This window comes from Serratia nevei, assembly GCF_024160145.1.
GTDB classification, from domain to species: domain Bacteria; phylum Pseudomonadota; class Gammaproteobacteria; order Enterobacterales; family Enterobacteriaceae; genus Serratia; species Serratia nevei_A.
The window spans coordinates 1-57,671 of the sequence record NZ_JAMYWQ010000029.1 but is presented as its reverse complement, the minus strand read 5'-3'; the positions used below and the strand labels follow the sequence as shown (position 1 = coordinate 57,671).

The window sequence follows — 57,671 nt, the reverse complement described above, 5'->3', positions numbered from 1 at the left end:
GCTCGCCGACCGAGCCCATGATGCGCAGCGAATCGCGTCGGGTGCCCTCGATCGCCTTGTCGCCTTCGGCCATCAGGGCGCGAATGGCGGTCGGCGCGGTATACAGAATGTTGACCTGGTGCTTGTCGATCACCTGCGACAGGCGATTGACGCCCGGATAGTTAGGCACGCCTTCGAACATCAGCGTGGTGGCGCCACTGGCCAGCGGGCCGTACAGCAGATAGCTGTGGCCGGTGACCCAGCCCACGTCGGCGGTGCACCAGTAAATGTCGCCGTCGTGATAGTCGAACACATACTTAAAGGTCAATGCGGCGTACACCAGGTAGCCGCCGGTGGTGTGCAGCACGCCTTTCGGCTTGCCGGTCGAGCCGGAGGTGTACAGGATAAACAGCGGATCTTCGGCGTTCACTTCTTCCGGTGGGCAGTCGGCGCAGACGCCCAGAGTCAGCTCATGCCACCACAGATCGCGCCCTTCCTGCCAGTAACCCGGCTTGCCGGTGCGTTGGAACACCACCACGTTGGCCACGCTGACTACGCCGGGATTTTTCAGCGCATCGTCGACGTTCTTCTTCAGCGGCACGGCGCGGCCGGCGCGCAGGCCTTCATCGGCGGTAATGACCAGTTTGGCATTGGAGTCGATAATGCGTCCGGCGACCGCTTCCGGCGAGAAGCCGCCGAAGATCACCGAATGTACGGCGCCGATGCGCGCACAGGCCAGCATCGCGACTGCCGCTTCCGGCACCATCGGCATATAGATGGCCACCACGTCGCCTTTTTTCACGCCGAGCTTTTTCAGCACGTTGGCGAACTGGCAGACGTCGTGGTGCAGCTGTTTGTAAGTCACTTTCTTGGATTGGGTCGGGTCATCGCCTTCCCAGATAATGGCGGTTTGGTCGCCGCGCTCGGCCAGATGGCGGTCCAGACAGTTGGCAGACAGGTTCAGCGTACCGTCTTCAAACCAACGAATGCTGACGTGGCCGGGATCGAACGACGTGTTTTTAACTTTGGTATAGGGTTTGATCCAGTCCAGGATTTTGCCATGCTCACCCCAGAAAGCCTCTGGGTCTTGAACCGACTGTTGATAATACTGTTGGTATTGTGCCGGATTAATCAGGGCGCGCTCTGCAATTGCAGAAGGAATAGCGTGTTTATGCAGTTGGCTCATAGCTTTTCTCCTTGAAGTTGTTAATGATATGTCAACTGAAGGTTAAGTATAGTTTGCTACGATTCTTTGTTTCTTTTTTGCGCGGCAGATCACGCAACAAAGATATTGATTTGTAATAGTTCTGTCGTATTTGCAGGGCGTATCTATCTCTTTGGCGTTTAAATCATCATAAACCCGCTTTTTTAGCCAAAAACACTTATATAAAGAACAAAAAAGAATAAACAAAGACGAGACTATTCGCCTCGTTCTTAATAGTGGGGAAAAGATCTGCATTATTCAGCGCTATAAATCTTTTTGGATTATTTTTCGTTATTAATATTCGAAGTTGGTATTAACGCGATATAACGATGGACGGCACATCGTGAAATAACGTTTTATTAACCTTTAATTCCTGATGAAAGGTCGGGTGATACCCGAGGGTAATTCACTCTGCGATATTGCTCGCTTTTTAAGCGAAATATAAAGTGATGCTGCATTTATGGAGGAAAGTGTCACTCGATTAATTCTCATTTATTTGACTTTTAAGTAACAAAGTATAAACATCCAGTGCGGACTAAATATGCAGAATGGACGAAAAATAACGCATTCTCATGGCGTTCAAAAAAGCGTCGTCGGCACGGTTATGTGCTTCATTATATGAAAAATTATGTTTTTAATAACAAGCAATTATGCCATTTGAAATAGTAACGCGAAGTTTTTGTGATTCGATTCAGCGCTCAACCCTGAAAAATCAAGGCTTGCAGAGCATGCCGCCCGGATGATACAGATTTATACTGCGTCGCACCCAGGGCAGGTGAACGCTTCCACTGAAATTAACATAAGCCTGTAATAAATGATTAAGTATTCTTTTCGCTGTGTTGCGACTTTGTACGGCGAAAAGCGTCTTTGAGGACTTTTTGGGTATGAAAAGTGTAAAAATTAGCCTGGCTTGGCAAATCCTGATCGCGTTGGTACTGGGTATTATTGTTGGCGCGGTATTGCACAACCAGACAGAATCCCGTGAGTGGCTGGTCAGCAATATTCTCAGCCCGGCAGGTGATATCTTTATTCGCCTGATCAAGATGATTGTGGTGCCGATCGTTATTTCCACGCTGATCGTCGGTATTGCCGGCGTGGGGGATGCGAAAAAGCTGGGCCGCATCGGATTGAAAACCATTATTTACTTCGAAGTGATCACCACCGTCGCCATCGTGGTGGGGTTGACGTTGGCCAACGTATTCCAACCCGGCCACGGCATCGATATGTCGACGCTGACCACGGTGGACATTTCGCAGTATGAGAAAACCACCGAACAGGTGCAAAGCGGTTCGCACAGTCTGGTGGCGACCATTCTGTCGCTGATCCCATCGAACGTTTTCTCGTCGATGGCCAAGGGCGACATGTTGCCGATTATCTTCTTCTCGGTGCTGTTCGGTCTGGGGCTGTCATCCTTGCCGAAGGAGACCAAAGAGCCGTTGCTGAAGGTGTTCAAGGCGGTGTCCGAGAGCATGTTCAAAGTCACCCACATGATCATGCGCTATGCGCCGATCGGGGTGTTTGGCCTGATCGCAGTGACGGTAGCCAACTTCGGTTTCGCTTCGCTGCTGCCGCTGGCCAAGCTGGTGGTGCTGGTGTACTTCGCCATCGCGTTCTTCGCTCTGGTGGTGCTGGGGGCGGTCGCCCGGCTGTGCAACCTGCGCATCTGGACGCTGATCCGCATCCTGAAAGACGAACTGATCCTGGCTTATTCCACCGCCAGCTCAGAAACGGTGCTGCCGCGCATCATCGAAAAGATGGAGGCTTACGGCGCGCCCAAGTCGATCACCAGCTTCGTGGTACCGACCGGCTACTCCTTTAACCTGGATGGCTCGACGCTGTACCAGAGCATCGCCGCTATCTTTATCGCCCAGCTGTATGGCATCGAGCTATCGCTGGGGCAGGAGATCGTGCTGGTGCTGACGCTGATGGTCACCTCGAAAGGGATCGCCGGCGTGCCGGGCGTCTCGTTCGTGGTGCTGCTGGCCACGCTGGGCAGCGTCGGCATCCCGCTGGAAGGCCTGGCGTTCATCGCCGGCGTGGACCGTATCCTGGATATGGCGCGCACCGCGCTGAACGTGGTGGGTAACGCGTTGGCGGTATTGGTGATCGCCAAGTGGGAGCACCAGTTCGATCGCAAGAAGGCGCAGGCCTACGAAACGGAGTTTCTGGCGCAGAAGGTGAAGCCGGCCAATCAGGCCTGATCGCCGAATATTGCTGATGTTAAAAACGCCCCGGGCACAGGTGCCCGGGGCGTTTTGTTTTTATGATCCCTCAACTTGCCACTTTCTTTTCTCCGTCCCCGCTGTGCGGCTTGCATCCCCGCTTAACAGAATCTAAAGTGTTACCAAATTAGTAGAAATGATAATAGATGTTATTATCATTTTCATTTGTTGATGTATGGAGACACGCAAAAGCCGTTGAACGGTGGGGGTTACGTCCGTTCGGCGCCTTTATTCGGGCTTATCAAAGGTAGGTAACATGTCGGACACCGCTTTGGCCTCTGAATGGTTGCCGCTGGCGCCAGCGCAGCTTGATTTCTGGGAAGAATACACTTTGCACCCCGGGCAGACCTTATCCACCGTCGCGCATTGCACCGAACTGTGCGGCGCGGTGGAGGAAGAAGCGCTTTGCCGGGCGATCGTCACTACTCTCGCCGAGACGCAGGCGTTTGCCCTGCGCTTTGGTGAACGGCGTGGCGACTCTCCTCCGCCGTTATGTCACGACCCACAGCGCACACCGCTATTGCAACGCATCGATCTGCAAACGCACGGCGATCCCTGGCAGGCGGCGCAAAACCTGATGCGCGAAGATATCGCGCAGCGCCGGGCGCTGCACCGCGAGCCGTTAGCCGCCGCCTGGTTGCTCAAGCTGGGGCCGCAGCGTTACCTCTGGTACGTGCGTGCGCACCATATTCTGGTCGATGGCTTCGGCATGGCGCTGATCGAACACCGCTGCGCCGCGTTATATGCGCACTATCTGGGTGAGGGCAGCGCGGGTATTCCCCTGGGCGCCTTTGCTGCCTTTCAACAGGCCGAACTGGCTTACGCTGATTCTGAACGCTGTGAGCGCGACCGGTGCTTTTGGCAGGCCTATCTGCCGCCGTCACAGGCGTTGCCGACGGTGCGCAAAGGCGGCGAGGCCTATGGCGTGCGGCGTCTGAGCGTCAACCGCCGGTTGCCGACAGAAGTCGCGCAACTGCTTGCACAACAGTCGGAACGCTGTGGCATCAATTGGCCCGACCTGCTGGTGGCGCTGTCGGCGGCCTGGCTGCTTCAGGTGATACCGCGCAACACCCGGCAGGGCGAGGCGCTGCCGATGTGGATACCGGCGATGAATCGCCGCGGGCAGGCCGCCACCAACGTGCCTTCGCTGGCGGTTAATACCCTGCCGCTGCTGGTGTCGCTCCCCTCGTCGGCGACGCTGGGGGGCTTTTTGATGGCGACGGCGCAGCAACTGCGGGAGCTGCGCAGCCATGCCGGCTATCGCCTGCGCCAGCTGGCCGCCGATCGCGGCGTGGAGCCGGATTCGCGCTTCTTTATTTCCCCCTTCATCAACGTGCAGCCCTTCGATGCGCCCCGTTTCGCCGGCTGTAGCGGCACCCGCCGCGTGTTGGCCGGCGGTTCGGGCGACGGTTTTAACCTGACTTATCGCGGCCGTACCGACGCCCGCGATCTGCAGGTGGATATCGATATCTATCTGGAGCAATTCCCGACGGAGGATGCGTTGGATTACGGCGAGGCGCTGCAGGAATTTCTGTTGCGCGCGCTGCAGCGGGAAGCCTGGGAGCAACCGCTGGCGGCCCTGACGGCGTTGCCCGCCTGATAAAATGCGGGCGGGGTCTATCCCCGCCCGAGTGGTATGGCTTCAGTTGGCCAGCAACGCCGCCACTTCGCGCGCGTTCTTGCATGGCAGGAGCGAGCTGCTGACCAGCCGGGTGCCGAAAGCGTCATTGAGGCGCTCCGCCACCTGTTTGATATGCGGCAGCTTCAGCCCCATGGCGATAAACGCCGTCTCTTCTCCCCATTCCGGACGTGGCGTCACGCCGATCGCCCGCCAGTAAATGGTCAGGATCTCTGCGCTGCGCGCCAAAGGCGCGTTCGGCGGCGGTGCCGCACAGGCGTTAAGCGCCGGCGCGGTTTGCTGGTGGCTCAGGTCGGCGCGGATGCGATGGCGGTCGGTTTTGCCGTTGGCGGACAGCGGCAGCGCCTCGGCATGAATAAAGCGCGTGGGAATATGGGTACAGGGCAGATAGCCGGTGGCGAAGGCGCGGATCTCGGACAGTGGCAGCGGTTTGCCGTCGCGGGTCAGATACAGGGCACCAAGCGCCGCCTCGTTGTTCTCGCCGCTGGGGTAATCCACCACCACCATGTCCTGGATCGCCGGATGGCGGCGCAGCACGTCTTCGATTTCCGGTAGCGAGACGCGTACACCGCGGATCTTCACATAGCCGTTCACCCGGGTGGCGAACATGATGTTGCCGTCTGCACGGTAGTAGCCCTGATCGCCGGTGCGGAAAGCGCGCAGCGGTTGCCCCTCCGGCCCTTCGAGGGTAACGAAATCGTGCTGCTTCAGCTCCCCCTGCTCCAGGTAGCCCAACGCCAGGTTGACCCCGGCGGTATGGATGCGGCCGACCACGCCGGCCGGGCAGTGGCTGCCGTCGTCATGGCAGATGAAGTAGCGGTTGGCCGGCAGCGGGCGGCCGTAAGGCACGGTGCCGCTCTCCTGCGGGGCGATCGGGTGCCAGATGCTCCAGATGGTGGTTTCGGTCGGCCCGCCGAGCGAAAACAGTGCGAGATCCGGGCGCAGGGTGCGCAGGGTTTGTACCGTCGCCGGCTTGATGTAATCACCGCCTTGCGCCACCAGGCGCAGCGAACGCAGGCTGTCGGCCGTTTTGCAGGTGAGCAGCATCTCCAGAATGGCGGGCACCGAGCACCACAGGCTGACCCGATGTTTCTCCACCAGTTGGTTCCAGCTGATGGCGTCCTTTTCCTGATGCGGCGCTGGCAGCACCAGCGTGGCGCCGGCGCACAGCGAACCGAACAGATCGAACATCGACATGTCATGGTGCGGCGGCGTGACGGAAATGAAGACGTCGTCGGCGGTGACCGCCCAGCGCAGTTGGGTCTGGTGGACAACGTTGGCGGTGGCGCGGTTGTTGAGCACCACGCATTTGGGCTTACCGGTGGTGCCGGAGGTGTACAGGTAGTAGCTCGCGGCGGGGCTGGCGCTGCGTTCCGCCAACGTGTGTTCATCCGGCAGCATCGGGGCGCGATCCGTCGGCGCCAGCAGGGTCACCGGCGTCACGCCGATCGGCGTCTCCAGATCGCCGCTGTGCACCACCAGCGTCGGCCGGCAGTTTTCCAGCAGGTAGGCGGTGCGTTCCGGCGGCGAGTTGATATCGACAGGCACCCAGATCACGCCCTGCAGAGCGCAGGCCAGGCTGAAGATGATCTGTTCCGGGCTGCGTGGCAGATACAGCGCCACCACGTTGCCCGGCTGCACGCCGCGGTTCTGCAGGTTGGCGATCGCCGTGGCGATCCGCTGGCCCAGCTCGCGGTAGCTCAGCGTCTGTTCGCCGCAGATCAGCGCGTTGCCGCCGTCTTGAGCGCCGAACAGCCGCTCGGCCAGCTGTGCCAGATAAGGATAAGGTGCGTAATTCGCTTCGCTGTCGTTGTGGCGGTAATGCGCCAGATCGATGAAGTCATGCGGCGCGATCGCCAGATCGGCCCGTTGGCAACTGTGCAGGATGCGTCGCTGCAACGCCGCCAGCATGGCTTCTACCTGTTCGCCGTGCAGCGCCTGCTCGGCGTAGTCCACGCACAGCTGCAGGTTTTTTTCGCTGTCCAGCGTCAGGCGGATATCGATGGCGACCTGCGGTGTTTGGGTCAGGCCGTCGTGGAAGCGCACCGGCGCCTCGGCCGGCAGCGTTTCCCAGCCCAGGCAGTTGGTGAGGATCACCGGCAGCGCAGGGCCGCCCTGGCTTTGGCTGAGCAACTGCCGCGCCAGATCGACGCCGGAAAACGTCAGGTGGTCGAGCGCGCCGAGCACGTCGTCCTGCAGGGCTTGTGCGCGCTGGATAAAGTCTTCGCCGTGGCGGGAATAGCGTACCGCCACGAAGCTGGAGGCGTTGCCCAGGGCGCCGTCGGCGGCGGGGAACGCCACCGGCACCCCGACGCACAGCTCGCCGTCGGTGGTCCAGTGGGCCAGCGTATCGAGGATCAGCGCCGACAGCAGGCTGTTGCGCAGCAGCGCATGCGGCGATCCCAGGCGGCCGAGCTGTTTTACCGTGTCGCGCGGCAGCGTCAGGCGGGCGCGGCGATAGCGCGATGAGGTGAGATTGGCCAGCGGGGCGCGCCACGGTAGTGCCGACGGGGTGGTGACATCCTGCAGTTTTTCGCGCCAGTAGGCCGCATCGGCCTGGCGCTGTGCCGCCGGTGCGGCGGGGAGCGGCACCGCGGCGGCGGTCGGCGCCAGAGGACGATCGTCGAACAGGCGCGCGATCACGGTGGAGATCCCCTGGCCGTCGAGGATCAACGCATCGAAGCTGGTGAAGATCAGCGTATCGTACGGCGATCCCGTCGGATCCTGCTGTTCGGCCCGTTGGATCACGGCGATGCGCCACAGCGGTTGGCTCGGGTCGTGGCGCTGGTGGGAGTAACGCGCGCGCAGCTGTTCGACCTGGCGCTGCGCCGCTTCGCCATCAAGGGCGCGCAAATCGTGGCGATCCAGATGCAGCGTCACCTCCGGGCGTACGTGCTGCGTCCCGCGCTGCACATCGATGCAGGTGCGCAACGCCGGGTAATGCTGTACCAGCTCGGTCAGGCGCGCTTCAAGGCGCGGTACGTCCAGCTGTCGGGCGCGGTATTCGCGAAAGTCGTGCATCGCCACGCCGCCGAGCGGCCATCGATCGCTGCGGCCCAGAAGATAGGCCTGCTGAAGTGCGGTTAAAGCTGTCTCCATGGTACTTCCCTATAGTCGCTAACCGATTAAAACGAGCCGGGCGCCGCGCGCCCGGAAGCCGATCTCAGTGCTGCGGCGCCAGCGCGGCGAGCAGCGTTTTCGCATGCCTTCCTGCCTCGGGCGAGCGTTGGCAGATCAATGCCGCCAGCGCCGCCGGGGAGGAATGTGCCGCCAGATCCTGCGCCGTCAGCCTCGCCGCCAGATACTTGTTGAGCACCGTCAGCAGCGCGTTCACCCCGGCATCCGGCAAGGCCAAGCGGCGGATATCGTCGTGGTCGTGCAAGTCGGCCTCGGGGGCCACCCGCGCCAGCAGCCGATGCAGCACCTGGCGCACCGGCGCCTGCTGCGCCAGCGCGTCGGGCGTGCATTGCGCCAGCAGCTGCGACAGCGGGCGATCGAACGCCTCCGTTTGCCGCGCGGCCAGGTGCAGCAGCGCCCGGTAACAGGCCAGCAGGCGTGGCAGCACCTGCTCGGGGAATGCGTCCAGCCGCACGTCCCAGTTGATCAGAATGCCGTCGTCGACGTGGGCGACCTGCGCATCCAGCGCCACCTGTGGCCCCTGAGAGATGACCCAGCCGAGACGGCCGAAGGTGTCGGTGACCCGTTCGGAAAACAGCGTCTTGCCGCGGATGCCGAAACCGGCGGTAAACACCACCGGCGAAGGCTGCAGGCTGCCGTGCAGGCGCGACAGATCGCGCATCACGCTCACGCCGGGGTAATCCGCATGCTCGATCAGCTCCGCCAGCTGCGTCATCAGGCGTCGGCAGAAGGCGCTCAGGTTCTCCGTCGGGTTCAGTTCCACGCCGAGCAGCACCAGGTTAGAGAAATCGCCGATGAGGCGATGCGCGTCCTCCCGTTCGCTCTCGCGGTGGAACAGCGGCACGTTGAGCCGAAAGCGCGTCATGTTCCAGCCGTGGCCGACGGCCAGCGCGAACAGCGCTAAAAACAACGTCGACAGCGAGGTACGGTGCCGTTTGGCAACGCTCTCCAGCGCGCGGGTTTCTGCTGCATTCAGCTGTATGGCCAGGCGATCGCTACGGCAGCGGTCCGGCGTGCGCAGCAGGCGCGGCGCCGGCGGCACCTGCGCCAGGCGTTCACGCCACCAGTGCTGGCCGCGTTCGCGCCGCCGGCGCAGCGCGTCGTCAGCGTCGCGTTGTGTGAGGTGATCGAAGTAGGCCGGCGGCGCGTCATGGGAGGGGGCCGGTGGGCACTGGTGATAAAACGCCGTCAGATCTTCCATCAACAGGCGAAAGCTCATGGCATCGCCGGCGATCATATCGAGATCGACGTGCAAACGGCTACGCCCTTCCGGCAACAGGCTCAGGCTGATATCGCAGGGCACGCCCTGTTCCAGCGGCAGCAATTGGGTGCTTTTTGCCTGGCGTTTGGCGGCGAGCGCGGCTGTTAGCGTCGCTGTATCGGCATGCCGCCAGTCGTCGAGATGCAAGGTGTGGCGGGGGCCAGGGGGCGCGATGGTCTGCCGGCCATCATCGGTGATGCGCAGGCGTAACAGCGGATGATGCAGGTACAGCGCATCGACGGCCTGACGCAAGCGGGTGACGTCCAGCTCGCCGCCGTCGAACTCCGCATACAGGTGGGCGGCCATGCCGCCGAGAGGAGGAGCGGACTGTCGGCCTACCCAATAGGCGGCCTGCATCGTGGTCAAAGCTTTCATCGGGTATCCATTTTGATTCAGCCAACGAGAGAGACTGCAAGAATATATCCAAATGTTAATAGGAATGAAAATTATTATTATTTGTTCCGTTTGGGGTGGGAGTGTTATCTATAAGGAGGGTTCTTGGCTGTAGGCCGGAAAGCTGTTGGTTGTGAATAATTTATTTATATTATTCTTAGCATTGCAATTATTGCTTGATATTTCATCGCTTGTTTTACCTGCGAAAGTATAAGGTTTTCTGGCTGTTATCTCGGTTGGATTCACACCTTTATTGATAATGATTTGCATTGGAAAATGCAAAATATTATCATTCGTAACATTATTTTACGTTTTTATGTCCGTCGTCTGCCGCCCCGTATCGGTGGTTTGGCCGTGGGCGGGGTCGGCCCGTTCGGCCGCGAAGGGCATTGTTGTGCCGCAGGGATAAGCAACACCAAGGTCGGGAAGGCCGTAGCGTCATGGTCTGTGTGAGTGTCGATGTAGGTTGTGTAAAAAAAATCAAATTTTGTGCACCTCTGGGATGAAAGGAGAAGACATCTATGGGCAAGCATTTTGCGGCTCAACGGCATGAAAGCGTAAGAAACGGGGAAAAAGCGGGGTTGAAAGCCATTGGGGCGTTTTCCTCCGTATTTTTAGGGATTTGTTCACTGGCGATCGGTAACGTTAACGCGGCGGAAACCAAGAGCAACGAAACCAACCAGGATGCGGAAACGCTGCTGGTCACCGGTGAGAAGATCAAACGTTCCATTTTCGACACCGGCTCCAGCGTGCAGGTGTTCGACAGCAACCGCATCGCTTCGATGCCCGACGCGGTGCAGATCCCCGATCTGCTGCGCATGACCCCCAACGTGGTGGATCTGGGTATCGGCAACGAACTGCCGACCGTGCGCGGCATCGACGGTTCCGGCCCGAACGTCGGCGCCAACGCCTTCCTCAGCGGCACCCGTCCGCGCCTCAATCTGTCATTGGACGGCCGTTCGCTGACCTATAACGAACAGGCATTCGGTCCGCAGTCGCTGTGGGATCTGGATCGCGTCGAAGTGTTCCTCGGCCCGCAAAGCTACATTCAGGGGCGCAACGCCATCGCCGGCGCCATCGTTATGGCCAGTAAAGATCCGACTTTCGAATGGGAAAGCGCCTTCAAGGGCGGGGCAGGCAACCAGCACTCTTCACAGCTGGCGGCCATGGCGTCTGGCCCGCTGGTGGAAGATCAGCTGGCGTTCCGCGTCAGCGTCGATCGCCAGCGCCGCCGCAGCGAAGTCGATATGCCGTCGTATGCCCCGGTGGGCGATCCGCGCGAAGTGGAAGCCACCACCGCCCGCGCGAAGCTGTTGTTCAACCCGGCCGGCCTGCGCGATCTGACCACCAAGCTGACCTTTACCCACTTCGGCAGCAACGCGCCGCAAAACGAAAGCCTCAATCCGCAGCCGCATCCGACTAACCCGCGCTATGAGTCGCGTCGGCCGATATTCAAAAGCAACATGAACAGTACCATCTGGGATCTGGCCTGGGAGCAGTCCGATGCGCTGACGTTGGAAAACCGCGTTATTTACACCGACTTCAATATCAATCGGCCGACCGCCTACAACATGCCTTATGCCGCCGATATCCAGGGCCAAGAAGTGCATGTGGAACCGGTGGTGCGCTTCGGCGGTGCGGACAGCCGCCTGCACGGGCTGGCGGGGCTGCGTTATTTCCACGGCACGCAGGATGAGTACGTCAATATCTTCGGCGGTTCGCGCTTCAAGGATAAAACCGATACCCATTCGGCGTTCGCCGAGCTGACCTATGCGCTGACGCCGCAGGTGGACGTGACCGCCGCCAGTCGCCTGGAACGCGAGCACCGCCGCCGCGACGGCGGTGGTCAGTCGGTGCGTATCGACTTCGACGAAACCTACACCGTGTTCCTGCCGAAGTTGGACTTGGCCTGGAAACCGACGGATACCCAAACCTACGGCGCCAAGATTGCTCGTGGCTATAACGCCGGCGGCGGCGGCATTACTTTCGGCACGCCGGTGGTCAGCTACACCTACGGTTCCGAGTATGTATGGAACTACGAGCTGTACACCCGCCATCATCTGAAAGATGCCAACGTGGTGCTGACGGGTAACATTTTCTATAACGATTACAAAGATATGCAGCTGCCGTATTCGTTAGGTGATAACTCCAGCGTGATCCGCAATGCCGACAAGGTGGAAACCTACGGCGCGGAAATCGGCGCCACCTGGCAGCCGCGCTGGGACTTCGAGCTGTTCGGCAACCTCGGCCTGCTGAAAACCGACATCAAGAAATTCTCGGGCAGCGGCGTGGAAGGGCATGAGCTGGCGCGTGCACCGGCTTACACCGCCAACATGGGCGCCAAATACCAGTTCCTGAAAGGATGGGAGCTGAGCAGCAACGTGGCGTTTACCGACTCCTACTATTCGCAATACGACAACGATTCACGAGGGCGCATCGGCTCTTATTGGACGGCCAACGCTCAGCTGGCCTACACCTTCTCCTACGGCCGCGCCACGCTGTATGCGAAAAACCTGTTTGATTCCGACCGCCGCGAAATGATCAGAAATAACGACATTTACACGGCGAATATTCAGCAAGGCCGCTTGGTCGGCGCGGCGGTTGAGCTGAATTTCTAACGCTATCGCGATGACGGGGGACGTATGTCCCCCTTTTTATGCGCTATCCCGGCACGGCCGGGCAAAGGAGATAACGCAGTGATCGGTGATTTTGACAGCATTCTGAGCGATGAAGAGGCCCAGCGGCTGGAGAGCGCGTTTCAGGCGCTGGGCGCGGCGTCGGCGAACGGCGAACGGCCGGTAAGCGAAGCCGAAGAACGGGCATGGTTTGCCCATCTGCAGCAGGGTGACGCTCGCGGGCAGCGGGCGCTGGCCTGGCGCCTGACGGGGGACGTGGATATCGCCCGGCTGACGGCGGCGCTGCAGGCGCTGGTGCGGGAAACGCCGGGCGTGGGCGTGCGCTACGTTTTTGATGACGAAAACGGTCTGGTGAAACGCCCAGCCGGCTCGGCGCCGTTGCCGGTGAGCCTTCGTCAGGTGGCGGACGAACAACACGCCATCGGTTGCCTGCTGCAGGTGCAGGCGGCGCCGTTTGAACTGGAAAGCGAAGCGCCGCTGCGCTGCCTGCTGTTGCTCACGCCGGGCGATGCCGTGATTTTGGGCGTGGTCTTGCATGACATCCTGGCGGAAACGCTGCCTTGGCGCCACCTGCCGGCGATGCTGTCCGCCCGTTATAACGGGGATGTGATGCCTCTGCCTTTCGCGGTGGCGCCGGCCGAGCTGGCGGAAATCCCGGAGCCGCAGCTGCCGTGGGTGCGCCAGGCGGTCTCGCTGCAGGATTACCGCCGCCCGGCGCAGCGCGCTGAAGCGTTGCCGCCGGTGGGCGCGCGCGTGGTCACGCGCATTGATCGCGCGCTGTTGCCCGCCAACGACACGCCGCGGGCCTTGCTGGCGGCGGTGGCGGCACGGTTTGCCGAGTTCGTCGCCGTGCAGGCCGGCGGCCAAGCGGTGCAGCTGTGCGTGCCGGCCGCAGAAACGGCGGAGTTCGTCGGCCTGGAGCTGGGCCTGACGGCGGCGCCGCTGATGCGCCTGACCGTGCAGCATGGCGAGGGCGACGTCGGGCAGCGGCTGCTGGCGCAGGCCGTGGCTGAACAGCCGGACCCGCAACGGGCGCAGCTGCTGGTGGCCTGGCGCGACGATCTGGCCGCAGAGTGGCGGCTGGAAGGCGTTCACGCCGAACGCCTGTTGCTGCCGCCGCTGCATACGCCGTTTGAACTGGCGCTGCTGCTGGGCTTGCCGGAGGCAGAAACGCTGACGCTGGAGCTGGTCACCGACCCGCGCCTGTCTCCTCATGTGGCGCCTTTCCTGCTGGAGCAGTTCAGCGCGTTCCTGGCCGGGCAGCGCATTGCCGTCGCACTGCCGGTGGCTGAGGCCGCCTCCCCGGCGATGGCCGTGCCGGCGGCGAACGGCGATGCGGACGAAAGCGTTGCACCGCTGATTTTGCAGGAGTTCCGTGAGGCGCTGGTGGCGCCGGAAATGACCCTGGATGAAGACTTTTTCGATCGCGGCGGCCATTCGCTGGTTGCCACCCGGGTGATCGGCCGCTTGCTGAGCCTGCATCAGATCGAAATCAACATTAACGATCTGTTCAGCCATCCGACGGCGCGCGGGTTGGCGGGCTACGCCAAACGCCTGAACGTCGCGCAGCCGAATGCCGCAGTGGCCACCGCCGACGACCATGATCGCGCGCAGGCGCCGCTGTCGCTGGCGCAGGAATCGCTGTGGAAGGTGTATGAAGCCTTTGGCCATGACGAGATCTTCAACCTGCCGTTCTCTCTGCGCTTCTTCGATGCGGTGGATGAAACGGCGCTGCGTCAGGCGTTTATCGACGTCATGACCCGCCATACCGTGCTGCGTTCACGCTTCGTTGAGCAACAGGGCGAGGTGGTGCAGGTGGTGGTGCCGGCCGCAGAATTGCCGGATTATCAGTGGTTCCGCTTCTCCCATGAGACGCCGGCGGGCAATGCCGCCGCCCTGTTGGCCGAAGCCGGCCAACACCGGTTCGATCTGGCCGCCGAGCTGCCGTTGCGCGTCACGCTGCTGCGCGATGCGGACAACGGCCAGCAGCTGCTGTCGCTGCTGTTCCACCATGTGGTGCTGGATGAATGGTCGCTCAACCTGATGATGGACGAGCTGGGTGTCGCCTATCGCCATCGCGTCGTCGGCCAGGCGCCGCAGTGGCGCGGGCAGCCGCCGCAGTTCCATACTTTCGCCCGGCAGCAGCGGGCCTCCGGGGTGCAGCAGCAACATCTGGACTACTGGCTCGACGCGCTGCGCGGCGCGCCGGTCGGCCAGCCGATCTTCCGGCAAGAGCCGTCCACCCACCCGGCGGTGCCGGCACCGGCGGACGTCAACGGCGGCTGGCTGGAGTTCGAGGTCGATCCTGCCGTGGCGGAAGGCCTGTATCAGCTCGCCCGCCGCAACAACGCTTCGCTGTTTAACGTGGTGTATGCCGGGATTACCTCGGCGCTGCGCCTGCTCGGCGGCCCGGCAGATCTGCTGGTGGGCACCTCGACCTCCGGCCGCAATGACGCCGAGTTCTTCGATACCGTCGGCTACTTCACCACCGTGGTGGTGCACCGCGTGCGCTTCGACGAGGGGCTGACGGTGGCCGGGTTGGTCAGCCAAGTGAAAAACACCATCAACGGCTCGCTGCCGTACACCGATATTCCGATCGATCTGGTGGAAGAAGGGCTGTTCGGCGTTGACGCAGACCGCAAGAACCACATGTTCGAAGTGTTTATCCAGATCCACAGCCGCATCAAGCTGAACGGCGAGTTCCGGCTGCAGGACGGCAGCGCGATCGCCTACCGTCAGGTGGAGCCGGAAAAAGCCGAGTCGCTGCTCGGCCTGCAGTTTGAGGTGATGGAAGACGATCTGGCCGGGGTGAAATCCCTGCGGGTGATGATGACCTACCGCCAGGATCACTATAGCCGGGAACAGGCCAATCTGATCGCCGACGGCGTTCAGCACGTCTTTACCCAGTTTGCGCAGCACATCGCTGGCGATATCGCTCTGGCGGCGCTGCCGCCCGGGCCGCAGGCATGACGTTGTTTCACTCTAACCGAAAGTATGATTTTCAAGGAGATAAAAGGATGTCTGGAACCCTAGCAACCCCGCGCGCGTTACTGTCGCTGCTGGTGGCGGCCTCTCTGGTGGTGGCCGGCGCTGCGCAGGCGGACGATGTCGGCATCAAACCGCAGGACATCAAGCGTGAGGCACTGTCGTCGGCGGTGGTGGAGATGGCCTACAGCACCTCGCAACAGGCGCTGTTCGTCAGCGCGCCGGACTGGAAGGAAGAGGCGCGCTCCCGCGTGCTGCGGCTGGATCCCAACACCCTGGCGATCAAGGCGGAGATCCCGCTGCAGGTGAAAGGCTTCGGCGTGGCGCTGAACGATGCGGGCAATCGCCTGTACCTGACGCAGGCCTTCAACGGCGAAGTCGGGGTGGTGGACACCACTACCAACCACGCCCTCGGCAGCATCAAACTGCTGGACAAAGCAGTGCTGGAGCAGGCCTACAAGCAGGCGGGCATCAGCGGCAAGCGTCTGGATTTCCTGTTGGCGGAGCTGAAGAAGTTCAAAATCACCGAGGACTACCTGTACCGCATCCGCGAGATCAAGTATGACGCGCAAAGCGGCCGCCTGTTCCTGCCGGGGCTGGGCTTCGGCGTCGACAGCGTGCTGTACGTGGTCGACACCAAGGCCGGCAAGCTGGAGAAGGTGATCCCGGGCTTCGGCTACAACGCGGTGGGCATCACGCTGGATGAGAAGGGCCGCCGGGTGTTCGTTTCCAACATGCAGGGGCAGGTGATCACCCTGAACGCCGACACGCTGGCGATCACCGCCACGCACGAAGTACAGGCCGATCAGCTGCTGAATCTGGTGTATGACCCGGCGAGCAATCGCCTGCTGGGCGTCGATCAGGGCATCGATCGCGACGACTACCGCAACCATCATCTGGGGCACGACTACGTGAAGCGCAGCAGCGGCCATCGGGTGTTTGCGCTGGATGCGGACAGCGGCAAGGTGCTGGCCAGTGAGCTGACGGATGAGGTGCCGATCGGCCTGCTGCTCGATGAGCGCAGCCAGCGGCTGTATGTTGCCAACCGCAAGGGGGTTCGCGTAGAGCATGGCGCCGGTACGCTGACGGTGTTCGACGCCAAAACGCTCAAGCGCCTGCAAACCGTCGATCTGCCGCCGCACCCTAACAGCCTGGCGCTGGATCCGAAAGGCGACGCGCTGTTCGTGACGGTGAAAAACGACGGCGCTTCCACCAAGGCCGGCAAGCCGGAAAGCGTGGTGCGCATTCAGCTGCATACCAACTAACTGAATATAAATATAAAAAAGGGCGCATCGGCGCCCTTTGTCGTTGGGTCATGTCATCAGAAGTGGGTGTTGATGCTCATGTAGTAGGTACGGCCCGGTTCGTTGTAGGTGGCCGCGCCCGCGCCGGCGATGTTGATCGCGCCGGTAATCGGGTCGCCCACGTTCTGCGCGTTACCGGCGCGGAACTGGCGTTTGTCGAACAGGTTGTCGATGCCGGCGGTGACGCTGACGTTTTTGGTCAGGTCATAGGTCGCGCTGGCGCCGACGACGGCGTAAGGGCTGACCTCGCGGGTTTCGCCGCCGGTGGCCGGCTTACCCTGGTAGTTGTACTTCTTCGGCTTCTGACGGCCGTACCAGGTCAGGGTGGACTGCATCGACAGATCCTGCGTAGCCTGCCAGCTGAGGGTCGAGTTGACGGTGAACTTCGGGATCACCGACAGGTAATCACCGGTGGTTTTGTTCTTGTTCTCGATCATGTAGGTGGCGTTGTTGCTCCAGGTGACGGTCTCACTGACCGGCACGTTCAGCGAGCCTTCCAGCCCTTGTACGACCGCTTTCGGTACGTTTTCCCACTGATAGACCGCCGTGCCGGTGCTGCTGGTGGCGATGCGCGAGTTACCCGCCTCAATCTTGTTGCGGTAATCGTTGCGGAAGTAGGTTACGCCGGCCAGCCAGCCGTCGTTATGGAACTCCAGCCCGATCTCTTTGTTGACGCTGGTTTCCGCTTTCAGATCGTCGTTACCGAGCAGGTAGCAGCCGTTTCTGACGTCGCTGCCCGCACACCCTTGGCCTTTGCTGTACAGCAGGTAGTTGCCGTTGGTCTGGAACAGCGTCGGGGCTTTATAGGAGCGCGCGATGCCCATCTTCAGCGTGAAGTAGTCGCCCATCTCCTGCGACAGGTTCAGCGCCGGGCTCCAGTTGTTGCCGGACTCGGAATGCAGATCGTAGCGTAGTCCCGGCGTCAGCATGGTGGTGTCGGTCAGCTCAATGTTGTCTTCGGCGAACAGCGAGAAGATATGCGCGGAAGCGTAAGGGCTGCGCGTGCCGGTGCCCATGCCGGGAATGGTGCCGCCCATCAACGTTTGGCTGGTGGAGGTGCCGTCTTTCATCCGCTGTTGGGTCCACTCGGTACCCAGCGTGGCGGTTTGCGCAACGCCCAGCTCAAAGGGCACGCTGACTTCGCTGTGCGCCAGGAAGTCGTCCAGCTTGGTGGTGCCGAAACCGGTGTTTTTGGTGTCGAAGATACCTTCGGTGCCGCCGGCCAGGCCTTCGTTCAGGCGGGTGTTGCGGGTGCGCTCGAACTGCACATAGTTGTTGGTGCTCACGCCGTTGTCCCAGGCACCGCGGTGGGTCAGGCCGAAGGTTTCACGGTAGATGCGGTTGGTCTCTTTGCCGTAGTTGCTCTGCACCAGGGCATTGGTGTTGGTGTTCTGGGTATCGCCGGCGTACAGGTTGCCCTGGCGGCCGTAGGCGTACTCGAACTCCAGCGACTGCCGATGGGCGAACTCCCAGTGCAGCAAGGCGTCGATGTTTTTATCGACCACCCCTTCGCGCCCGGCAGGCAGGCTGTTGGCGTAGGCGCCGACGCGTTCGGATTTATGCGATTCGTTAATATCCCAGGCGTCGGCCTGCGTTTTGCTGTAGCCGCCGAACAGGCGGAAGCTCAGGGTGTCGCTCAGCGGGCCGGAAAGGCTGAAGTCGGTGCGCTTGGTGGCGCCTTCCTGCTTGTGCTGCGGGACGTTGAAGTAGCCGTTCAGCGAGCCGTGCAGCGCATCGCCGGCCTTCTTGGTGATGATGTTGACCACGCCGCCCGCGGCGCCGTTGCCGTAGCGCGCTGCGGCAGGGCCGCGCAGCACTTCGATGCGTTCGATCATTTCCGGCGGCACCCAGGCGGTATCGCCGCGCGAGTCGCGCTCGCCGCGCCAGCCCTGACGCACCGAGTTGCGGCTGGAGGCCGGTTTGCCGTCGATCAGAATCAGGGTGTTTTCCGGGCCCATGCCGCGGATATCGATCTGGCGGTTGTTACCGCGCTGGCCGCTGGTGGAGTTGCCGGTCAGGTTAACGCCCGGCATGGTGCGGATCAGTTCGCTGATGTCGCGCGCCGGCGGGCGTTTTTTGATCTCGTCGGCGGTGATGGTGGACACCCCCGGCGCCTGCAGGTTCTGCCGGGCGGCGGTCACGACGATGGTGTCTTCGCCGCGCGGCTTTTTATCCGTGGTGCCGCTGTTCTCTTCCGTGGTGGTGGTGTCGGTCTGCTGCGCGGCGTTGGCGAACGCGGACGCGCCCAATCCCAAGCCGATAAGAGTGGCTAAAGAATAACGTGATAGCTTGCTTTTCATCTGAGTGTCCTACCTTGCTGCCATCCCTCGCCGAACGGGGGGAAAGGCGGTTGTAGTTTTTGTGTAGTTGGAAATAGAAATCGGCTGCGGCAAGGGATGCCATTGATGTATCCCCGATCCCTGTCCGTTGCGCGCAATACCAGCACGATCTCCAAGCCTTACACACTATTGCAAATGCAAATTATTATCAATAGTATTTGGCGTACAGTGCGTTCGGGCGGTGGCCGGCGATAGGGAAAAGTCGACGTTCCCGGTGCCGCCAACTACAAAATGGGTAGGCGTTGTGAATACAGAACTACAGTCAGAAAGCAGCAGATTATTGGCCAGCAGCAATGCGGGCAGTCCGGGGTGGTGGTTGACGGTGGCACGGCGCGGTACGCCATGGGTAGAACCGGCGGGTAACGGCCGCTGGCGCACTACCTTTTTCTGGCGCGATCCTCAGGGATGCGAATTGACCTCCGCCTACCGTCGCGTGTGGATCAACATCAACTGCCTGACCGACCATCACCAGCCGAATCCGCCGCAAAGTCTGCAGCGTTTGGCCGGCACCGACGTGTGGTACTGGCAAACCGAGCTGAGCGGCGCCTGGCGCGGGAGCTACTGCTTTATCCCCTGCTTTGACGAGCGGCCGCCGGCGTTCAGCGGCGACGATGCGCACGCGAACATGCACAACCTGCGCCACTGGTGGCACCAGGTGTTCGCCAGCGCCACCCCCGATCTGCTCAACCCGTATCGCTCCTGGCAAAGCGCCAGCGGCCACAGTGTCTCCGGCCTGCACATGCCGGATGCACCGCCGCAGCCGGTATGGCGCTCGTTCGACGAGTACGAGATCGCCAGCGGGCGCTGCACGCCGCCGCTGCCGGCGCGTTTGCAGCGCCATACCTGGCAGAGTGAACGCCTGGGCAACAGCCGCGACGTCTGGATCTATACCACCGGCGACAGCAAGCAGGCCGAGCGCCCGTTGGCGATCCTGCTCGACGGCCAGTTCTGGGCGAAGCAGATGCCGGTTTGGGAGCCACTGATGCAGCTCACCCGCGAGGGGGCGTTGCCGGCAGCGGTGTATGTGCTGATCGACATCATCGATCTGCCGCACCGGGCGCGTGAACTGACCTGCAAGGACGATTTCTGGTTGGCATTGCAGGAAGAACTGATGCCGCAGCTGGCCGACTGGGCGCCGCACAGCGACAAACCGGCCGATACGGTGGTGGTGGGGCAAAGCTTTGGCGGCCTGGCTTCGCTGTACGCCGGGCTGCGCTGGCCGCAGCGTTTTGGCGCGGTGATCACCCAGTCCGGTTCCTACTGGTGGCCGCGGCGCGACATGCTGCAGATGCCGAGCATTCCCGACGACGCCTGCTGGCTGATGCAGCAGGTGGAACGGCACGGCCTGGGTAACCACGGCACGCTGAAGGTATTTATGGAAGCCGGTTCGCAGGAAAAACTGGTGCACCGGGTCAGCCGTGAAATGGCCGCGCGCCTGAGCGACGACGGCCACCGGGTGCACTACCGGGTAGTGGAAGGCGGGCACGACGCGCTGTGCTGGCGCAGCGGCCTGACCGATGGGCTGCAGGCGGTCTGGGCCCCCGCTTTCGCCACCGCTTATCCGGCATCGGCGACGGCAACGGCGCGAGGAACACATGATGGAAAGCCTGAATCCGTTCGATGATCAACAGCAGCGCAGCCTGGTGCTGCGCAACGTACAACAACAATACAGTTTGTGGCCGGATTTCCGCGCCATTCCGTCCGAATGGACGATCGTCTTCGGCCCGGCGGCGCGCATGGCGTGCGCCGAGTGGCTGGAGCAACATTGGCAAGACATTCTGCCGGTCGCAGCACGCGAGGCGTGACCGGCGCCAGGTAATCACGGGAGCAATAAGCAGTGTCACACACCCCTAACTCTCTCAGCGGCCCGGCGCTTGCGGGCGAATGGCCGCTGGTCGCGGCGCAACCCGGCATCTGGGTCGCCGATCAAATCTCCCCGCATCGCAATGCCTACGCGGTGGCCCATGCCATCGAACTCAACGGCCCTATCGCCGTGGAACCTCTGCTGCAGGCCATTACCCTGGGCCTGGGCGAGGTGGACATGCTGCGCCTGCGTTTTGCGGAACGCGACGGCGTGCCGGTGCAATGGTTGGATAATGCGCTGGTGGTGCACGAGCCGGAACTCGTCGATCTGACGACGTCGCCGGACCCCGAAGCTGCCGCACGCGCGCTGATGGATATCGATCTGGCGAGCGACCTGCGCGCCGGCAGCGGCGCGCCGCTGTATCGCCATGTGGTAATGCGCCTGGCGGATGACCGCTGGTTCTGGTATCAGCGCTATCACCATCTGCTGGTGGACGGTTTCAGCTTCACCGCCATCGCTCGCCGCGTGGCGGCGATTTACACCCATCTTTGCCGCGGCGACGCGCTGGAACCGACGCCTTTCTCCGCGTTCAGCGACGTGGTGGCGGAATACCAGGCTTACCGGCAGGCACCGGCCTGGCAGCGCGACGCCGATTTCTGGCTCGAAAAAGCGCGGCAGCTGCCGCCGCCGGCCACGCTCTGCCCGCAGCCGCTGGCCGGGCAAACCCCCACGCCGCGCATCCACCGGCTGGAACAGCGCTGCGATCCGCAGGCCTTCGCCGAACTGGTGCAGTGCGGCGCGCAGCAGAAGCTGAATGCCGCCGATATGGCGGTGGCGCTGGTGGCGCTGTGGGTATCGCGCCTGAGCGGCCAACCGAGCTTCAGCGCCGGTTTTATCTTCATGCGCCGTACCGGATCGGCCGCCCTGTGCGCCGCCGGCCCGGTGATCAACGTGCTGCCGATGGAGATGCACCTCGAGCCGCAGGCCACGCTGTATGAGGCCGCCGCCCGCATCAGCCGCGAGCTGAAAACGGTGCGCCGCCATCAGCGCTACGACGCCGAACAGGTGCAGCGCGATCTGGGGCGCATCGGCGACGGCGAACCGCTGTACGGCACGGTCTTCAACTTCAAAATGTTCGATTACCAGCTGGACTTCGCCGGTATCGAAGGCATCACCCACGATCTGGCCTCCGGGCCGGTGCGCGATCTGGAGATTGCGCTGTTTATCGACGAACACCACCAGCTGAAGGTCGAACTGCTGGCCAACGCCGAGCGTTACAGTCGCCAGGAGCTGCAGGCGCACCTGCAACGGTTGCCGCTGCTGCTGGCGCAGTTCGCCGCGCAGGCAACGTTGCCGATCGGCGCAGCCGATATGCTGACCGCCGACGATCACGCGCTGCTGGCGCGGGTCAACGACACGGCGCATCCGGTGCCGGCGACCACGCTGAGCCAACTGCTGGCGCAGCAGGCGCAAACCACGCCGGACGCGCCGGCGCTGGCCGATGCGCATTTCAATTTCACCTACCGCGAAACGCGCGAGCAGGTTACGGCGCTGGCGCGCCAGCTGGTGGCGCAGGGCGTGCGGCCGGGCGACATCGTGGCGGTGGCGCTGCCGCGTTCGGTATTCCTGTCGCTGGCGTTGATGGCGATCGTGGAAGCGGGCGCCGCCTATCTGCCGCTGGACACCGGTTATCCGGACGAACGGCTGGCGATGATGCTGGAAGACGCCGCGCCGCGGCTGGTCATCACCAACCCGGCGCAGCAGGCGCGTTTCGCCGACAAGGGCGAGATCTTGCTGTATGACGCACCGCTGGCGGCCGATCACGCCGCCGGGGTGGCGATCGCGGGCCCGACGCCGGACCATGCGGCCTATATCATCTTTACCTCCGGCTCCACCGGGCGCCCGAAAGGCGTGCTGGTTGGCCATCAGGCGATCGTCAACCGCTTGCTGTGGATGCAGCACCAGTATCCGCTGGGGGCGGACGACGCGGTGTTGCAGAAAACGCCGTGCAGTTTCGACGTCTCGGTGTGGGAATTCTTCTGGCCGTTGATGGTGGGCGCCCGGTTGGTAATGGCGCCGCCGGAGGCGCATCGCGATCCGCAGCAGTTGCAACAGCTGATCGCGCAACATCGCATTACCACGCTGCACTTCGTGCCGTCGATGTTGGCGGCCTTCGTTGCCGCCCTGGATGACGAGGCGGCGGTGGCGAGCTGCGCCGCGCTGCGCCAGGTGTTCTGCAGCGGCGAAGCGCTGCCGGCGGAGCTGTGCCGCCTGTGGCAAAGCCGCACGGCGGTGCCGTTGCACAACCTCTACGGCCCGACCGAAGCGGCGGTGGACGTGACCTGGCATCCGGCTTACGGCGACGCGCTGGCGAAGGTGACCGGCGCCAACGTGCCGATCGGCCTGCCGGTATGGAATACCGGGCTGCGCATTCTTGATGCGCGCCTGCGGCCAGTGCCGCCGGGCGTGGCGGGCGATCTGTATCTGACCGGCGTGCAGCTGGCGCACGGCTACCTTGGCCGGCCGGATCTGACCGCCAGCCGCTTTGTCGCCGATCCGTTCGGCGAGGGCGGGCGCATGTACCGCACCGGCGACGTGGCGCGCTGGCTGCCGGACGGCGCGGTGGAATATTTGGGCCGCAGCGACGATCAGCTGAAGATCCGCGGGCAGCGTATCGAGCTGAGCGAAATCGACCACGCCTTGCTGTCGCTGCCGGGCGTGCGCCAGGCGGTGACGCACGCGTTGGTGCTGCAGGGCACGCCGGTGGACGCCGGCGGCGATGCACGCCAGCTGGTGGGCTATCTGGTAATGCAGCCCGGCGCGAGCTGGGATGCGCAAGCCCTGCGCGCGGCGCTGGCCGACCGCCTGCCGCCACACATGGTGCCGGTGGCGCTGGTGGAAATGAGTGATTTGCCGCTGAGCGCCAACGGCAAGCTGGATCGCAAGGCCTTGCCGCAGCCGCAGGGCGGTGAGCGCAAGGCTGGGCGGCCGCCGCAGGCCGGGCTGGAAAGCGAGATCGCGGTGGTATTCGCCCGTTTGCTGCAGCGCGAGCGGGTGTTCGCCGATGACGACTTCTTCGCGCTCGGCGGCCATTCGCTGCTGGCGATGCGCTTGGCGGCGGAGCTGCGCCGCGATCTGGGCAAGGCGGTGTCCGTCGGCCAGGTGATGGTGGCGTCGCGCGTCGAGCAACTGGCCGCCTTGCTGGCGGAAGATCGTACGCAGGAAGAGGCCGATCGCAGCGGCTTCGACAGCGTATTGCCGCTGCGCGTGACCGAGGGGCCGACGCTGTTCTGTCTGCATCCGGCGTCCGGTTTCTCCTGGCAGTTCAGCGTATTGCCGCGCTATCTCGATCAGCACTGGTCGCTGGTCGGCATCCAGTCGCCGCGGCCGGACGGCCCGCTGGCGCTGAGCGAAGACATGGATCAGGTGGTGGATGCCCACCTGCAGACGGTGCTGCAGGTGCAGCCGCACGGACCGTACCATTTCATCGGCTATTCGCTGGGCGGCACGCTGGCGCAGGGCATCGCCGCCCGGCTGCAGGCGCGCGGCGAACAGGTGGCGTTCCTCGGCCTGCTGGATACCTATCCGCCGGAGACCCAAAACTGGGACGTGATGCTGGACGACAACGTGTTGAAGGAAGTGCAGCGCGAGCGCGAGCAGTTCCTGGCGGTGTCGCAGGATACGCTCGATCCGGCGCTGGGCGAGACGCGCACCGCGATGTTCGACAACATCGAAGCCAACTACGCCGATTCGGTGCGGTTGCTGTCGCACACGCGTACCGCCCGCTTCCACGGCCAGGCGACGCTGTTCGTCGCCAAACGCACCTTGCAGGAAGGGATGGACGTCCAGCAGACCTGGTCGCAGTACGTCGATACGCTGCAGGCGCACGAGCTGGACTGCGCGCATGTCGATATCGTTTCGCCGGCGTCGTTCAAAGTGTTGGGGCCGCTGCTGAACCGGATCTTGCGCACGCTGTAAGCGCGCCCGTCATCTCGCCGCCAGACAGGGGATTACCCCGCGTGTGGCGGCGTTTCTTGTGGCCGCTTACGGTTGAATATCAATGAGTTTTATTATCATTATTGATTTTGTCATCTGTGCTAGCATAGCGCCCCGCAACTGCAGTATCCCCGTTTAACGATGTGGTGAACAACCGATGAGTAGCAAACCCTCCATCCTGCTTGATTTTAGCCTGCTGAAAACCAACCGGGCTTTCCGCGCGGTATTCTGCGCGCGCTTTATCTCCATTGTGGCGCTGGGGCTGATGGCGATCGCCATCCCGGTGCAGATCCAGGCGCTGACCGGTTCCACCCTGCAGGTCGGGCTGGCGGTGACGCTGGCCGGCGGCGGTATGTTCGCCGGGCTGCTGATGGGGGGCGTATTGGCCGATCGCTATGAGCGGCGCCGGCTGATCCTGTTTGCGCGCTCCACTTGCGGCATCGGTTTCGTCGGCCTGTGCCTCAATGCCCTGTTGCCGTCGCCTTCGCTGGCGGCCATTTATCTGCTGGCAGTGTGGGACGGCTTCTTTGGCGCGGTGGGGGTGACGGCGCTGCTGGCGGCCACGCCGGCGCTGGTGGGCCGCGAAAACATCGTGCAGGCGGGCGCCATCAGCATGCTGACGGTGCGCTTCGGCTCGATTCTTTCTCCGGCGATCGGCGGCCTGGTAATTGCCCATATGGGCATCACCTGGAACTACGGCCTGGCGGCGTTCGGCACCTTGTTGACGCTGCTGCCGCTGCTGAGCCTGCCGCAGCTGATGCCGCCGCCGCAGCCGCGTGAACACCCGCTGCGTGCGTTGGCGGGCGGCTTCGCCTTCCTGTTTCAGAACAAGGTGATTGGCATGGTGGCGCTGATCGGTGCGCTGCTGACCATGGCCAGCGCGGTGCGCGTGCTGTACCCGGCGATGGCGGAAGGCTGGCACATCGACGCTGCCCACCTCGGCTATATGTACGCCGCCGTGCCGCTCGGCGCGACCATTGGGGCGTTCACCAGCGGGCGCGTGGCGCACGTGGCGCGCCCCGGCTGGGTGATGCTGCTGACGGCGATTGCGGCGTTCGCCGCCATCGGCCTGTTCGGCCTGATGCCGTGGTACAGCCTGGCATTGCTGTGCCTGGTGGCGTTCGGCTACCTGAGCGCGCTGAACTCGCTGCTGCAATACGGCCTGATCCAGAGCCTGACGCCGGACAACTTCCTCGGCCGCATCAACGGCCTGTGGACGGCGCAGAACGTGGTGGGCGATGCGCTGGGCGCACTGCTGCTGGGGGCGATGGGCGTCTTCATGTTGCCGGCGATGAGCGCCAGCGGTTTCGGCTTCGGCGCGGCGGTGCTCGGCATCCTGTTGCTGTTCGCCATGACCGGTTTGCGCCAGGTGACGCTGCACCAACCGGAGCAGCAGCCCGCCACAGAAAAGTAGTCGAACGCGTTAAGACAACGCTGTGGGATCAAATAAAAGGCTGCGTCCCACCCTTGCACGTGAGCGCCGCTGGCGGTCATTTGGGCGCGCAGCAAGGCGCGAGTCGTGAGGTTTGGTGGGCCAAATAAGCGACTCGCAACACCGATGCGCGTCCAAATGGCCCCAGCCCTTCGGGTCGCGCCCCAAAAGCCCGTACTCCGCGTTGTCGGGCTTGAACATAGGCCCGCTATGCCCTGCACCCTCCGCCTTGATTACGGGCTTTTGGGTCTGCGACGGCGCCACGGTCAAGGGTGGGGCGCAGCCTGGCTTATCATCGGCATGCGTAAAACCCACAGCGTTTATGTCATGATTTCGAAATGAAAGAAGTGCTTACGTTTATTGACATAGCAAATATCGGCGAGTAATTTAGCGCGGAATTAACCAAAATGATAATCATTATTATATTGGTTATCACTTCAAATCCTTGAGGGCGAAGCGATGGATACTGCCGTGAACGACATCAATCGAAAGGAAATGCAGGAGCGCGAAGAACACCGGTTCGCCGCTGATTTTTCTCCGGCGTCGGGCTTCTTCTTTACCTCCCCTTTCCGCAGCTTGACCACCACCGGTTGTTTCAGCCGCATTCGCCTGCCGGCCGCAGACGGCGCCGATCTGAACGGCGAGTTCCAGCGCCGCGTGCGGCAGGCGTTTGCCGAGGCCCGCCAGGCCGGTATCAAAAAACCGCTGCTGTGCGGCGCCATCCCGTTCGATACCCGGCAGCCTTCGGCGCTGTTTATTCCGCAGCAGAGCCGCTGGTTCGACCGCGCCGCCTTTATGGCCGGCGTCCGGCCGGCGGAGAATGGGCCGGAGTTGGCCGGCGTGACGGAGCTGCCGCCGCAGCAGCCGTTCATGAACATGGTCAGCGACGCCGTTGAGGCGATGAAGGCCGGTGAACTGGACAAAGTGGTCCTGTCGCGCCTGTTGGAGATCGAAACGCGCCAGCCGGTGGATCGCCATGCGCTGATGGCGCGCGTGATCGCGCAGAACCCTAACGGTTTCCATTTCCATGTGCCATTGGAGCAGGGCGCGCTGTTGGGTGCCAGCCCGGAGCTGCTGCTGCGCCAGGACGGCGGCCGTTTCTATTCCAATCCGCTGGCCGGTTCCGCCCGGCGCGAGGCCGATCCGCAGCGCGATCGCGAAGTGGGGGAGCGGCTGATGGCCTCGGCGAAAGATCGCCACGAGCATCGCATCGTCACCGAAAGCATGCGTGACGTGCTGGCCGGCCGCTGCCGCTACCTGAACGTGCCGCACACCCCTGAATTGCTGACCACCACGACGCTGTGGCATCTCTCCACGCCGATCGATGGCGAGGCGGCGTCTCCAGACGAAAATGCCCTGTCGCTGGCCTGCCTGCTGCACCCGACGCCGGCGCTGTGCGGCATGCCGACGGCCGAGGCGCACGCCCTGATCGGCCAACTGGAGCCGTTCGATCGCGGCCTGTTCGGCGGCATCGTCGGCTGGTGCGACGACGAAGGCAACGGCGAGTGGGTAGTGACTATTCGCTGCGGCATCGTTGACGGCAACCGGGTGCGGTTGTTCGCCGGCGCCGGCATTGTGGAAGACTCTTCACCCGAATCTGAATGGCATGAAACAGGCACCAAACTCAGCACCATTCTGCGTGCCTTTGGTATGAATCAAGGATAACGACAAGATGAGCATTGCCTTTACCCCCTGGCCGGCGGAGTTCGCCAGCCGCTATCGCGAACGCGGCTACTGGACTGACAAGCCGCTGACCGAGATCCTCGACCGCCAGGCCAACAACGACGCCCCGGCGATTATCGACGCCCAGGGCAGCCTGACCTACCGCGAGCTGCAGCAGCGCGCCGATCGCCTGGCGGCGGCTCTGCTGCGCCGCGGCGTGAAAGCCGGCGATACTGCGCTGGTGCAGTTGGGCAACGTGGCGGAGTTCTATATCGTGTTCTTCGCGCTGCTGAAAATTGGCGTGGCGCCGGTCAACGCGCTGTTCAGCCACCAGCGCAGCGAGCTGAACGCCTATGCCGAGCAGATCAAACCGGCGCTGCTGATCGCCGATCGCCAGCACGGGCTGTTTGCCGACGATCAATTCCTGAACGCCTTCCGCGATGCGCATCCTTCGCTGCGGGTGGTGGCGCTGCGCAGCCAGGCCGAGGGCGAACTGGCGCTGGCCGCTTGGCTGGACGAGGCGAGCGACGGTTTCGTCGCGCAGCCTTCCGCGGCCGATCGGGTGGCGTTCTTCCAGCTTTCCGGCGGCAGCACCGGGACGCCGAAGCTGATCCCGCGCACCCACAACGACTACTACTACAGCATTCGCCGCAGCGTGGAGATTTGCCGTTTCGACGCGCAGACCCGCTATCTGTGCGCGCTGCCGGTAGCGCACAACTACCCGATGAGTTCGCCGGGCGTGCTGGGCGTGTTTTATGGCGCCGGCCTGGTGGTGTTCGCCGCCGATCCGGACGCCGGGCAGTGCTTCCGCCTGATTGAACAGCACCAAATCAACGTGACGGCGCTGGTACCGCCGGCGGTGACGCTGTGGCTGCAGGCGATCGAAGAGTGGGGCAGTAATGCCCAGCTCGCCAGCCTGGAACTGCTGCAGGTGGGTGGCGCCAAGCTGGGCGAGGCGCTGGCGGCGCGCATTCAGAACGAAATCGGCTGCCGGCTGCAGCAGGTGTTCGGCATGGCGGAAGGGTTGGTGAACTACACCCGGCTGGACGACGACGAACGCCACATCCTGACGACGCAAGGGCGGCCGATGTCGCCGGACGACGAAGTGTGGGTGGCGGATGACGACGGCAATCCGTTGCCGGCGGGCGAGGTTGGGCGGCTGATGACGCGCGGGCCTTATACCTTCCGCGGCTACTACCAGAGCCCGGCGCACAACGCCAGCGCCTTCGACGCCGACGGTTTTTACTGCTCCGGCGATCTGATCAGCATCAGCGAAGACGGTTACATCACCGTGCAGGGGCGGCAGAAAGATCAGATCAACCGCGGCGGGGAGAAGATCGCCGCCGAGGAGGTCGAGAACCTGCTGCTGCGTCACCCGGACGTGATCAACGCCGCGCTGGTGTCGATGCCGGACGCGCTGATGGGGGAGAAGAGCTGCGCCTATATCATCGCCAACGTGCCGCTGAAGCCGGTGGTGCTGCGTCGCCACCTGCGCGAACAGGGCGTGGCGGACTTCAAACTGCCGGATCGCTTTATTCAGGTGGACAGCCTGCCGCTGACACCGGTCGGCAAAGTGGACAAAAAACGGCTGCGCGAACAGCTCGAGGCGCAGCTACAGACTCAGGCTCAGGGAGATTAATCGATGGCCATTCCAAAACTTAATGATTACGCGCTGCCGACGGCGGACGAACTGCCGCAAAATAAAGTCACCTGGCAGGTAGAGCCGCAGCGCGCCGCGCTGTTGATCCACGACATGCAGCAGTATTTCCTCAATTTCTGGGGTGAAGACAGCGCGCTGATTAAACAGGTGGTGGAGAACATCGCCAGCCTGCGCCGCTACTGCAAGCAGCAGGGTATTCCGGTGTTCTATACCGCGCAGCCGAACCAGCAGAGCGATGAAGATCGCGCACTGTTGAACGACATGTGGGGGCCGGGCCTGAACAAACACCCTGAGCAGCAGGCGGTGACCGCCGCGCTGGCGCCGGACGAAGACGACACGGTGCTGGTGAAATGGCGCTACAGCGCCTTCCACCGTTCGCCGCTGCAGGAGATCCTGCAGGAGTCCGGCCGCGATCAGCTGATCATCTGCGGCGTGTATGCGCACATTGGCTGCCTGACCACCGCCATCGACGCCTTCATGCGCAACATCCAACCTTTCATGGTGGCCGACGGCCTGGCGGATTTCTCGCGCGACGAACACCTGATGGCGCTGCGCTACACCGCCGGCCGCTGCGGCCGGGTGGTGACCACCGCGTCTCTGCTGCCGGCGGCCGGCATCGCCAGCATCGATGCGCTGCGTCAGCAGATCCTGCCGCTGCTGGACGAAGACAGCGAAGACATGGGCAACGATGAAAACTTGATCGATTACGGTCTGGATTCGGTACGCATCATGGAGTTGGCGACCCGCTGGCGCAAGATCCGCAGCGACATCGACTTTATCGCGCTGGCGCGCAACCCGACCATCGACAGCTGGTGGGCGCTGCTTTCCGAAGAGAAAGCCTGATTTTAATAACGATGAGAGGGCGGCCGCTTGGCCGCCCCGTTGGCTCATAAGGAGATTTCAATGAACGCTTTGATCACCAAGGGAAAACGTGCGGCATTTCCGCTGATGCTGCTGTCCACGCTGCTGTTCTCCAATACGCTGCTGGCACAGACCGCGCCGGAAGTGCTGCGCAAGCCGGTTGGCAAGGGCGCCTATGAAATGGCCTACAGCCCGAGCGAGAACGCACTCTACCTGGCGACGTCGCAGAGCCGCAAGCTGGACAAGGGCGGCATCGTTTACCGTCTGGATCCGACCACGCTGGACGTGACCCAGATTATCCATAACGACATCAAGCCGTTCGGCGCCGCCGTCAACGCCAAGACTGGCACGTTGTTCTTCGGCAATACCGTTGACAGCTCGGTGACCGCCATCGACGCCAAAACCGGCGACGTGAAAGGCCGCCTGGTACTGGACGCGCGCAAACGCTCCGAAACCGTCAAACCGCTGGCGCCGCGCGAACTGGTGGCGGATGCCGACAGCGATACCCTGTACATCACCGGGCTGGGTGATTCCAGCGTGGTGTGGGTGGTGAACGGCAAGGATCTGACCCTGCGCGCCACCGTGACCGACACCGGCAAATACGGCACCGGCCTGGCGCTGGACGCCGCCGCCAAACGCCTGTACGTCACCAACGCCGACGGCGAGCTGGTGACCATCGATACCCAATCCAACAAGGTGCTGTCGCGCAAGAAGCTGGATGAGGCCAAAGAGCACTTCTTCCTGAACATCAGCCTGGATACCGCTACCCATCGCGCGTTCATCACCGATTCCAAGCAGCCGCAGGTGCTGGTGGTGGATACCCGTAACGGCAACATCCTGAGCAAGATCGACGTGCCGGAATCGCTGGCGGTGCTGTTCAACCCGGCGCGCAATGAAGTTTACGTCACCCATCGCCAGGCGGGCGAAGTGAGCGTGATCGACGCCAAGAGCTACAAGGTGCTGAACACCATCAAGACGCCGACCCACCCGAACAGCCTGGCGCTGTCGCCGGACGGCCAGACGCTGTATGTCAGCGTCAAGCAGGCTTCCAGCCGCGAGAAAGAAGCCACCGCGCCGGACGACGTGATCCGCGTAGCGCTGAAATAATCCCGCCGAGGGTAAGCGCACATCGAACAGGCGAAGCGGCGACGCTCCGCCTGTTTTTTTCGCCCAAGGATCTGCGGTATAAAGAGTGCTATGCGATTTGTTGCTGTTTGCCGGCTTTGCTCAGACCCGTCTTATGGCGGGTTTTTTTAGGTTCATCGCGTTTTAGCGTGTATTCTGCTGCGGCGGATAATTAGGTGTGTGTTGCAGTCCATTTACCGCTACTGCAAAAGCCATCAGCAGGCATTATCCTGGCTCAATGCTAATCCCGCCTCTCAATATAAGGCATCGGGTTCATTTTTTCCCATTTAGCTGCTGTGGTTATTCTGGGTATTTTTCACTGTTTTCCCAGCGAGAAAAACCGTACTGGTTATGCCAGTTAGTGCAATAAGTGAACTCATTCCCACAAAAGCAGTCATCAGACCACCTACGGCAATAAGCCCAGAAATAAGCCCAGAAAGTGCTTCGGCTGTGTTCGCCAGAGTTGAAAACGTGCCGAATGTCTTGCCAATGTTCCCCGAAGGAGACCATGACTGGATAACAGTGACGAGAGAAATATCCACAAACGCACCACTAATACCAAGAACGAACGCGAGTGGCAAAAGAAACATCAGTGAATGTAGGGCTGTTAAGGACATTAACAATAGTAGCAAACCATAAATGAACCAGTGTCGCATTACCTTTTCTGGAGAGGTTGACCGAACAAATTTTCCGTAAAGCAATCCACCAGTGATTGTGCCGGCAGCCATAAGTGAAAATACCCAACTGGTAAATACCTCACCCTGACCTTGATTGACCGCCACTGCAGGAATGATAAAACGGATAACCGAGCCAGTAAACAGAATACAGACGGAGGATCCCAAGATGATGATAAACAAGCTGCGGGTACCCTGATAGAGTTGCTGAATATAGGAAAAGGTTTCCTGATACACGTTTTTAATCTGGAAAGATGATCTTTTTACCTCGGCTTTTTCTGAAAACGCGGAGAGAAAAATTATCGATACGGCATACGTTACAGCATTGAATAGCAACACCCATGACTTGTCAGCGAATGAAAGGATAAGGGAGCAGAGGAGAGGGCCTGCCACTGAAGCTGTTTCCTCTGCTACCTGCGACACACTGTTGGCACCGGTAAGTCTGTCAGTACTGACAGTTCTAGGTACGGCTGTCTGGTAGCTCGGCTGGAAAATACTGCGACCGATAGTTGTCAAAACTGACGCCATGATAAGAATGGTAATGCTGACCGAACCACTCAGACTGCTGATGAAGAGAAGCAGTGAAACCGTCAGACGCAGCCATTCGCTAAGTAGCATGTTATTTTTTAGACGATAATTATCTGCCATCCAGCCGCCAACGGGACCGAAGAATAAGAAAGGGATAAACCGGAAAAAATAAACAAAGCCGGTAAGCAGGTAGTCGTTGTGCGTGCTTTCCAGCACAATAAAGACGAAAACCACCTCATAGGCATAATCGCCGGACTTTGAGATAAAAAGAGAGGCGAGAAGTGTACGAAAATTTCTAACTTTCAGCCAGTTCATGACAGTCCATTCCAATGTTGAAACGTGATGCTCCCAACGCTGACACACCTTCTGCAAGGTCGGTTATGCTGACGACTCTCTTGTTTAGGCAGAGCACACCAATTTCAGCCATAAACGATGAAGCAAAGCTGAGTGCAATTCCCATACCGATGCACATATGCACACCGGTCCCGAAGGAAAGGGGTCTTTCTTTCCGACCTAGAATGAACTGGAGGGGTTCTTCAAAAACTTCTGGATCGAAATTGGCCAACCCAGTATAGAACATCACCCTATCACCTTTTTTCAGATTCTGCCCACTGAGAGTGGTATCCTGAGATATCACTCTACCTACGGAGAGAACGGGGCTGTATAAGCGTGAAGCCTCAATCACCGTGTCTCGGGCATTCTCTGCATCAACTTTCAGATTAAAGTGTGATATCGCCCAGAACGCAGCCACAATGAGTTGCATGGTTGTCTGATGAGCCGCAATATAGGCTATGGCTTTGTCTGAGGCACTGATATCACTGCAAGGGACATCATCGGTGCTCTGGTTCCTGAAGGTATCAAATATAGTAAGGAAAGAACGGGCTATTTGGACGAAATGTTCTTTTCCTTGGATCCTACCGTCGAAGAGCATGCCCACGTTGTGGGCATGCTCTTCCAGTGTGTTGGGGGACTCTAAGCCGACCAGCCTGGCTGCAAGCGTATTATTGAGAGTAATAAGATCATGCTCATCAAGGTATTTCCTCCGATTGAGCGAAGAGAGCGTCTCTTTAATCAATTCATCGCACGGAGTATTTTTAAAATTCTGATGAATGATCCGGGCGATATCACTTTTGCCCTCGTCCCGGAAAATCAGTGACTGATTGATGAGTAGGAGAAAACGTTCAACGACAGTCTTTTCCTCATCAAACATGCTGAGGGGAATCATCATTCTTTTTTTCGTGACGTACGGGCTGTTCAGCAGCCGCGAACATAACTGGTAATCATAAATAATCCAATATTTTTTGTCGGCATGATAATAGATGCCTCTATGCTCACTGTCATCACAGGCGATTGCATCATATCGCTGCTTATATGCTTCAGTAAGTGACAATGATAATTCAGACATATAGAAGCTCTTTTTTAGCAATAAATTTTCCTGGAGTTTCTAACTGTTCGGTAATGAACCGTTTCATGGCCGTTTGATCGGCCTCTGGCATTAGCCAGTACATTATGTTGGTATACCAGTACCAACCAAGTTTCGTGAGGTATAATTTTTCTGCATCCTCTGTGACAAGCCGATGCGCTTTCAACTGAGAAAGCTTTTCCTGCAATGCAAATGGTATTTGCGACATGCTCACTTTAGATTTTTCTATTTCACCATGATAGGGTAGTCGCAGGATTAACGGTTTCATTTCATCCAGAATTTCGGGATGTCTACTTATAGTCGATGGAACAGTATTGGCTTCAAGTACCGATCTAATGTACTTCTGACGACTTGACGTGTTCGTAATGACATGTCCGCGAAGAGAAGAGACGGCATTGACTCCAAAACCATGTAAATCATGATCGGCATATCCGTATACGTGTTCATGATATACGAAACTGTAATCCTGACTCACAACAGAATTATCAACATTATTCGTTCTAACGTAACCATGACCGTTATGTGGCATAAATCCTTTACTCCGCATATAAGCATCAACCAGCATATTCATGGTGAATTTCCGGGTTGCGGTTGTAACTGGCATTCCTTTATCCTGAATGGATTTATGCAGTTTTGGTTGCGTCATGACGTTGTCAATAGGATAAATATCGATATTTGTCGTTCCGAGAGAAATAGCCTGTTCTAAGTCTCTTATAATATCTTCCTCGTCCTGTCCATTCATTCCGTAAAGTATGTCGAAAAGGACGGTGCTGAAATTGCGATTGAGTATGTCTGCGGCAAAATTAATGTGGTCAAACGTTGATGTCAGCTTAAAAAGCTCACGCCATACAGGATTAAACGTCTGCAGCCCGAAACGTGGGTGCGTTACGCCTATCTCCTTCATTGCGTAAACTTTTTCCTCATCCAGGCTCTTTATTTCAATTTCAAATGAAAATTCACAGTCAGATGAAAGAGAGAAATTTTTATGTATTGCTGCACCAATCTGAGCAATATTCTCTGGCGAGAGAAGTGAGGGTGTTCCTCCGCCAAAGAATATTGATTTTACTGGAACAGCATGATAATCATTAAACTCTGCCTTTATCTCGATTTCTTTGATTAATGCACGGGTATACTGATCAACTAACTCACTGTTTTTGTAGGCTCCGCGTGTAAAAGGACAAAAAGTACAAATAGTTTCACAGAATGGGATATGAAAATAAAGTGCTCTGGATGAGACATTGGAGTTGCTGTGACTTAGGACGTCGGACAAGCTTTCAGATGAAATATTTTTTCCCTGATTCGGGAAAAAAAAGTTATATACTGGGAATTGGTAATCAAACTTGAATATACCATTGTCTTTGATGTTCATCTCAGATCACCTTCTCAGCAGTTATGTTAGCTTTGTTAAATAGTGGTGCTTTGATGTGACTCCCGCGTTCAATATAACGAACGACTATTCTAGTCACTAAACTAAGACGGGATTCAATTTCTTTTACAGCTGAAAAACACTTCCCCCCGCAGGTGTAAACATCAATGCTGATATAATTACTTTCGGGATAAGTGTGGTATGAAAGATGGGACTCACTCAGCAAGAATATCCCCGTGACGCCCTCACCTCCTGATGTGAATTTATGAGACAAAAAGCCGATTATATTAAAATTTGTCTTATTCAATACGCTCTGAAAAAATGTCTGTAGACGGTGTTCATCTTTAAGAAAACTCTTGTCATCTAAAACAATATCCAGAACGTAATGATGGCCTAAATCTTCCATTTCCGCCTCCTGAATTATGAGCTTCTTCACTGGAAAAGGGCAGCGGAGCTGCCCTTTCCTGGATATTACCAAGCTACACTGTTAAAGTCGTAGTTATCTGCAGATGACTCAGTTACGAACAGTTCAATTGCACTTTCCATAATAAATCCTCGTTTGATAAATTTTATGAATAACAGTTTAATTCAGGCAAAACCTTCAGGAAGTCAAATCCTGTCGCCTCTTTTTATTTATGATAAGAGAATAAAAAAGTTTAGTATTAAGTTGCTTAATTGCGATCTTTTTCACAAAACAATTACAAGTTGTATTCATTCCGATAACTAAGCATTGATAAAATAAATGAATGCTTTGATTTTTATTAAAAATAATAATTAGAAAATACAGAGACGTGGTTTGATGCTGTATTACAGCATATTGGCAGGCTGCCTTATTTCACCACAAAGTATGCTCTGGGGCTGGAGAGGCTGGTTCAGGTGCTGCCGGATTGGCTGTTTAAAACCAATTATTGTGAAGATCTCTGGGCACTCAATCCGCCAATCCGGCATTTACCACCAAAGCTGAGCATCTTTATTGATTTTTTTGCAAAATGCCTGTCGCAGGAAACAATCTTGAACTCTGTGACAGACAGTAAATTGTAGTCATGCTTATATGAAGAACCCGAGGAGGGGTAATAATTTCTATTGATAATTAAAGATATTTTTTAAAACTTCCCGCTGTAATATTCACCGCGATACTTAGTAGCAGTGCACAGGGCAAGAGCACAAAGAGTGGGCTGATACTGAACGGCTGCACCAGATAAAGCATCCAGGGCAGCATGATAAGCGGTATCAGGCTGGCCTTGGCGCGGTGATAGATAAAGCCCGATTCACGTCCCGCACCAAAGCGGCGCACATCACGCCGCACTAACCCATTGACCAGGCCAACAAACGTGGCCATCGCAAAAAGCGGCAGGCTTAAACACAGCACCACTGTTCGTACCAGAAACACCAGCAACATGTACGACGCAGCGGTCAGATACGTTTCCAGATGCATATACACCACCCCCACGTAATACCGAAAATCCCGCGTCTGGCTGAGAGTCGCCAGTCGGGCCTCTGTAGGCATCCAGTCGTTCAAGTAGCTCAGAAATGCGATTTAAGGCGAGGGCAGGGCGATGCTGGCGTTTCACCGTCGTTAAAGCGCCAGCCATATCCACGGCAGGGTTATAGCTGATAATGCCTGACTGGGCAGCATAGCGCATAATTGCAGTGATACGTTGCTGAAGACGGGCTGCGATCTCGTATATCTCTTTGGCTTCGGCAGCTTTGACGGGGAGAAGTAAATCGGGAGTCCGGAGGGGGTAATGTCACGTGAGCCGATAAAGGGAAACACATGAGTTTCGAGGCTTTTCAGTATCTTCTCACTATGTGAGACTGACCATTTTTTGTTGCTCTTATGCCACTGTCTTGTGATGCCTTCAAATGTCTGAGCTGTTTCGGGAACAGACTTTTTGATCCGCTTCTGTTCGCAGGGGTCAATTCCTTCAGCTATCTGCTTCCTTGCTGTATCGCGCTTTTCCCTGGCTTCTGATAACGAGACTTCAGGATAGACACCCAGAGCGAGCGTTTTCTCTTTGCCCAGAAATCGATAACGGAGTCGCCAGTAGCGCGAGCCGTTAGGGTGAACGAGCAAAAACATGTTGCCACTGTCGCAAATTTATACGGTTTTTCGTCCGGTTTAGCTGCACGGATTTTAGCGTCAGTGAGCGCCATTGGCGGTATCTCCTGCTAGTAAAAGGGGAACAAATTTTATCGAATCAGACTATACCCTCAGTTGTACCCTCGCAAGGGACTTGATGCGGGTTGAAATTGATTGAGTTGGGTGGAGTTAAGGTATTGCGGATGTGTTGATTTTTGCGGGCTTAGAATGCAAAAACGGACCTCCGTGGAGGTCCGTTGATATGAATTTGGTGCCCGGACTCGGAATCGAACCAAGGACACGGGGATTTTCAATCCCCTGCTCTACCGACTGAGCTATCCGGGCAACGGGCAGCATTAAACCGTATTGGCCGATAGCCGTCAACGGCTTTATGCATGAAAGACGTTAAAACGCCTCCGGTTGCTGGCTTTTCAGGCAAGGGGCGCAAAAAATGCGCTTGTTCAGGCTATCGCCTTGGGTTGGCGGTGCCGCAAGCGCAGCGCGCTCAGCTCAGCGCCCCGTTGCGGCGGCACTGTGCCACCTGCAAAATGTCTTCCGCCAGCCGTTTAGCGACCGATACGTCTTGGAGCTGGCGTTTTACCAGCAGTTTGCTCAGGCAGCCTTCCTGAATCAGCTCCATCTGCTGTGCCACCATGTCGGCGTCGTCGGCGTCCATGTCGCGCAGCAGTTCGCGGGTCAGCTCCAGCGAGGTCAGCTTTTGCTGCTCCGCCAGCTGGTGGATCGGGTGATCCGTTTCCGGGAAGAAGCTGCAGGCGGCGATGAACAGGCAGCCGGGGTAGCGGTCTTGCTGCACGTATTCCGCCAATACGTCATAGCGCGCCAGCAGCTTTTGCTGTGGGCTGAGATGCTCGTCCAGCAGCAGCTGGCGGCGCCAGGTGTCGATCTGTTGGCCATGGTAGCGCAGGCAGTCGTACAGCAACGCCTCGCGATCAGGCCAGAACCGTTTGAGATCGCCGGGCTGAACGTCGAGTTTTTCCGCCAGCATCTCTAATGTGGCGGTCGCCAGGCCCTGTTGTTCCAACAGGCCCAGCGCGGTATCAAGGACGTGTTCACGTTGCACTTGTGCTTCCTCCTCTTCAGTTCAGAACCTCAGTGTTATTTATTATACCCGTCATCTTTCGAGCCGCAGCGTTGTTGGCTGCTCACCGTTATTCGGCCCCTCCATGGGCCTCACCCCTTGCGGGGCCACTGTAGGCAGTGTTCAAATCTGCTCCCGGCAGATTTGTCACCCCAGTCACTTACTTTAGTAAGCTCCTGGGGACTCCTGTGCTTGCCGCCTAGCTGCAACTCGAAAGCTATAGGGTATATCACATCACTTTCTGCAAATGCGCGTTGAAGGCTTCCGCCTTCATAAAACCGGTGACCCGCTGGGCCGTCAGCTCCTGGCCCGCCGGATCGAAGAACAGGATCGTCGGCAATCCCAGCACCTGCAGGTGCTTCAGCAGCGCCGCCTGTTCCGCGCCGTTGGCGGTGACGTCCGCCTGCAGCAGCACCGCGTTGGCCAGGCTCGCCTGCACCGCCGCATCGCTGAAGGTGTATTTCTCGAACTCTTTACAGGCCACGCACCAGTCGGCGTACAGATCCAGCATCACCGGCTTGCCGCGCGCCTGTTGCAGTGCCCGATCGAGCTGTTCGACGTTGTTGATGCGGGTAAAAGTCAGGTGCGGCTGAGCCGCCAACTGCGCCTGGTCGGCACCGAAGGCCCAGTCCTGCAGCGGCCGCGCGGCGATCACCGCCGCCGCCAGCAGCAGCAGTTGCAGGGCGCGTGCCCAGCCGCGCGCGCTTCTCAGGCTCAGGGCGAAGGCCCAACCGAAGAACGCCAGGCCGAGCAGGCTCCACAGGCGCAGGCCCCACAGATCGCCGATCACCCGCTCCAGCAGGAACACCGGCAGCGCCAGAATGACGAAGCCGAAGGCCTCTTTCACGTACTGCATCCACGGGCCGCTGCGCGGCAGCAGGCGGTTGCCGAACAGGGTGACGATCACCAGCGGAATGCCCATCCCCAGCGCGTACAGGTACAGCGTGCCGCCGCCGGCCCACAGGTTACCGCTCTGGGCGATATACAGCAGGATGGCGCTGAGCGGCGCGGTGGTGCAGGGCGAGCAAATCAGCCCGGCCAGGGCACCCATCAGGAACACGCCGGTCAGCGAGCCGCCGCGCTGGGTGTTGCTCCAGTTCGCCAGCCGGGTTTGCAGCGCCGAAGGCAACTGCAGGGAATAGAGGCCGAGCATCGACAGCGCCAGCGCGATAAACAGCACCGACAGGCCGATCAGCACGTAAGGGTGCTGCAGCGCCGCCTGGAACTGCAGGCCGGCGGCGGCCACCACCAGCCCCAGCAGGGTGTAGGTGAGCGCCATGCCCTGCACGTAAACCACCGCCAGCGCCAGAATGCGGCCGCTGCTTTGCGGCCGGTCGCGGCCGAGGATGATGCCGGAGATCAGCGGGTACATCGGCAGCACGCACGGGGTGAAGGCGATGCCGATACCGATCAGCAGCGCCCACAGCGGCGAGAACGGCAGGCTGGCCGGTGCGGCGGGCACTTTAGCCGGTGTAGAGGCCGGGAGCGGGGCGGCCGCGCCGGCGCTGACGGCATCCAGCGGGATGATCCGGGTTTCCGGCGGATAGCAGAAGCCGGCCTCGGCGCAGCCCTGATAGGTGACGCTGAGGCTGGCGCTGGCTGCCGCCTGTTGCAGCGGCACCTGCAGATTCAGCTGCTGTTTGAAAATCGCCACTTCGCCGAAGAACTCGTCCTTGTGGCTCAACCCTGCGGGCAGGGTAAAGGCGCCGAGCGTCGCCTGCTGCGGCACCAGTTTGATCTGCTGGCGATACAGGTAGTAGCCGGGGCGGATCTGCCAGTTCAGCGTTACCTGGCTGCCTTGCTGTTTGAAATCGAAGGCGAAGGCCCGATCGACGGGCACGAACTGGCTGCCGCCCTGCGGCGCGAACAGCGAAGCCTGCGCTGCCTGCGGCAGGAAGCACAGGCTGCACAGCAGCAAAATCAGTTTAAGGAAGCGTTGATCCATGACAGGTAGTCTTTATCTCCGGCCATCACCGGCAGCACCAGCAGCTCAGGCGTCTGGTAAGGGTGATGTTGTTTCAGGGTGTCGAGCAGGGCCTGCTGACGGCGGCAATCGCTTTTGAACAGCATCTGCACTTCGTATTCCTGTTCCAGTTTCCCTTCCCAGTAATACAGCGAGGTAGCGCCGGGCAGCAGCGTGGCGCAGGCCGCCAGCTTATCGCCCAGGACCCGCGCCGCCAGTTCCTGGGCGCTGGCCTCATCGGGTGCGGTACAGAGTATGACGACAGCTTCGCAATCAGACATCTTCAGCCCTCTCATCGGTTCGAATGGGCACTATACCCTGAAGGCGGATTGGCTAGAAGGTGAGTTTATCGCCAGAAGGAAAACCGGGGCCGCAGCCCCGGTCGAAGCGTTACAGCATGATGCTGCCGAGCAGGAAGCCGAATACCACGGCGAAGATCACGCCCATGGTGCCGGGAATGAAGAACGGATGGTTGAACACGAAACGGCCGATGCGCGTGGTGCCGGTATCGTCCATCTGCACCGCGGCGACCAGCGTCGGGTAGGTCGGCAGGATGAACAGGCCGGAGACGGCGGCGAAGGAGGCGACGGCGGTCAGCGGCGATACGTTCAGCGCCAGCGCCATCGGCATCAGCGCCTTGGCGGTGGCGGCCTGCGAGTACAGCAGCGCCGAGCAGAAGAAGAAGATCACCGCCAGCAGCCACGGGTGCGCCTGAATGACGCTGCCGGCCGTCTCTTTGATCCAGTCGATGTTGGCCTGCACGAAGGTATCGCCCAGCCAGGCGACGCCGAGGATACAGATACAGGCGCTCATGCCGGCTTTGAAGGTGCTGGAGTTCAGCACCATGTCGGTGTCGACGCGGCACAGCAGGGTGGTCAGCGTGGCGACGCTCAACATGATGATCAGGATGGCGTTGGTGGTGTTCATCAGCGGCTTGGCCACCAGGCCCAGGCCTGGGCTGTTGATGATGGCGTAGGCCACCACGCACAGCACGCCCAGCAGGAACAGCAGCACCGAGGCTTTGGCGCGCGGTTTGATCTCCAGCGCGTTGTTGCCGCGCAGGGTGATCAGGCCTTCCTCCAGGCGTTTCAGGTACACCGGGTCGTTAGACAGTTTGGAATCGAACAGCCAGGTCACCAGCAGCGACATCACCAGCACGGCGCAGAAGGTGGACGGGAGCACCACCATCAGCAGGTGCAGGTAGCTGACGCCGTGGCCTTCCATCACCGAAGACATGTACACCACCGCGGCGGAGATCGGCGAGGCGGTGATGGCGATCTGGGCGGACACCACGGCGGTCGACAGCGGCCGGCAAGGCTTGATGCCCTGTTCTTTCGCCACTTCGGCGATCACCGGCAGCGCCGAGAGTGAGATGTTGCCGGTGCCGGCGAAGATGGTCAGGAAGTAGGTGACGATAGGGGCGAGAATGGTGATGTGCTTGGGGTTCTTGCGCAGCAGCTTTTCGGTCTGCTGCACCAGATAGTCCATCCCCCCGGCGACCTGCATCGCGGAGATCGCCGCGATCACCGCCATGATGATGGAAATCACGTCGAAGGGAATGCTGCCCGGCTTGACGCCGATCAGCGCCAGGACCAGAACGCCCAATCCCCCCGCGAACCCGATACCGATACCGCCCAACCTGGCCCCTAAAAAGATGGCCAGCAGAACGATAACCAATTCCAAGGCTAGCATAGTGTTTACTCCTTAAAATGAGATTTCCCGTCATCTTTGAAACTGCATCGGTGTTGGCTGCGAGCACGCACCCCAGTCACTTACTTGAGTAAGCTCCTGGGGACTTGCGCTCTTGCCGCCTTGATGCAGTCCCAATGATTTAGGGTGTAAATTGAAAATAAAACGTTAAAATTTTGTGGGCGCCGGAAAGTAAAAAGGCACGCTATCCAGAGGATTTAGCGTGCCTTTCAGGGCTACCGGGTAGGTCTGTTATTGTTCATTTTCATCCGTATAGCGTTTGGCTTTATAGGCCGGGTGCATCAGGTTCTCCACGGAGAAGATGTCATCCAGCTCGGCTTCGGTCAGCAGGCCGCGTTCCAGCACCACTTCACGCACGCTCTTGCCGGTTTCGGCACAGATCTTCCCGACGATGTCACCGTTATGGTGGCCGATGAACGGGTTCAGATAGGTGACGATACCGATCGAGTTGAAGACGTAGTGTTCGCAGACTTCTTTATTCGCGGTGATGCCGTTAATGCATTTTTCCAGCAGGTTGTAGCAGGCGTTGGTCAGGATGTGGATCGACTCGAACATCGCCTGGCCGATCACCGGCTCCATCACGTTCAGCTGCAGCTGGCCCGCTTCGGCCGCCATGGTAACGCAAGTGTCGTTGCCAATCACCTTGAAACACACCTGATTGACCACTTCCGGCACCACCGGGTTCACTTTGGCCGGCATGATGGACGATCCCGCCTGCAGCTCAGGCAGGTTGATTTCGTTCAGGCCGGCGCGCGGGCCGGAGGAGAGCAGGCGCAGGTCGTTGCAGATTTTGGACAGTTTCACCGCCAGGCGTTTAAGCGCGCTGTGCACCATCACGTAGGCGCCGCAGTCGGAGGTGGCCTCGATCAGGTCTTCCGCCGGCACCACCGGCAGCCCGCTGACTTCCGCCAGTTTTTGCACCGCCAGCGGCTGGTAGCCTTCCGGGGTGTTGAGCGCGGTGCCGATCGCGGTGGCGCCCAGGTTCACTTCCAGCAGCAGCTCCGCGGTGCGGTGCAGGTTGCGGGTCTCTTCGTTCAGCAGCACGCTGAAGGCGTGGAACTCCTGGCCGAGGGTCATCGGCACCGCGTCCTGCAGCTGGGTGCGGCCCATTTTCAGGATGGTTTCGAACTCTTTCGCCTTGCGGTCGAAGCCTTCGCGCAGCTGGTTGATGGCGTCGATCAGTTTCTGGTTGGAGGCGTACACCGCGATGCGGAACCCGGTCGGGTAGGCGTCGTTGGTGGACTGGCACTTATTGAGGTGATCGTTCGGGTTCAGGTACTGGTATTCGCCTTTTTGGTGGCCCATCAGCTCCAGGCCGATGTTCGCCAGCACTTCGTTGGTGTTCATGTTCAGCGAGGTGCCTGCGCCGCCCTGGAACACGTCCACCGGGAACTGATCCATGCATTTGCCTTTATCCAGCACCTCGTCGCAGGCCTGGATGATCACGTCGGCGATTTTGCGCGGGATGGTTTTGAGTTCTTTGTTGGCCATCGCTGCGGCCTTTTTCACCATCACCATGCCGCGAACGAACTCGGGGACATCGCTGATTTTGCTGTTGCTGATGTAGAAGTTTTCAATCGCACGCAGAGTGTGAACTCCGTAGTAAGCGTCTGCGGGGACTTCACGTGTGCCTAACAGGTCTTCTTCGATACGAATGTTGTTTGACATGAGAACCTTCTCTATGTGTTGCTGCCGAATTAATAATTTGTCAGGTCAAGGCTAGTAAGGGCACAGCCTAAATTAATATTGCCGAAGGCTTGGGGCGTGAAACGATTAACCAAATCGCCCGTTGCTGCCCAGATCATATGCTGGTTGGTAAGAAATGACTGAATCCAGATCACCTTATGGTGTTTAAGGATATGCCCTTTTCCGGTTCTGTGACCTCTTTCACGTTTGTGAACTTTAGCAATAAAAACCGGCTCTCGGTTGAAATGGTGGGGTGATGCCCTCATTGTAATGGTGTCGGCCGTTTACGGCCTCTTTTTTCGCGCCGTCGCCCCGTGGCGGCCGCGCTTTACCTACCGATAGGAGAACCAGGTGCGCTGGTTACCGCTACTGCTGATATTTCTGCTGGCTTACATAGAAATATCCATCTTTATCAAAGTCGCCGCCGTGCTCGGCGTGGCTGTCACCCTGCTGCTGGTGGTGTTCAGCTCCTGCGTCGGCATTTCGCTGGTGCGCAATCAGGGCATGAAAACCTTCGTGCAGATGCAGCAAAAACTGGCGGCCGGCGAAAGCCCGGCGGCGGAAATGGTGAAAAGCGTTTCGCTGGTGCTGGCGGGCTTCCTGCTGCTGGTTCCGGGCTTCTTCACCGACTTCCTCGGCCTGCTGCTGCTGCTGCCGCCGGTGCAAAAATCGTTGACGCTCAAGCTGATGCCGCATCTGTCGGTTTATCGCCCTGGCGGTTGGACGGGCGACGCCGCCGCCAACGGCAACACCTTCGACGGCGAATTCCAGCGCAAGGACGACGAACGCCCGGTGCTGGAACACCGCCCGGACGAGGAACGCAAGCCTCACGATCGTTAAGCAAACGCGGCTCAGGCCGCGTTTTTCATCTCTGTAACACCCGCGCGACCAAAAATGCGAAATTTTTTTCGTTGGCCCCCTTGAAGGGGACTGGAACGCCCCCATCTCAAATGCCACGAGGCCGGTAATAACAACCATCCGGTGTACAACCCTAAATCTGATAGAGACCTTCTTACAGGAGAGCGTTCAATGAGTATTCGTCCATTGCATGACCGCGTTATCGTCAAGCGCAAAGAAGTTGAATCAAAATCTGCTGGCGGCATCGTCCTGACTGGCTCTGCGGCGGGTAAATCCACTCGCGGCGAAGTGGTTGCAGTGGGTAAAGGGCGTGTGCTGGAAAGCGGCAACATCCAACCGCTGGATGTGAAAGTTGGCGATATCGTGATTTTCAACGACGGCTACGGCGTGAAAGCAGAGAAGATCGACAATGAAGAAGTGTTGATCATGTCCGAAAGCGACATTCTGGCAATTGTTGAAGCGTAATTGCGCTTTATCTTCTGAACTGAACGAGTTGAAGGGAAATACCAATGGCAGCTAAAGACGTAAAATTCGGCAATGACGCTCGCGTGAAAATGCTCCGCGGCGTGAATGTTCTCGCTGATGCAGTAAAAGTGACCCTGGGCCCGAAAGGCCGCAACGTAGTGCTGGATAAATCTTTCGGCGCACCGACCATCACCAAAGACGGCGTTTCCGTGGCGCGTGAAATCGAACTGGAAGACAAGTTCGAGAACATGGGCGCACAGATGGTGAAAGAAGTGGCCTCCAAAGCGAACGACGCGGCGGGCGACGGCACCACCACGGCAACCGTACTGGCTCAATCCATCATCACCGAAGGCCTGAAAGCGGTTGCAGCAGGCATGAACCCGATGGATCTGAAGCGCGGCATCGACAAAGCGGTTGTCGCTGCGGTTGAAGAACTGAAAAAACTGTCCGTACCTTGCTCCGATTCCAAAGCTATCGCTCAGGTAGGCACCATCTCCGCCAACTCCGACGAAACCGTGGGTAAACTGATCGCGGAAGCGATGGAGAAAGTGGGCAAAGAAGGCGTTATCACCGTTGAAGAAGGCACCGGCCTGCAAGACGAGCTGGACGTGGTTGAAGGTATGCAGTTCGACCGCGGTTACCTGTCCCCATACTTCATCAACAAGCCGGAAACCGGTTCCGTTGAGCTGGAAAGCCCGTTCATCCTGCTGGCTGACAAAAAGATCTCCAACATCCGCGAAATGCTGCCGGTGCTGGAAGCCGTTGCCAAAGCAGGCAAACCGCTGCTGATCATCGCTGAAGACGTTGAAGGTGAAGCGCTGGCGACCCTGGTGGTCAACACCATGCGTGGCATCGTGAAAGTGGCTGCCGTTAAGGCGCCTGGCTTCGGCGACCGCCGTAAAGCCATGCTGCAGGACATCGCGACCCTGACTGCCGGTACCGTTATCTCTGAAGAGATCGGTCTGGAGCTGGAAAAAGCCACCCTGGAAGACCTGGGCCAGGCAAAACGCGTTGTGATCAACAAAGACACCACCATCATCATCGATGGCGTGGGCGACGAAGCGACCATCCAGGGCCGCGTTGCTCAAATTCGTCAGCAGATCGAAGAAGCGACTTCTGACTACGATCGTGAAAAACTGCAGGAGCGCGTAGCGAAACTGGCCGGCGGCGTTGCCGTTATCAAGGTTGGCGCAGCCACTGAAGTTGAAATGAAAGAGAAGAAAGCCCGCGTTGAAGACGCCCTGCACGCGACCCGCGCCGCAGTGGAAGAAGGCGTGGTTGCCGGCGGTGGCGTAGCGCTGATCCGCGTTGCAGGCAAAATCGCCGCGCTGAAAGGCGACAACGAAGACCAGAACGTGGGTATCAAAGTTGCGCTGCGCGCAATGGAAGCCCCTCTGCGTCAGATCGTGGTGAACGCCGGTGAAGAAGCTTCCGTTATCGCCAACCAGGTGAAAGCGGGCGAAGGCAGCTACGGCTACAACGCTTACTCCGAAGAATACGGCGACATGATCGCGATGGGTATCCTGGATCCAACCAAAGTGACCCGTTCTGCTCTGCAGTACGCGGCTTCCGTGGCTGGCCTGATGATCACCACCGAATGCATGGTCACCGACCTGCCGAAGGCTGACGCACCGGATCTGGGCGCAGCTGGCGGCATGGGTGGTATGGGCGGCATGGGCGGCATGATGTAATCATCCCCCACACGCTTGTGTGCTGAGAACCCCGGTCAACCGACCGGGGTTTTTTTTATCTTTAAAATCAATAAAAAGAATGTTTGTTTAGCTTGTTATTAGTTGCGTGAATGAATTATTGCATTATTTTGTTTTTACCCTAAACCGTTGTCGTTTCGTACCGATATAGCCCCTACCGGGCGGGGAATTTTCCTTCGCCGGTGTGACTGTCAACGGAGACGACTTATGCTGAAAAATATGAAGATAGCCACCTGGCTGATGTTGATGCTGCTGCTGCTGGGCTTGATGCCCATGGGAACCGGCGCCATCGCCTTCTATTTCATGCAGCAAAACGGCAACAGCATCGGCAGGATGAGCACTTTCTCCGACGAGGAAGCGGCGCTGAACCGCAGTTGGCGTGCTTTGCTGCAAACGCAGACGCTGATCGACAACATGGCGTTCGAGCGCATGGCGCAGACGGACGCCGCTGATATCCGGCAGGGCATCATTGAGGCGCGCAATGAGCTGCGCAGCGCCGACGTCGCTTTTAACCAGTTTTGGGATACGCCTGGGCTGACGGTAACGCGCCCGGACCTGGGCGAGGCGATGAAAAAGGTCTACCTGGCGCAGCAGGCGGTGCTGAAGCAAGAGCTGACGCTGCTGGCCGACACGCCGCAGGCGGCGCTGATCGAGCGGCTGCACGCCATGGCGGCCGAGAAGCGCCAGGTGCGCCAGCGGCTGGATAACCAGTTTGCCGACTACATGCGGGCCACGGTGGCCGCCCACCGTCTGGCGGTGGAAGAAGCGGAGCAGACCCAACAGGTCTTCGCACGCCTGCTGAGCGGCACCCTGGCGGCGATCCTGCTGCTGTTGGTCGCCGTGCAACGTGATTTCCGCCGGCGCTTGATCCTGCCGCTGCGCCAGATTGCCGAACAGCTGCAAAAGGTTGGGCGCGGCGATCTGCGCAGCGAGATCGCGGTACGCAACAACAATGAGATCGGCATGCTGTTCGCCAGCCTGAAGACGATGCAGCAAGAACTGAGCGCCACTGTGCAGCAGGTGCGTGACGGCGTGGAGTCGATCAACCACGGTACGCACGAGATCGCCGTTGGCAACGCCGATCTTTCCAGCCGCACGGAAGAACAGGCCAGCGCGCTGACGGAAACCGCCGCCAGCATGGAACAGATCACCGCTACGGTGCGGCAAAACGCCGATAACGCCAACCAGGCCGCCGGGATGGTCAATCAAACCGCCGGCATTGCCCGCAACGGCGAAACGCTGATGGCCAGCGCGGTCGACAAGATGCGGGCGATCAACGACAGCGCGCGTCAGGTGGGGGATATTACCAGCGTGATCGACGGCATCGCCTTCCAGACCAATATCCTGGCGCTGAACGCCGCCGTGGAGGCCGCGCGGGCCGGCGAACAGGGGCGGGGTTTTGCGGTGGTGGCCGGCGAAGTGCGCAATCTGGCGCAGCGCTGCGCGACTTCGGCCAAGGAGATCAGCAGCCTGGTCGACGGCGTGACCGGCGATATCGCCGCCGGCGTGCGCTTGGTGGAACAGGCGGGCGAGACGATGAATGCCATCGCCGGCTCGGTGAACCAGGTGACGTCGCTGATGGAGAACATTTCGTCTGCATCGGAAGAACAAAGCCAGGGCGTTGAGCAGGTCGGGGTGGCGGTGAGCCAGATGGATCGGGTGACGCAGCAGAACGCCGCGCTGGTGCAGGAGGTGGCGACCACTGCCGTCGGTGTGGAGGAGCAGGCGGCCTTGCTGGCGCAGGCGGTGGCGGTATTCCAGCTGGCGAAGGGGGAAGCGCGCCAGGGTGAAGCGCCGGTATCGGCGGCCGTTGCCGGCCTGGCATAACGCCGCCGCACTGAATTGGATGATATTTTTGCTGCCCGGGGCGATTTAGCTGGTAAACTGATAAGTCATCAGCTGTCGCTCAAGACGTTGGCCCGCTCGCGTGGCAACGGATGCTTAAGAGATGGCATCGCTTTCTGATAAGCTTTTGCGTAATTCTCAACATCGAATGGGGAACAAGATGCGGATTAAAGCCTTACTGGGTCTTTCGGCAGCGATGCTGCTGGCGGGTTGCAGCAGCACGAATGAACTGACCGCTGGGGGTCAGCAGATCAAGTTCACCGACAGCAAGCCGGCGGCGGAATGCCAGCTGCTGGGGGAAGTGACCGGCACCCAGAGCAACTGGCTGTCCGGCAACGGCGGTGAAGGCAGCTCCATGCGCGGCGCGGCCAACGATCTGCGCAACAAGGCGGCGGCGATGGGCGGCAACGTGATCTACGGCGCCAACAGCCCGAGCCAGAACCTGCTCTCCAGCTTCGCCCCGCTGGACAGCAAAATGGTCGGCCAGGTTTACAAGTGCCCATAAGGCGCTGAGATCGCAGCCGCAAAGAGATAAAAAAGAGGAATGCCACGGCATTCCTCTTTTCGTTGGGAGATTTGGTGCGCGTCACTCCTGCATCAGGCGCAGGTCGATCGGCGTTTTGCTCGGTTCGCCGCCCACTTCGCGCGTCAGACGCGGCACCAGATAACCGGACACCTTGCTCAGCAGCGCCTGCATGATGGCACGCGCTTCATCGTCGCTGACCATGAAGTGTGCCGCGCCCTGCACCTTGTCCAGCACGTGGATGTAGTAAGGCAGGATACCGGCGTCGAACAGCGCGTTGCTGAGCGCCGCCAGCGTGTCGGCATCGTCGTTGACGTCGCGCAGCAGCACGCTTTGGTTGAGCAGCGTGACGCCGGCGAGACGCAGCTGCGCCATGGCGCTTTGCAGCTCGCGGTCAATTTCGTTGGCGTGGTTGATGTGCGTGACCATCAGCACCTGCAGGCGCGAGGCCGACAGCTGGCGGCACAGCGCCGGCGTAATGCGCGCCGGGATCACCACCGGCAAACGGGTGTGGATGCGCAGGCGTTTCAGGTGCGGGATGGCTTCCAGCTCGCCGACCAGCCACTCCAGCTCGCTGTCTTTGGCCATCAGCGGATCGCCGCCGGAAAAAATGATCTCGTCCAGTTCCGGGTGTTGGCGGATATAATCCAGCGCCTGCCGCCAGTTGTTCTTGTTGCCCTGATTATCCTGATAGGGGAAGTGGCGGCGGAAGCAGTAACGGCAGTTGACGGCACAGCCGCCCTTGACCAGCAGCAGCGCGCGATTGCGGTATTTGTGCAGCAGGCCCGGCACCACGCTGCGCTGCTCATCGAGCGGATCGGTGGTGAACCCTGGGGCGTTGATGAACTCTTCTCTGGCGGTCAGCACCTGGCGCAGCAGCGGGTCGTTGGCATCCCCGGGGCGCATGCGCGCGGCAAAGGCGCGCGGTACGCGCAGGGCAAACAGCCGGCGGGCATCGCGCCCCTGCGGCAGTTCCGGGTGCGTATTCAGTGACAAAAGCTGCAGTAATTCATCAGGATCGGTAATAACATCGGCGAGTTGATGCAACCAATCTTCTCTATGTGCCGTACTTTGGGTTATAATGTGTGCCATTTTTTTGGCTAAGCTACCAGTTCAAATATTCAGAGGGCCATCATGGCGACTTATTCTAGCAACGATTTCCGTCCGGGTCTTAAAATCATGTTCGAGGGCGAACCTTACGCCGTCGAAGCCAGTGAGTTCGTTAAGCCGGGTAAAGGCCAGGCGTTTGCACGCGTGAAAATGCGTCGTCTGCTGACCGGCACCCGCGTGGAAAAAACCTTCAAGTCTACCGATTCCTGCGAAGGCGCAGACGTGATGGACACCAACATGAACTACCTGTACAGCGACGGTGAGTTCTACCACTTCATGCACCCTGAGTCTTTCGAACAGCATCAGGTTGACGGCAAAACCGTCGGCGACGCGGCCAAATGGCTGCAGGATAACGCAGAGTGCATCATCACCCTGTGGGATGGCCGTCCAATCGCCGTGCAGCCGCCGAACTTCATCGAAGCGGAAATCACCGATACCGATCCGGGCCTGAAAGGCGATACCGCAGGGACTGGCGGCAAGCCGGCGACCCTGAGCACCGGCGCCGTGGTTAAAGTGCCGTTGTTCGTCCAGATCGGCGAAGTGATCAAAGTTGACACTCGCTCTGGCGAATACGTCTCTCGCGTTAAATAAGTTTCAAAGCAGAGGAACCCCCGCGGTTCCTCTGCTTTATCCCATCTCCGGAAAACCCGCATGTTCAAGAAAACGTTGTTGGCCGTGCTCTCCCTGTTGTTCCTTTTCTCCCTTGGCGGTTGCAATACGTTTCGCGGTTTCGGCGAAGACGTTCAGCATCTCGGCAGCGCCATCTCGCGTACGGCAGGCTGATCCCGCCCTTTCACCCGATGCCTTGGCACCACAAAGCCGGTGGCGAGCCCACGCCCTGCGTCAATTTTGACTAAGCTTAGAAAGCCGTACTTTTTCATCAACGACAAATAAGGACTTTCTTATGCTGAAGAAAAGTATTATCGCGATCTTCTCTTTGATGATTTTGACTTCGCTGACCGCCTGCAATACCACCCGTGGCGTGGGTGAAGACATCCAGGCCGGCGGCAAAGCCATTCAGCGCAGCGCGGAATAATCCGTTCTCCACCCGGCGGCGTTCCGCGCGCGGAGGGCCGCCGCATTTCCTCCTCTTGCCTGAGTGTTAACGCTGCTGCTATCCTGCCGCAGTGCGGGTGAGGTTACCCGCCGTTCATCACCCCGCTGAACGGGACGACCCGTTTACGCGTCATTATATCGGGGACGACCCCAGTGGTAGGGAGGCCGTCTCATGGCCTGGATTATTCTGCTTATCGCCGGTTTGCTCGAAGTGGTTTGGGCTATCGGTCTGAAATACACCCACGGTTTTACCCGGCTGACGCCGAGCATCATCACCATCGCCGCGATGGTGGTCAGCATGTTGCTGTTGGCCAACGCCATGAAAACGCTGCCCGCCGGCACCGCCTATGCGGTGTGGACCGGCATCGGCGCGGTGGGCGCGGCCATCATGGGCATGGTGCTGTTGGGCGAGTCGACCAATATCGCGCGTATCATCAGTCTGTGCCTGATCGTGGTCGGCATCCTCGGGCTGAAGTTCAGCAGTCACTGATCGGCGGACTGTTGCACCCAGATCAGCGCATCGGTGGCGAAACCGTAGCCCTTGGCCGTCTGCAATAAGCTGTCGCGTACGCCGGCGTCAAGCGTCGGGGTGCGCGACAGGATCCACAGATAGTCGCGGTTTGGGCCGCAAACCAGCGCGTAGCGGTAGTCCGGGTCCAGGGCAATCACGTTATAGCCGCCGTAGAAGGGGCCGAAGAACGACACTTTCAGCGCCGCGACCTGCGGTGAGCCGGTAAAGTAGGCTTTGCCTTCGCTTTCTTGCCATTGCTGTTTCTGCGGATTGAAGCCGCGATTGATGACTTTCAGCCCGCCGTCGGCGCGTGGGCTGTAGTGGGCGGTCACCTGCTGCAAACCGCGTTCAAAACGATGATCCAGACGCGCGATTTCGTACCAGGTACCGAGATAGCGCTGACTGTCGAAAGGGGTCACGACCTTGATGTCTTTGGGCGGGGAGACGCTGCAAGCGACGGAGAGCAGGGCGGAAAGCATGACGCTAAGCTTTGACCATAAACGCATCGGTGACTCCTGTTTACCGGGGGCGAGTAGACAGTGTAGCCGATGAGAAAAGGGCGGCCAACGGGCGTTGGCCGCCTGAGCGGTTTACAGGGTGACGACGCCGATAACGGTGACCACGCTGAGGATCGCCGCCAGGCCGTAGAACACCCACTTGCCGGCCGGTACGTGGATCTTCAGATCGTGCATCGCATGGTGGATGCGGTGCAGGCCGCACCACAGCGGCAGAATGATCATCAGCAGCAGGAACAGGCGGCCGATCAGGCTCTGGCAGAACGCCAGCACGCGCTCGTAACCCAGCGCTTCACCGGGGAACAGCCCCAGCGGCAGCAGAATGCCGACCAGCAGCACGATGGCCGGCGCGACGATCGCGCCCCACATGCCGCCGGCGCCGAACAATCCCCAGAAAACCGGCTCGTCGGAGCGTTTAGGTGCTTGATTTATCATATTTCCTCCGGATTAGATCAGGGCCACGGCCAGGATGACCACGCTGACGACGATCGTGACGGCCCACAGCCCTTTCACGATGGGGCCCGGCCCCATTTTTTCGCTGTTGACCACGATATTGGCGGCCTTCGGCGCCAGATCGAACCAGGTTTTGGTGTGCAGCGCCGCCGCCAGCAGGGCGACAACGTTGATCAGCAGCACCAGCGGGTTCTGCAAGAAGCCGACGAAGCCGGCCCAGCTCTCGGCGCCGCCCTTCAGCGCGAACACGCCGTAGAGCAGCACGATGCTGAACCAGACCGCCAGCACCGAGGTGCCTTCGCGCAGCATGTAGAAACGGTAGAAGCCAAGCTTTTGCCACCAGGTGGGCGTCATGGTGCGCACATAGGGCTTACGTTGAGTTGTCATGGCAATTTTTCTCCCTTATTGCGGCTTCAACATGGCGATCATGAAGTCTTTGGCGCTCTCCACCTTGCCCTGCTGGATGGCGGCGGCGGGATCGACGTGTTTCGGACAGACTTCGGAGCAATAGCCGACGAAGGTGCAGCTCCAGACGCCGTTTTGGCCGTTGAGCTGCGGCATGCGCTGTTTCTTGCCGTGGTCGCGGTTGTCCAGGTTGTAGCGGTGTGCCAGCGTGATCGCCGCCGGGCCGATAAACTCGGGGTTGAGGCCGAACTGCGGGCAGGCGGCATAGCACAGGCCGCAGTTGATGCAGCCGGAGAACTGGTGATATTTGGCCATCTGCGCCGGGGTCTGCACGTTCGGGCCGTCTTCCGGTTTGCGATCGTTGCCGATGATGTACGGCTTGATCGCCTCCAGGCTTTCGATGAAGTGGGTCATGTCGACCACCAGATCGCGCTCGATCGGGAAGTTGCCCAGCGCTTCGACCTTCATGCCGCCGACGTAATCGCGCAGGAAGGTTTTGCATGCCAGCTTCGGCACGCGGTTGACCATCATGCCGCAGGAGCCGCAGATCGCCATGCGGCAGGACCAGCGGTAGGAGAGATCCGGCGCCAGGTTGTCCTTGATATAGCCCAGCGCGTCGAGCAGCGAGGTCTGTTCGTCGTAAGGCACGGCGTAGGTGACGAAATGCGGCTCGGCGTCGCTTTCCGGGTTATAGCGCATGACTTCGATCTTCAGGGTTTGCATCTCAGCCATTTGCCTGCTCCTTATTCTTTTTCTCCTGCGTTTCGGCTTCTGCGCCGTAGACGCGTTTGGCCGGCGGCAGCTTGGTGATTTTCACGTCGCTGTATTCGAGGCGTGGCGCACCCTGCGGGTTATGGAACGCCAGCGTGTGCTTGAGGAAGTTGACGTCGTCACGCTCGGTGCAGCCTTCGTCCAGGCGCTGGTGAGCGCCGCGCGACTCTTTGCGGTTAAACGCGGAGTGTGCCATGCATTCGGCGACGTCCAGGCCGTAGCCCAGCTCGATGGTGTACAGCAGATCGGTATTGAACACGCTGGCGTTGTCGGTGATTTTGACGCGCTTGAAGCGCTCTTTCAGCTCCGCCAGCTTATCGATGGTTTTTTGCATCAGCTCCGGCGTGCGGTAGATACCGCAGCCTTCTTCCATCGACAGCCCCATTTCGTCGCGGATCTTCGCCCAGTTTTCGTTGCCTTCCTGCTTCATCAGGTTGCTCAGGCGGGTTTCGACGTCGCGGGTTTGCGCATCCAGCGCGCTGCCGTTGGCCGGCGCTGTTTCCAGCGCGCGGCGGGCCGCGTGCTCACCGGCGACGCGGCCGAACACCACCAGTTCCGCCAGCGAGTTGGAGCCGAGGCGGTTGGCGCCGTGCAGGCCGACGGAGGAGCATTCGCCGACTGCGAACAGCCCCTTGATGCGGGTTTCGCAGTTCTGGTCGGTTTCAATGCCGCCCATGGTGTAGTGCGCGGTAGGGCGCACCGGGATCGGATCTTTCACCGGATCGACGCCGACGTAGGCCTTGGCCAGTTCGCAGATGAACGGCAGCCGCTCCAGCAGCTTTTTCTCGCCCAGGTGGCGCAGATCGAGGTAGACCACGTCGCCGCGCGGGGTGGCGATGGTGCGGCCGGCGCGCCATTCGTGCCAGAAGGCCTGGGAAACTTTGTCGCGCGGGCCCAGCTCCATGTATTTGTTCTTCGGTTCGCCCAGCGGGGTTTCCGGGCCCATGCCGTAATCTTGCAGGTAACGGTAGCCGTCCTTGTTCACCAGGATGCCGCCTTCGCCGCGGCAACCCTCGGTCATCAGGATGCCGGAACCGGGCAGGCCGGTCGGGTGATACTGCACGAACTCCATGTCGCGCAGCGGCACGCCGTGGTGGAACGCCATGCCCATACCGTCGCCGGTAACGATGCCGCCGTTGGTATTGTAGCGGTAGACGCGCCCGGCGCCGCCGGTGGCCATCACCACCGCGTTGGCGCGGATCTGCACGCGGGTGCCTTCCATCATGTTGAGCGCCACCAGGCCGCGCGCCTGGCCGTCATCCACCAGGATATCCAGCACGAAGTGCTCATCGAAGCGTTGAATCTGCGGGTATTTCAGCGAGGTCTGGAACAGGGTGTGCAGCATGTGGAAGCCGGTCTTGTCGGCGGCGAACCAGGTGCGTTCGATCTTCATGCCGCCGAAACGCCGCACGTTGACCGAACCGTCCGGTTTGCGGCTCCACGGGCAGCCCCACTGCTCTAGCTGGGTCATCTCGCGCGGGCACTGATGCACGAAGTGATCGACCACGTCCTGCTCGCACAGCCAGTCGCCGCCGGCGACGGTGTCGTGGAAATGGTAGTCGAAGGTATCGTGATCCTGGGTGACGGCGGCGGAGCCCCCCTCGGCGGCGACCGTGTGGCTGCGCATCGGGTAGACCTTAGAGATCAGCGCGATTTTCAGTTGGGGATTGGCTTCCGCTGCGGCTATTGCTGCACGTAAACCAGCGCCCCCGGCCCCAATAATGGCAAGATCGGCGTTAAAGGTTTGCACTGCATTCCTCCAATGTTCTTGTTAAGAACGGCAAGTTAAATATCTATGCTTAAAATTTAGCGAACTCTTCGGGTGCTAACTAATTGAACCGCTTAATGTTGCTTAAAGGTTAAGGATAGATATCTCCCACCAATAATGGGGAATTAACTATACCTAAAGTTAAGTAGTCGAAATTTGATGTGATCGATTGTTTTGTCGATTAACGCTCGCCCAACAGGCCCGTCTGTCTTTTCGCGTGTTCGGCGTGCTTTACCCTTTTTAACGCGCTTTTGCCGCCCATTTATCGGAAATTGGCGTTATGGCCGGTTGCGCATCGTGAAGAATTTGTTTGGCTGCAAGGATGCGAGTAGACTGCATCCCCTGTTTGATTTCGGAGTTAATTACCATGAGCGAAACGGCAAGCTGGCAGCCTAGTGCACCCATCGCCAATTTGTTGAAACGCGCAGCGATTCTGGCTGAGATCCGGCGTTTCTTCGCCGATCGTGGCGTGCTGGAAGTTGAGACGCCCACCATGAGCCAGGCGACGGTCACCGACGTTCACCTGTTCCCGTTCGAGACGCGTTTCGTCGGGCCGGGGGCGGCAGAGGGCCTGACGCTATACATGATGACCAGCCCGGAATACCACATGAAGCGCCTGCTGGCGGCGGGCAGCGGCCCGATCTACCAAATGGGGCGCAGCTTCCGCAATGAAGAGGCCGGGCGGCATCACAACCCGGAATTCACCATGCTGGAGTGGTACCGTCCGCACTACGACATGTACCGCCTGATGAACGAGGTGGACGATCTGCTGCAACAGGTGCTGGACTGCGAGAGTGCGGAGACCCTGTCTTATCAGCAGGCCTTCCTGCGCCATCTGGACATCGATCCGCTGTCGGCGGAGAAGGCGCAGCTGCGCGAAGCGGCGGCCAAACTCGACTTGAGCAACATCGCCGATACCGAAGAAGACCGCGATACGCTGCTGCAGCTGCTGTTCACCGTGGGCGTGGAGCCACATATCGGCCGTGAAAAGCCGGCGTTCGTTTACCACTTCCCGGCCAGCCAGGCGGCGTTGGCGGAGATCAGCACCGAAGACCACCGCGTGGCGGAGCGTTTCGAGGTGTACTTCAAGGGCATCGAACTGGCGAACGGTTTCCGCGAGCTGACCGACGGCCGTGAACAACAGCAGCGCTTCGAGCAGGACAACCGTAAGCGCGCGGAGCGCGGCCTGCCGCAGCAGCCGATCGACTACAACCTGTTGGCGGCGTTGCAGCACGGCATGCCGGAATGTTCCGGCGTGGCGCTGGGCGTGGACCGCCTGGTGATGCTGGCGCTGGGCGCCGAGAGCCTGAGCGACGTGTTGGCCTTCCCGGTCGGGATCGCCTGACGTTTCAGGCGGTAAGAAAAGCAAAAAGGGCCGGCATTTGCCCTGTCTCTTCTACACAAATCCCCAGGTCAGTTGTCTGGGGATTTTTTTGAATCTTTTCACCTGTTCCCGATCTGATATGAAAATTATCGGCGGGAGATAGCTATGTTTTTATCCAATACTGCACAA

The 57,671-nt window shown here is 59.7% G+C and carries 43 protein-coding genes, 1 tRNA gene and 1 pseudogene (1 of these 45 running past the window's edge); 23 read left to right on the top strand and 22 right to left on the bottom strand.

Features of this window, described 5'->3' with window-relative positions; all coding sequences use genetic code 11:
- Positions 1-1,165 carry the 5' portion of an acetate--CoA ligase gene (gene acs / locus M6G53_RS18490; protein ID WP_253333620.1) on the bottom strand. Its footprint begins 794 nt before the window's first position, so only the first 1,165 of its 1,959 coding nucleotides appear in the window; it begins with the start codon at positions 1,163-1,165; its stop codon lies off the left edge, out of view.
- 902 nt (positions 1,166-2,067) lie between these two features.
- On the opposite strand from acs, the gene gltP reads away from it, so the two are divergent.
- Positions 2,068-3,384, top strand: a complete 1,317-nt coding sequence (gene gltP, locus M6G53_RS18485; protein WP_088381149.1) for a glutamate/aspartate:proton symporter GltP — start codon at positions 2,068-2,070, stop codon at positions 3,382-3,384.
- A 277-nt stretch (positions 3,385-3,661) separates the two neighbouring features.
- Positions 3,662-5,005 carry a condensation domain-containing protein gene (locus M6G53_RS18480; RefSeq protein WP_253333618.1) on the top strand — a complete coding sequence of 448 codons (1,344 nt, stop codon included), beginning with the start codon at positions 3,662-3,664 and terminating at the stop codon, positions 5,003-5,005.
- Positions 5,006-5,047: 42 nt separating this feature from the next.
- Here the strand turns inward: M6G53_RS18480 and M6G53_RS18475 are convergent, their stop codons facing one another.
- Complete coding sequence (locus M6G53_RS18475; protein ID WP_253333616.1) at positions 5,048-8,143, bottom strand: amino acid adenylation domain-containing protein; 3,096 nt, start codon at positions 8,141-8,143, stop codon at positions 5,048-5,050.
- Between the two features lie 64 nt (positions 8,144-8,207).
- Positions 8,208-9,818: a condensation domain-containing protein gene (locus tag M6G53_RS18470; RefSeq protein WP_253333614.1), complete on the bottom strand. Its 1,611-nt coding sequence runs from the start codon at positions 9,816-9,818 to the stop codon at positions 8,208-8,210.
- A gap of 539 nt (positions 9,819-10,357) precedes the next feature.
- Here M6G53_RS18470 and M6G53_RS18465 point away from each other — a divergent pair.
- From M6G53_RS18465 to M6G53_RS18455, 3 genes are all read left to right on the top strand, one after another.
- Positions 10,358-12,454, top strand: coding sequence for a TonB-dependent receptor (locus M6G53_RS18465; protein WP_253333612.1), 2,097 nt, complete (start codon positions 10,358-10,360; stop codon positions 12,452-12,454).
- Between the two features lie 78 nt (positions 12,455-12,532).
- Positions 12,533-15,442, top strand: coding sequence for a condensation domain-containing protein (locus M6G53_RS18460; protein ID WP_253333609.1), 2,910 nt, complete (start codon positions 12,533-12,535; stop codon positions 15,440-15,442).
- Positions 15,443-15,489: 47 nt separating this feature from the next.
- Positions 15,490-16,722, top strand: coding sequence for a YncE family protein (locus M6G53_RS18455; protein WP_253333607.1), 1,233 nt, complete (start codon positions 15,490-15,492; stop codon positions 16,720-16,722).
- 56 nt (positions 16,723-16,778) lie between these two features.
- On the opposite strand, the gene M6G53_RS18450 is transcribed toward M6G53_RS18455, so the two are convergent.
- The gene (locus tag M6G53_RS18450; protein ID WP_253333605.1) at positions 16,779-19,061 is read right to left on the bottom strand and encodes a TonB-dependent siderophore receptor; all 2,283 of its coding nucleotides are present in this window, start codon (positions 19,059-19,061) and stop codon (positions 16,779-16,781) included.
- A 283-nt stretch (positions 19,062-19,344) separates the two neighbouring features.
- On the opposite strand from M6G53_RS18450, the gene fes reads away from it, so the two are divergent.
- From fes to yncE, 8 genes are all read left to right on the top strand, one after another.
- Positions 19,345-20,724, top strand: coding sequence for an enterochelin esterase (gene fes / locus M6G53_RS18445; protein WP_253333603.1), 1,380 nt, complete (start codon positions 19,345-19,347; stop codon positions 20,722-20,724).
- Positions 20,699-20,905, top strand: coding sequence for an MbtH family protein (locus tag M6G53_RS18440; protein ID WP_253333601.1), 207 nt, complete (start codon positions 20,699-20,701; stop codon positions 20,903-20,905). Before fes ends, M6G53_RS18440 begins: the two co-directional genes overlap by 26 nt.
- Positions 20,906-20,937: 32 nt before the next feature.
- Complete coding sequence (locus M6G53_RS18435) at positions 20,938-24,882, top strand: enterobactin synthase subunit F (RefSeq protein WP_253333599.1); 3,945 nt, start codon at positions 20,938-20,940, stop codon at positions 24,880-24,882.
- Positions 24,883-25,057: 175 nt separating this feature from the next.
- Positions 25,058-26,314: an enterobactin transporter EntS gene (entS, locus tag M6G53_RS18430; RefSeq protein ID WP_253333597.1), complete on the top strand. Its 1,257-nt coding sequence runs from the start codon at positions 25,058-25,060 to the stop codon at positions 26,312-26,314.
- Positions 26,315-26,791: 477 nt separating this feature from the next.
- Positions 26,792-27,997 (top strand): isochorismate synthase, encoded by a 1,206-nt coding sequence (locus tag M6G53_RS18425; protein ID WP_253333595.1) that lies wholly within the window; start codon positions 26,792-26,794, stop codon positions 27,995-27,997.
- Positions 27,998-28,004: 7 nt separating this feature from the next.
- A complete protein-coding gene (locus M6G53_RS18420) occupies positions 28,005-29,633 on the top strand; it encodes a (2,3-dihydroxybenzoyl)adenylate synthase (protein ID WP_253333593.1) in 1,629 nt (542 codons plus the stop codon).
- A 3-nt stretch (positions 29,634-29,636) separates the two neighbouring features.
- A complete protein-coding gene (locus M6G53_RS18415) occupies positions 29,637-30,497 on the top strand; it encodes an isochorismatase (protein ID WP_253333591.1) in 861 nt (286 codons plus the stop codon).
- Between the two features lie 105 nt (positions 30,498-30,602).
- Positions 30,603-31,622 carry a 7-bladed beta-propeller protein YncE gene (gene yncE / locus M6G53_RS18410; protein WP_436286533.1) on the top strand — a complete coding sequence of 340 codons (1,020 nt, stop codon included), beginning with the start codon at positions 30,603-30,605 and terminating at the stop codon, positions 31,620-31,622.
- Positions 31,623-31,927: 305 nt separating this feature from the next.
- On the opposite strand, the gene M6G53_RS18405 is transcribed toward yncE, so the two are convergent.
- The 12 genes and pseudogenes from M6G53_RS18405 to aspA form a co-directional block, all read right to left on the bottom strand.
- Positions 31,928-33,157 (bottom strand): MFS transporter, encoded by a 1,230-nt coding sequence (locus M6G53_RS18405; RefSeq protein ID WP_253333587.1) that lies wholly within the window; start codon positions 33,155-33,157, stop codon positions 31,928-31,930.
- Positions 33,138-34,247 carry a cytochrome P450 gene (locus M6G53_RS18400; protein WP_253333585.1) on the bottom strand — a complete coding sequence of 370 codons (1,110 nt, stop codon included), beginning with the start codon at positions 34,245-34,247 and terminating at the stop codon, positions 33,138-33,140. The genes M6G53_RS18405 and M6G53_RS18400 overlap by 20 nt, the downstream gene beginning before the upstream one ends.
- Complete coding sequence (locus M6G53_RS18395; RefSeq protein ID WP_253333583.1) at positions 34,240-35,634, bottom strand: coproporphyrinogen-III oxidase family protein; 1,395 nt, start codon at positions 35,632-35,634, stop codon at positions 34,240-34,242. The genes M6G53_RS18400 and M6G53_RS18395 overlap by 8 nt, the downstream gene beginning before the upstream one ends.
- 1 nt (position 35,635) lies before the next feature.
- On the bottom strand, positions 35,636-36,037 hold the full coding sequence (speD, locus tag M6G53_RS18390; protein ID WP_253333581.1) for an adenosylmethionine decarboxylase: 402 nt from the start codon (positions 36,035-36,037) through the stop codon (positions 35,636-35,638).
- A 684-nt stretch (positions 36,038-36,721) separates the two neighbouring features.
- Positions 36,722-37,138, bottom strand: a complete 417-nt coding sequence (locus M6G53_RS18385; RefSeq protein WP_436286532.1) for a TIGR03747 family integrating conjugative element membrane protein — start codon at positions 37,136-37,138, stop codon at positions 36,722-36,724.
- Positions 37,125-37,785, bottom strand: a pseudogene (locus M6G53_RS18380) (tyrosine-type recombinase/integrase); the annotation flags it as partial. The gene M6G53_RS18385 and the pseudogene M6G53_RS18380, both read right to left, overlap by 14 nt.
- A gap of 195 nt (positions 37,786-37,980) precedes the next feature.
- A tRNA-Phe gene (locus M6G53_RS18375) sits at positions 37,981-38,056 on the bottom strand.
- Between the two features lie 160 nt (positions 38,057-38,216).
- Positions 38,217-38,792, bottom strand: coding sequence for a division control transcriptional repressor DicD (gene dicD, locus M6G53_RS18370; protein ID WP_253333579.1), 576 nt, complete (start codon positions 38,790-38,792; stop codon positions 38,217-38,219).
- 247 nt (positions 38,793-39,039) lie between these two features.
- Positions 39,040-40,755 (bottom strand): protein-disulfide reductase DsbD, encoded by a 1,716-nt coding sequence (locus M6G53_RS18365; RefSeq protein ID WP_253333577.1) that lies wholly within the window; start codon positions 40,753-40,755, stop codon positions 39,040-39,042.
- Positions 40,731-41,054, bottom strand: coding sequence for a divalent cation tolerance protein CutA (cutA, locus tag M6G53_RS18360; protein WP_253333575.1), 324 nt, complete (start codon positions 41,052-41,054; stop codon positions 40,731-40,733). The genes M6G53_RS18365 and cutA overlap by 25 nt, the downstream gene beginning before the upstream one ends.
- Before the next feature lie 109 nt (positions 41,055-41,163).
- Positions 41,164-42,465 carry an anaerobic C4-dicarboxylate transporter gene (locus M6G53_RS18355; protein WP_253333573.1) on the bottom strand — a complete coding sequence of 434 codons (1,302 nt, stop codon included), beginning with the start codon at positions 42,463-42,465 and terminating at the stop codon, positions 41,164-41,166.
- 249 nt (positions 42,466-42,714) lie between these two features.
- Positions 42,715-44,151, bottom strand: coding sequence for an aspartate ammonia-lyase (aspA, locus tag M6G53_RS18350; RefSeq protein ID WP_004929659.1), 1,437 nt, complete (start codon positions 44,149-44,151; stop codon positions 42,715-42,717).
- A 369-nt stretch (positions 44,152-44,520) separates the two neighbouring features.
- Here aspA and M6G53_RS18345 point away from each other — a divergent pair, with 369 nt between their 5' ends.
- From M6G53_RS18345 to M6G53_RS18325, 5 genes are all read left to right on the top strand, one after another.
- Positions 44,521-45,009, top strand: a complete 489-nt coding sequence (locus tag M6G53_RS18345) for an FxsA family protein (protein ID WP_253333571.1) — start codon at positions 44,521-44,523, stop codon at positions 45,007-45,009.
- 189 nt (positions 45,010-45,198) lie between these two features.
- Positions 45,199-45,492 carry a co-chaperone GroES gene (locus M6G53_RS18340; RefSeq protein WP_004952634.1) on the top strand — a complete coding sequence of 98 codons (294 nt, stop codon included), beginning with the start codon at positions 45,199-45,201 and terminating at the stop codon, positions 45,490-45,492.
- 44 nt (positions 45,493-45,536) lie between these two features.
- The gene (gene groL / locus M6G53_RS18335; RefSeq protein WP_004929662.1) at positions 45,537-47,183 is read left to right on the top strand and encodes a chaperonin GroEL; all 1,647 of its coding nucleotides are present in this window, start codon (positions 45,537-45,539) and stop codon (positions 47,181-47,183) included.
- Between the two features lie 225 nt (positions 47,184-47,408).
- On the top strand, positions 47,409-49,028 hold the full coding sequence (locus M6G53_RS18330) for a methyl-accepting chemotaxis protein (protein ID WP_253333569.1): 1,620 nt from the start codon (positions 47,409-47,411) through the stop codon (positions 49,026-49,028).
- 178 nt (positions 49,029-49,206) lie between these two features.
- Positions 49,207-49,551, top strand: a complete 345-nt coding sequence (locus M6G53_RS18325; protein ID WP_253333567.1) for a DUF4156 domain-containing protein — start codon at positions 49,207-49,209, stop codon at positions 49,549-49,551.
- Between the two features lie 81 nt (positions 49,552-49,632).
- On the opposite strand, the gene epmB is transcribed toward M6G53_RS18325, so the two are convergent.
- The gene (epmB, locus tag M6G53_RS18320; protein WP_253333565.1) at positions 49,633-50,661 is read right to left on the bottom strand and encodes an EF-P beta-lysylation protein EpmB; all 1,029 of its coding nucleotides are present in this window, start codon (positions 50,659-50,661) and stop codon (positions 49,633-49,635) included.
- A 42-nt stretch (positions 50,662-50,703) separates the two neighbouring features.
- Here epmB and efp point away from each other — a divergent pair, with 42 nt between their 5' ends.
- The 4 genes from efp (at position 50,704) to sugE (ending at position 52,225) form a co-directional block, all read left to right on the top strand.
- Positions 50,704-51,270 carry an elongation factor P gene (gene efp / locus M6G53_RS18315; protein ID WP_004929666.1) on the top strand — a complete coding sequence of 189 codons (567 nt, stop codon included), beginning with the start codon at positions 50,704-50,706 and terminating at the stop codon, positions 51,268-51,270.
- Positions 51,271-51,330: 60 nt separating this feature from the next.
- Positions 51,331-51,462 carry an entericidin A/B family lipoprotein gene (locus M6G53_RS18310; RefSeq protein WP_253333563.1) on the top strand — a complete coding sequence of 44 codons (132 nt, stop codon included), beginning with the start codon at positions 51,331-51,333 and terminating at the stop codon, positions 51,460-51,462.
- Positions 51,463-51,583: 121 nt separating this feature from the next.
- Positions 51,584-51,715 (top strand): entericidin A/B family lipoprotein, encoded by a 132-nt coding sequence (locus M6G53_RS18305; protein ID WP_033636766.1) that lies wholly within the window; start codon positions 51,584-51,586, stop codon positions 51,713-51,715.
- 192 nt (positions 51,716-51,907) lie between these two features.
- Positions 51,908-52,225: a quaternary ammonium compound efflux SMR transporter SugE gene (sugE, locus tag M6G53_RS18300; protein ID WP_004929669.1), complete on the top strand. Its 318-nt coding sequence runs from the start codon at positions 51,908-51,910 to the stop codon at positions 52,223-52,225.
- Here sugE and blc read toward each other — a convergent pair.
- The 5 genes from blc to frdA form a co-directional block, all read right to left on the bottom strand.
- Positions 52,219-52,752: an outer membrane lipoprotein Blc gene (blc, locus tag M6G53_RS18295; RefSeq protein WP_253333561.1), complete on the bottom strand. Its 534-nt coding sequence runs from the start codon at positions 52,750-52,752 to the stop codon at positions 52,219-52,221. The genes sugE and blc overlap by 7 nt on opposite strands.
- 84 nt (positions 52,753-52,836) lie before the next feature.
- Positions 52,837-53,196 (bottom strand): fumarate reductase subunit FrdD, encoded by a 360-nt coding sequence (gene frdD, locus M6G53_RS18290; protein WP_004929672.1) that lies wholly within the window; start codon positions 53,194-53,196, stop codon positions 52,837-52,839.
- A gap of 12 nt (positions 53,197-53,208) precedes the next feature.
- Positions 53,209-53,601 (bottom strand): fumarate reductase subunit FrdC, encoded by a 393-nt coding sequence (frdC, locus tag M6G53_RS18285; RefSeq protein WP_004929673.1) that lies wholly within the window; start codon positions 53,599-53,601, stop codon positions 53,209-53,211.
- A 15-nt stretch (positions 53,602-53,616) separates the two neighbouring features.
- Complete coding sequence (locus tag M6G53_RS18280; protein WP_033648713.1) at positions 53,617-54,351, bottom strand: succinate dehydrogenase/fumarate reductase iron-sulfur subunit; 735 nt, start codon at positions 54,349-54,351, stop codon at positions 53,617-53,619.
- Positions 54,344-56,140 carry a fumarate reductase (quinol) flavoprotein subunit gene (gene frdA, locus M6G53_RS18275; RefSeq protein WP_253333559.1) on the bottom strand — a complete coding sequence of 599 codons (1,797 nt, stop codon included), beginning with the start codon at positions 56,138-56,140 and terminating at the stop codon, positions 54,344-54,346. The genes M6G53_RS18280 and frdA overlap by 8 nt, the downstream gene beginning before the upstream one ends.
- 385 nt (positions 56,141-56,525) lie before the next feature.
- Here frdA and epmA point away from each other — a divergent pair, with 385 nt between their 5' ends.
- Positions 56,526-57,503, top strand: coding sequence for an elongation factor P--(R)-beta-lysine ligase (gene epmA / locus M6G53_RS18270; protein ID WP_004929681.1), 978 nt, complete (start codon positions 56,526-56,528; stop codon positions 57,501-57,503).
- The last annotated feature ends 168 nt before the right edge of the window (positions 57,504-57,671 follow it).

Coding starts and splice junctions, on each gene's coding strand:
- speD (WP_253333581.1), bottom strand. CDS start 36,037: ATGGAAGATTTAGGCCATCATTACGTTCTGGATATTGTTTTAGATGAC.
- M6G53_RS18305 (WP_033636766.1), top strand. CDS start 51,584: ATGCTGAAGAAAAGTATTATCGCGATCTTCTCTTTGATGATTTTGACT.
- M6G53_RS18415 (WP_253333591.1), top strand. CDS start 29,637: ATGGCCATTCCAAAACTTAATGATTACGCGCTGCCGACGGCGGACGAA.
- M6G53_RS18455 (WP_253333607.1), top strand. CDS start 15,490: ATGTCTGGAACCCTAGCAACCCCGCGCGCGTTACTGTCGCTGCTGGTG.
- M6G53_RS18425 (WP_253333595.1), top strand. CDS start 26,792: ATGGATACTGCCGTGAACGACATCAATCGAAAGGAAATGCAGGAGCGC.
- M6G53_RS18385 (WP_436286532.1), bottom strand. CDS start 37,138: ATGCCTACAGAGGCCCGACTGGCGACTCTCAGCCAGACGCGGGATTTT.
- M6G53_RS18325 (WP_253333567.1), top strand. CDS start 49,207: ATGCGGATTAAAGCCTTACTGGGTCTTTCGGCAGCGATGCTGCTGGCG.
- blc (WP_253333561.1), bottom strand. CDS start 52,752: ATGCGTTTATGGTCAAAGCTTAGCGTCATGCTTTCCGCCCTGCTCTCC.
- M6G53_RS18340 (WP_004952634.1), top strand. CDS start 45,199: ATGAGTATTCGTCCATTGCATGACCGCGTTATCGTCAAGCGCAAAGAA.
- M6G53_RS18280 (WP_033648713.1), bottom strand. CDS start 54,351: ATGGCTGAGATGCAAACCCTGAAGATCGAAGTCATGCGCTATAACCCG.
- sugE (WP_004929669.1), top strand. CDS start 51,908: ATGGCCTGGATTATTCTGCTTATCGCCGGTTTGCTCGAAGTGGTTTGG.
- yncE (WP_436286533.1), top strand. CDS start 30,603: ATGCTGCTGTCCACGCTGCTGTTCTCCAATACGCTGCTGGCACAGACC.
- M6G53_RS18475 (WP_253333616.1), bottom strand. CDS start 8,143: ATGGAGACAGCTTTAACCGCACTTCAGCAGGCCTATCTTCTGGGCCGC.
- M6G53_RS18395 (WP_253333583.1), bottom strand. CDS start 35,634: ATGAACATCAAAGACAATGGTATATTCAAGTTTGATTACCAATTCCCA.
- M6G53_RS18365 (WP_253333577.1), bottom strand. CDS start 40,755: ATGGATCAACGCTTCCTTAAACTGATTTTGCTGCTGTGCAGCCTGTGC.
- M6G53_RS18440 (WP_253333601.1), top strand. CDS start 20,699: ATGGAAAGCCTGAATCCGTTCGATGATCAACAGCAGCGCAGCCTGGTG.
- M6G53_RS18405 (WP_253333587.1), bottom strand. CDS start 33,157: ATGAACTGGCTGAAAGTTAGAAATTTTCGTACACTTCTCGCCTCTCTT.
- groL (WP_004929662.1), top strand. CDS start 45,537: ATGGCAGCTAAAGACGTAAAATTCGGCAATGACGCTCGCGTGAAAATG.
- M6G53_RS18480 (WP_253333618.1), top strand. CDS start 3,662: ATGTCGGACACCGCTTTGGCCTCTGAATGGTTGCCGCTGGCGCCAGCG.
- M6G53_RS18355 (WP_253333573.1), bottom strand. CDS start 42,465: ATGCTAGCCTTGGAATTGGTTATCGTTCTGCTGGCCATCTTTTTAGGG.
- M6G53_RS18400 (WP_253333585.1), bottom strand. CDS start 34,247: ATGTCTGAATTATCATTGTCACTTACTGAAGCATATAAGCAGCGATAT.
- epmA (WP_004929681.1), top strand. CDS start 56,526: ATGAGCGAAACGGCAAGCTGGCAGCCTAGTGCACCCATCGCCAATTTG.
- epmB (WP_253333565.1), bottom strand. CDS start 50,661: ATGGCACACATTATAACCCAAAGTACGGCACATAGAGAAGATTGGTTG.
- M6G53_RS18450 (WP_253333605.1), bottom strand. CDS start 19,061: ATGAAAAGCAAGCTATCACGTTATTCTTTAGCCACTCTTATCGGCTTG.
- M6G53_RS18465 (WP_253333612.1), top strand. CDS start 10,358: ATGGGCAAGCATTTTGCGGCTCAACGGCATGAAAGCGTAAGAAACGGG.
- frdC (WP_004929673.1), bottom strand. CDS start 53,601: ATGACAACTCAACGTAAGCCCTATGTGCGCACCATGACGCCCACCTGG.
- M6G53_RS18330 (WP_253333569.1), top strand. CDS start 47,409: ATGCTGAAAAATATGAAGATAGCCACCTGGCTGATGTTGATGCTGCTG.
- entS (WP_253333597.1), top strand. CDS start 25,058: ATGAGTAGCAAACCCTCCATCCTGCTTGATTTTAGCCTGCTGAAAACC.
- M6G53_RS18420 (WP_253333593.1), top strand. CDS start 28,005: ATGAGCATTGCCTTTACCCCCTGGCCGGCGGAGTTCGCCAGCCGCTAT.
- frdD (WP_004929672.1), bottom strand. CDS start 53,196: ATGATAAATCAAGCACCTAAACGCTCCGACGAGCCGGTTTTCTGGGGA.
- M6G53_RS18310 (WP_253333563.1), top strand. CDS start 51,331: ATGTTCAAGAAAACGTTGTTGGCCGTGCTCTCCCTGTTGTTCCTTTTC.
- efp (WP_004929666.1), top strand. CDS start 50,704: ATGGCGACTTATTCTAGCAACGATTTCCGTCCGGGTCTTAAAATCATG.
- cutA (WP_253333575.1), bottom strand. CDS start 41,054: ATGTCTGATTGCGAAGCTGTCGTCATACTCTGTACCGCACCCGATGAG.
- M6G53_RS18470 (WP_253333614.1), bottom strand. CDS start 9,818: ATGAAAGCTTTGACCACGATGCAGGCCGCCTATTGGGTAGGCCGACAG.
- gltP (WP_088381149.1), top strand. CDS start 2,068: ATGAAAAGTGTAAAAATTAGCCTGGCTTGGCAAATCCTGATCGCGTTG.
- aspA (WP_004929659.1), bottom strand. CDS start 44,151: ATGTCAAACAACATTCGTATCGAAGAAGACCTGTTAGGCACACGTGAA.